General features: G+C 52.2%; 45 protein-coding genes (2 of these 45 cut by a window edge). 13 read left to right on the forward strand and 32 right to left on the reverse strand.

Annotated elements, in window-relative coordinates; genetic code table 11:
- A protein-coding gene (locus tag FXY30_RS06210; protein WP_071705795.1) for an ABC transporter permease subunit crosses the window boundary here: on the forward strand, window positions 1-1,200 show its 3' portion. It extends 489 nt beyond the left edge of the window; 1,200 of the gene's 1,689 nt are visible here — the last part of the coding sequence; the start codon falls outside the window, past its left edge; it ends in the stop codon at window positions 1,198-1,200.
- Between the two features lie 716 nt (window positions 1,201-1,916).
- On the opposite strand, the gene FXY30_RS06215 is transcribed toward FXY30_RS06210, so the two are convergent.
- From FXY30_RS06215 to FXY30_RS06230, 4 genes are all read right to left on the reverse strand, one after another.
- Window positions 1,917-2,108 carry a FeoB-associated Cys-rich membrane protein gene (locus tag FXY30_RS06215; protein ID WP_066923417.1) on the reverse strand — a complete coding sequence of 64 codons (192 nt, stop codon included), beginning with the start codon at window positions 2,106-2,108 and terminating at the stop codon, window positions 1,917-1,919.
- 98 nt (window positions 2,109-2,206) lie between these two features.
- A complete protein-coding gene (gene feoB, locus FXY30_RS06220) occupies window positions 2,207-4,723 on the reverse strand; it encodes a ferrous iron transport protein B (RefSeq protein WP_071705797.1) in 2,517 nt (838 codons plus the stop codon).
- A gap of 113 nt (window positions 4,724-4,836) precedes the next feature.
- Window positions 4,837-5,064, reverse strand: coding sequence for a FeoA family protein (locus FXY30_RS06225; RefSeq protein ID WP_071705798.1), 228 nt, complete (start codon window positions 5,062-5,064; stop codon window positions 4,837-4,839).
- A 1,635-nt stretch (window positions 5,065-6,699) separates the two neighbouring features.
- On the reverse strand, window positions 6,700-8,061 hold the full coding sequence (locus FXY30_RS06230; RefSeq protein WP_172619980.1) for an NCS2 family permease: 1,362 nt from the start codon (window positions 8,059-8,061) through the stop codon (window positions 6,700-6,702).
- Between the two features lie 363 nt (window positions 8,062-8,424).
- On the opposite strand from FXY30_RS06230, the gene FXY30_RS06235 reads away from it, so the two are divergent.
- Together FXY30_RS06235 and FXY30_RS06240 are read left to right on the forward strand one after the other, a co-directional pair.
- Window positions 8,425-9,069, forward strand: coding sequence for a DUF3793 family protein (locus FXY30_RS06235; protein ID WP_071705800.1), 645 nt, complete (start codon window positions 8,425-8,427; stop codon window positions 9,067-9,069).
- An 86-nt stretch (window positions 9,070-9,155) separates the two neighbouring features.
- Window positions 9,156-9,581, forward strand: coding sequence for a flavodoxin (locus FXY30_RS06240; RefSeq protein ID WP_071705801.1), 426 nt, complete (start codon window positions 9,156-9,158; stop codon window positions 9,579-9,581).
- Window positions 9,582-9,718: 137 nt separating this feature from the next.
- Here the strand turns inward: FXY30_RS06240 and FXY30_RS06245 are convergent, their stop codons facing one another.
- A complete protein-coding gene (locus tag FXY30_RS06245; protein WP_071705802.1) occupies window positions 9,719-10,303 on the reverse strand; it encodes a DJ-1 family glyoxalase III in 585 nt (194 codons plus the stop codon).
- A gap of 291 nt (window positions 10,304-10,594) precedes the next feature.
- Here FXY30_RS06245 and FXY30_RS06250 point away from each other — a divergent pair, with 291 nt between their 5' ends.
- The 7 genes from FXY30_RS06250 to pdxT all read left to right on the forward strand — a co-directional run bounded on the left by FXY30_RS06250 (window position 10,595) and on the right by pdxT (window position 17,066).
- Complete coding sequence (locus FXY30_RS06250) at window positions 10,595-11,440, forward strand: aminotransferase class IV (protein ID WP_071705804.1); 846 nt, start codon at window positions 10,595-10,597, stop codon at window positions 11,438-11,440.
- A 20-nt stretch (window positions 11,441-11,460) separates the two neighbouring features.
- Window positions 11,461-12,933, forward strand: coding sequence for an NAD(P)/FAD-dependent oxidoreductase (locus FXY30_RS06255; RefSeq protein WP_071705805.1), 1,473 nt, complete (start codon window positions 11,461-11,463; stop codon window positions 12,931-12,933).
- Window positions 12,920-14,170: an NAD(P)/FAD-dependent oxidoreductase gene (locus FXY30_RS06260; protein ID WP_083428255.1), complete on the forward strand. Its 1,251-nt coding sequence runs from the start codon at window positions 12,920-12,922 to the stop codon at window positions 14,168-14,170. The genes FXY30_RS06255 and FXY30_RS06260 overlap by 14 nt, the downstream gene beginning before the upstream one ends.
- On the forward strand, window positions 14,167-14,535 hold the full coding sequence (locus FXY30_RS06265) for a DUF1667 domain-containing protein (protein ID WP_071705807.1): 369 nt from the start codon (window positions 14,167-14,169) through the stop codon (window positions 14,533-14,535). The genes FXY30_RS06260 and FXY30_RS06265 overlap by 4 nt, the downstream gene beginning before the upstream one ends.
- Window positions 14,536-14,552: 17 nt before the next feature.
- A complete protein-coding gene (locus tag FXY30_RS06270; protein ID WP_071705808.1) occupies window positions 14,553-15,440 on the forward strand; it encodes an alpha/beta fold hydrolase in 888 nt (295 codons plus the stop codon).
- 94 nt (window positions 15,441-15,534) lie between these two features.
- Complete coding sequence (pdxS, locus tag FXY30_RS06275) at window positions 15,535-16,410, forward strand: pyridoxal 5'-phosphate synthase lyase subunit PdxS (RefSeq protein WP_071705809.1); 876 nt, start codon at window positions 15,535-15,537, stop codon at window positions 16,408-16,410.
- A complete protein-coding gene (gene pdxT, locus FXY30_RS06280; RefSeq protein WP_071705810.1) occupies window positions 16,410-17,066 on the forward strand; it encodes a pyridoxal 5'-phosphate synthase glutaminase subunit PdxT in 657 nt (218 codons plus the stop codon). The genes pdxS and pdxT overlap by 1 nt, the downstream gene beginning before the upstream one ends.
- A gap of 1,305 nt (window positions 17,067-18,371) precedes the next feature.
- On the opposite strand, the gene FXY30_RS06285 is transcribed toward pdxT, so the two are convergent.
- The 7 genes from FXY30_RS06285 to FXY30_RS06315 form a co-directional block, all read right to left on the reverse strand.
- Window positions 18,372-19,673: a metallopeptidase TldD-related protein gene (locus FXY30_RS06285; protein WP_071705811.1), complete on the reverse strand. Its 1,302-nt coding sequence runs from the start codon at window positions 19,671-19,673 to the stop codon at window positions 18,372-18,374.
- A gap of 9 nt (window positions 19,674-19,682) precedes the next feature.
- Window positions 19,683-21,101: a TldD/PmbA family protein gene (locus FXY30_RS06290; RefSeq protein ID WP_071705812.1), complete on the reverse strand. Its 1,419-nt coding sequence runs from the start codon at window positions 21,099-21,101 to the stop codon at window positions 19,683-19,685.
- 87 nt (window positions 21,102-21,188) lie between these two features.
- Entirely contained in the window at window positions 21,189-22,301 is a 1,113-nt protein-coding gene (locus tag FXY30_RS06295; RefSeq protein WP_071705813.1) for an Mbeg1-like protein, read from the reverse strand.
- Complete coding sequence (locus FXY30_RS06300; RefSeq protein WP_083428256.1) at window positions 22,298-22,942, reverse strand: TIGR04100 family radical SAM protein; 645 nt, start codon at window positions 22,940-22,942, stop codon at window positions 22,298-22,300. The genes FXY30_RS06295 and FXY30_RS06300 overlap by 4 nt, the downstream gene beginning before the upstream one ends.
- Window positions 22,943-23,043: 101 nt before the next feature.
- Window positions 23,044-23,811 carry an SDR family NAD(P)-dependent oxidoreductase gene (locus FXY30_RS06305; protein ID WP_083428257.1) on the reverse strand — a complete coding sequence of 256 codons (768 nt, stop codon included), beginning with the start codon at window positions 23,809-23,811 and terminating at the stop codon, window positions 23,044-23,046.
- Window positions 23,812-23,878: 67 nt separating this feature from the next.
- Window positions 23,879-25,726: an ABC transporter ATP-binding protein gene (locus FXY30_RS06310; protein ID WP_083428258.1), complete on the reverse strand. Its 1,848-nt coding sequence runs from the start codon at window positions 25,724-25,726 to the stop codon at window positions 23,879-23,881.
- Between the two features lie 45 nt (window positions 25,727-25,771).
- Window positions 25,772-27,577 (reverse strand): TatD family hydrolase, encoded by a 1,806-nt coding sequence (locus FXY30_RS06315; RefSeq protein ID WP_071705815.1) that lies wholly within the window; start codon window positions 27,575-27,577, stop codon window positions 25,772-25,774.
- Window positions 27,578-27,940: 363 nt separating this feature from the next.
- On the opposite strand from FXY30_RS06315, the gene FXY30_RS06320 reads away from it, so the two are divergent.
- On the forward strand, window positions 27,941-28,387 hold the full coding sequence (locus tag FXY30_RS06320; RefSeq protein ID WP_147659388.1) for a hypothetical protein: 447 nt from the start codon (window positions 27,941-27,943) through the stop codon (window positions 28,385-28,387).
- Between the two features lie 35 nt (window positions 28,388-28,422).
- On the opposite strand, the gene FXY30_RS06325 is transcribed toward FXY30_RS06320, so the two are convergent.
- The 13 genes from FXY30_RS06325 to rpsL form a co-directional block, all read right to left on the reverse strand.
- Window positions 28,423-28,650, reverse strand: coding sequence for a GlsB/YeaQ/YmgE family stress response membrane protein (locus tag FXY30_RS06325; protein ID WP_071705816.1), 228 nt, complete (start codon window positions 28,648-28,650; stop codon window positions 28,423-28,425).
- Window positions 28,647-29,318 carry a P-II family nitrogen regulator gene (locus tag FXY30_RS06330; protein WP_083428259.1) on the reverse strand — a complete coding sequence of 224 codons (672 nt, stop codon included), beginning with the start codon at window positions 29,316-29,318 and terminating at the stop codon, window positions 28,647-28,649. The genes FXY30_RS06325 and FXY30_RS06330 overlap by 4 nt, the downstream gene beginning before the upstream one ends.
- A 1-nt stretch (window position 29,319) precedes the next feature.
- On the reverse strand, window positions 29,320-30,819 hold the full coding sequence (locus tag FXY30_RS06335) for a DUF1538 domain-containing protein (protein WP_071705817.1): 1,500 nt from the start codon (window positions 30,817-30,819) through the stop codon (window positions 29,320-29,322).
- Between the two features lie 147 nt (window positions 30,820-30,966).
- Complete coding sequence (locus FXY30_RS06340; RefSeq protein ID WP_071705818.1) at window positions 30,967-31,794, reverse strand: hypothetical protein; 828 nt, start codon at window positions 31,792-31,794, stop codon at window positions 30,967-30,969.
- Between the two features lie 687 nt (window positions 31,795-32,481).
- Window positions 32,482-33,225 (reverse strand): hypothetical protein, encoded by a 744-nt coding sequence (locus FXY30_RS06345; RefSeq protein ID WP_071705819.1) that lies wholly within the window; start codon window positions 33,223-33,225, stop codon window positions 32,482-32,484.
- A gap of 15 nt (window positions 33,226-33,240) precedes the next feature.
- Window positions 33,241-34,173: an ATP-binding cassette domain-containing protein gene (locus tag FXY30_RS06350; protein WP_071705820.1), complete on the reverse strand. Its 933-nt coding sequence runs from the start codon at window positions 34,171-34,173 to the stop codon at window positions 33,241-33,243.
- 23 nt (window positions 34,174-34,196) lie between these two features.
- Window positions 34,197-34,562, reverse strand: a complete 366-nt coding sequence (locus tag FXY30_RS06355) for a GntR family transcriptional regulator (protein ID WP_071705821.1) — start codon at window positions 34,560-34,562, stop codon at window positions 34,197-34,199.
- A gap of 314 nt (window positions 34,563-34,876) precedes the next feature.
- The gene (locus tag FXY30_RS06360; protein ID WP_071705822.1) at window positions 34,877-36,550 is read right to left on the reverse strand and encodes an LPXTG cell wall anchor domain-containing protein; all 1,674 of its coding nucleotides are present in this window, start codon (window positions 36,548-36,550) and stop codon (window positions 34,877-34,879) included.
- 262 nt (window positions 36,551-36,812) lie between these two features.
- Window positions 36,813-41,507 (reverse strand): hypothetical protein, encoded by a 4,695-nt coding sequence (locus FXY30_RS06365; protein WP_083428261.1) that lies wholly within the window; start codon window positions 41,505-41,507, stop codon window positions 36,813-36,815.
- A 413-nt stretch (window positions 41,508-41,920) separates the two neighbouring features.
- Complete coding sequence (tuf, locus tag FXY30_RS06370; protein WP_071705823.1) at window positions 41,921-43,111, reverse strand: elongation factor Tu; 1,191 nt, start codon at window positions 43,109-43,111, stop codon at window positions 41,921-41,923.
- 89 nt (window positions 43,112-43,200) lie between these two features.
- A complete protein-coding gene (fusA, locus tag FXY30_RS06375) occupies window positions 43,201-45,294 on the reverse strand; it encodes an elongation factor G (RefSeq protein WP_071705824.1) in 2,094 nt (697 codons plus the stop codon).
- Window positions 45,295-45,311: 17 nt separating this feature from the next.
- Window positions 45,312-45,782, reverse strand: a complete 471-nt coding sequence (rpsG, locus tag FXY30_RS06380) for a 30S ribosomal protein S7 (protein ID WP_071705825.1) — start codon at window positions 45,780-45,782, stop codon at window positions 45,312-45,314.
- Window positions 45,783-45,898: 116 nt separating this feature from the next.
- On the reverse strand, window positions 45,899-46,312 hold the full coding sequence (rpsL, locus tag FXY30_RS06385; protein WP_066923336.1) for a 30S ribosomal protein S12: 414 nt from the start codon (window positions 46,310-46,312) through the stop codon (window positions 45,899-45,901).
- Window positions 46,313-46,849: 537 nt separating this feature from the next.
- Here rpsL and FXY30_RS06390 point away from each other — a divergent pair.
- Window positions 46,850-47,032: a hypothetical protein gene (locus FXY30_RS06390; protein WP_147659389.1), complete on the forward strand. Its 183-nt coding sequence runs from the start codon at window positions 46,850-46,852 to the stop codon at window positions 47,030-47,032.
- A gap of 589 nt (window positions 47,033-47,621) precedes the next feature.
- Window positions 47,622-48,197 carry an MntP/YtaF family protein gene (locus tag FXY30_RS06395; RefSeq protein WP_071705826.1) on the forward strand — a complete coding sequence of 192 codons (576 nt, stop codon included), beginning with the start codon at window positions 47,622-47,624 and terminating at the stop codon, window positions 48,195-48,197.
- 108 nt (window positions 48,198-48,305) lie between these two features.
- On the opposite strand, the gene FXY30_RS06400 is transcribed toward FXY30_RS06395, so the two are convergent.
- From FXY30_RS06400 to rpoB, 7 genes are all read right to left on the reverse strand, one after another.
- Window positions 48,306-48,617 carry a glutaredoxin domain-containing protein gene (locus FXY30_RS06400; protein WP_071705827.1) on the reverse strand — a complete coding sequence of 104 codons (312 nt, stop codon included), beginning with the start codon at window positions 48,615-48,617 and terminating at the stop codon, window positions 48,306-48,308.
- An 82-nt stretch (window positions 48,618-48,699) separates the two neighbouring features.
- Window positions 48,700-49,494 (reverse strand): ABC transporter ATP-binding protein, encoded by a 795-nt coding sequence (locus FXY30_RS06405; protein WP_071705828.1) that lies wholly within the window; start codon window positions 49,492-49,494, stop codon window positions 48,700-48,702.
- Window positions 49,487-50,521, reverse strand: coding sequence for an ABC transporter permease (locus tag FXY30_RS06410; RefSeq protein ID WP_197675357.1), 1,035 nt, complete (start codon window positions 50,519-50,521; stop codon window positions 49,487-49,489). Before FXY30_RS06410 ends, FXY30_RS06405 begins: the two co-directional genes overlap by 8 nt.
- A 79-nt stretch (window positions 50,522-50,600) precedes the next feature.
- Window positions 50,601-51,698: an ABC transporter substrate-binding protein gene (locus FXY30_RS06415; RefSeq protein WP_071705830.1), complete on the reverse strand. Its 1,098-nt coding sequence runs from the start codon at window positions 51,696-51,698 to the stop codon at window positions 50,601-50,603.
- Between the two features lie 56 nt (window positions 51,699-51,754).
- A complete protein-coding gene (locus tag FXY30_RS06420) occupies window positions 51,755-52,786 on the reverse strand; it encodes an ABC transporter substrate-binding protein (protein WP_071705831.1) in 1,032 nt (343 codons plus the stop codon).
- Window positions 52,787-53,175: 389 nt separating this feature from the next.
- A complete protein-coding gene (gene rpoC / locus FXY30_RS06425) occupies window positions 53,176-56,862 on the reverse strand; it encodes a DNA-directed RNA polymerase subunit beta' (RefSeq protein ID WP_071705832.1) in 3,687 nt (1,228 codons plus the stop codon).
- 14 nt (window positions 56,863-56,876) lie between these two features.
- Window positions 56,877-57,671, reverse strand: the final stretch of a protein-coding gene (gene rpoB / locus FXY30_RS06430) for a DNA-directed RNA polymerase subunit beta (protein ID WP_071705833.1). The gene runs 2,982 nt beyond the window's last position; the window shows 795 of its 3,777 coding nt (coding positions 2,983-3,777); its start codon lies off the right edge, out of view; the stop codon is at window positions 56,877-56,879.

Below are 57,671 nucleotides of genomic sequence, written 5' to 3' on the forward strand. Positions count from 1 at the left end.
GATGCAAAGTTCGTTTACAACAACCACACATTCGACGCCAAGGTGCGTTATGATGTTGCGCTGCAGGAAATTAAAGATCGTCGTCACGAGGCATTTTTACAAAAATTCCAGATGATCGATCGTCTCCGCAACTCCCGCTTCTCCATCGGACAAAGCTATGCACAAAAATGGGAAAGCTTCCTATACCGGTTCAACATGAAGCAGTTCCTGCTGAAAAATGGTCTCTATCTGGTCATTATTCTCATCTTTATTGCCTTGAGCATTATCACTCCGAGAGTGAAGCATACGGATCTGTTTACCTTTACGAACATCGTAAACATCCTGCAACAGGCGTCACCACGCATCTTCCTCGGTCTCGGCGTTGCCGGCCTTATTCTGTTGACCGGAACCGATCTCTCCATCGGCCGTATGGTAGGTATGGGCATGGTGATTTCCACTGTCATTATGCACAAGGGGCCCAATACCGGACAGCTTTTCGGTATGGCCTTTGATCTCACCGGCATCCCAGTTCCAGTACGTATCATCTTGGCGCTGCTTACCTGTATCGTTTTCTGCACCATCTTTACCTCGATTGCAGGCTTCTTTACGGCGCGCTTTAAGATCCATCCGTTCATCACCACGATGTCCAACATGCTGATTATCTTCGGTTTAATCACCTATTCGACAAAGGGTGTGTCCTTCGGTGCCATTGAATCGGAAATTCCGAATATGATCATTCCGAAGATTAACGGCTTCCCTACGATTATTCTCTGGGCCGTCGCTGCCATCATCCTCGTCTGGTTCATCTGGAATAAAACCACCTTCGGCAAAAACCTTTACGCCGTCGGCGGAAACCCCGAAGCGGCTGCCGTTTCCGGTATCTCCGTATTCTGGGTCACCATGTGTGCCTTCATGATGGCCGGTATCCTTTACGGCTTCGGCTCGTGGCTGGAATGTATGCGCATGGTGGGTTCCGGCTCCGCTGCATATGGCCAAGGCTGGGACATGGATGCCATTGCAGCCTGCGTTGTCGGTGGTGTCTCCTTTACCGGTGGTATCGGCCGCATCTCCGGCGTTGTCGTCGGTGTCCTAATTTTCACCGCCCTCACCTACTCCTTGACGGTCTTGGGTATCGATACCAACCTTCAGTTCGTCTTTGAAGGCATCATTATCATTGCCGCCGTCACGTTGGACTCGCTGAAGTACGTGCAGAAGAAGTAATCGCTCTAAAGTATAAATCGAATAACATAGTTGCAACGAAAAGGGGAAGCCGAAAGGCTTCCCCTTTTTCTTGTCCTAAATTGCCTTTACCACTTCTTTCGATAATGAATCCCCAGTCCGACCAAAATCAGAGGAATAAGAAAGAAGAAAAAATCCCAACAATATCTAAAGATTTCCGCACTTTGCACGGGCGGATTTCCCACTTGATATCGCTTTACGATGTCAACCAATATACGTAAAGGACGCGCAACAGCCTGCCCCAGAAGAAAAGTTAAAGCAACGGAAAAGAGGCTGTATGAACGATTCGTTTCTGTATACGGTTGACGTACTTCTTGAAATATCCGATACGCATCATCGCTAAAGCTCTTACACCACCGAATCATGACTCCGTCCTCCCTTCTAATTTACAAGCACAGAAAGAAACGGAAATCGCAAGTAACAATGAAACTACACGACGATACTTTATTTTCATATAAACTCGTTCTCCAATCAACCAGTACTTTATTCCTCTTTCAAATCTATTGTATTCCGCTCATTAAATTCTGTAATATTTATTAATATCAAACTAAAATTCATATTTTTAGAAAATAGATTCAATAATAATTGAGAGACAATACGCCAACGAAAAGGGGAAGCCGAAAGGCTTCCCCTTTTCAAGATGGAGTGAAGGATGGTCTACGAATGTGGTGGGAGCACATCCGATTATAACGTAGTAATTAGGAGTGATGCTTCTCCAACATGGAGTCGGTGGAGCATCCGGAGCACCCGCTGCAGCCGCAGCCACAACCACAGGCACTCTTCCCCTTTCGATGATTGGCGATCATTACCTTAATGATTAAGATGACGATTGCCAGAAGACCCGCTGCGACAAGCACAGTGGAAAGATGTTCGCTAAGCCATTGCAGCATACTTGCTTCCTTTCATTTCTTGCTGTCGTCTTTGCGACAACGGGATGAAGGACAATATGTCGTCCTTTCTTTTTCGGCGCATCTAAGCGCCCCTATCTCTATTCCTGTTCCAGCGCTGGATGGCGATGAGAAACTTTCGCTTCCGGCGCATGGTATTTCTTAATAAAGAGCATATAGAGGATGCCTGCCAAGGCTGCCAACGCAGCAATCAAGCCCAAAATCGATCCGGACCCCGTAAAGAATGAACCGAACTGATAGATCATCAGCGCGATGAGATACGCGAAACCGCACTGATAGCCGATCGCAAAGAGCGTCCACTTCGTGTTGTTCATTTCACGGCGAATGGCGCCAATGGCGGCAAAGCACGGAGCGCAGAGCAGGTTAAAGACCAGGAAGGAATAGCCGGAGATGGTCGTAAAGACCCGTGCCATTTCCGTCCAGACAGAACCGGACGATCCGTATAGGATTCCCATGGTACCGACAATGTTCTCTTTCGCTACGAGCCCCGTCACAGAGGCGACGGCTGCCTGCCAATTCCCCCAGCCCAGCGGGCGGAAGATCCAGGCAATCGCATTACCGAAGGAGGCTAGAATCGACATGGACAGCTCATCCTCCTTCAGCATACGGAAGCTGCCATCGACAATGCCGAAATAGGAAGTAAACCAAACCAAGATGGTGGAAAGCAGAATCACGGTACCGGCCTTGCGAATGAAGGAGTATCCACGCTCCCACATAGAGCGTAAGACGTTGCCCACCGTCGGAACGTGATAGGGCGGTAACTCCATGACAAAGGGAGCCGGTTCACCCGCAAAGCCCTGCGTCTTCTTCAGCATGACGCCCGAGACGATAACCGCAAGCATCCCCACGAAGTACGCGGAGGTGGCGACCCAGGAGTCTCCTCCGAAGATGGCACCTGCAACCAGCGCAATGAACGGAAGCTTCGCACTGCAGGGAATAAAGGTTGTGGTGATGATGGCCATGCGCCGATCACTTTCGTTTTCAATGGTACGGCTCGCCATAATGCCCGGAACGCCGCAGCCGGTGCCGATGAGCATCGGAATAAAGGATCTTCCGGAAAGCCCGAATTTGCGGAAGACACGGTCCAAAACGAAGGCGATACGTGCCATATAGCCGCAATCTTCCAAAATCGCGAGCAGGAAGAAAAGTACCAACATCTGTGGAACAAAGCCCAGAACTGCGCCGCAGCCGGCGACAATGCCGTCGAGTATCAGGCCCTTAAGCCATCCGTCGACATGAATCTTCTCTAAGAGATCGCCGATTAAAACCGGCACACCGGGTACCCAAGTTCCGTAATCCGCCGGATCGGGCGCATCAAAGCCATGGGCGGTAAAATACGTTACCGCATCTTGGAACGTGATAGGAATGATATCTTTCTCTTCCATCTCTTTTTCCGTCATGTTCGGCAGCGCATTGTAATATACCGTTTTGACCGTTTCTTTCAAGGTCTCTTCGTCCACCGTTTTTACAGTCTGTGTCGGCTCCCCTGTTACTGTCTTTAGTTCATTCAATGTTTCTTGGCCGTCGAATCCTTCTTCTTCCGGATCTACCTCCGCGAAGGCCTGCACCGCCAATAATGCATTCTGATAGGCATCATTGTCTTCTTCGTATTCCTTGGTACCCATGCCAAACAGATGGTAGCCGTCACCGAAAAGACCGTCATTTGCCCAATCGGTTGCCGGCGTACCGACCGCAACCATGGCTACCCAATACACGAAGAACATGATGACAGCGAAGATTGGAAGCCCCAAGATACGGTTGGTCACCACGCGGTCAATCCGATCCGAAGTAGACAGTTTGCCTGCTCCTTTTTTCTGATACGTAGGATGAATCAACGATTTAATGTATTGATAGCGCTCATACGTCATGATGCTTTCGGCATCATCATCCCGACTTTCTTCCAGCGCTTCCACTTTTTCGGAAATCGCCTGTTGGGTCTCTTCGGAAAGCTGTAACGATTCCGCCATGGCCTGATCCTGCTCCAAAAGCTTCGTCACTACAAAGCGCCGTTTTTCTGACGGTACCGTATCCGAAAGCATCGTGTCGATCTCAGCTAATAGCGATTCGACGTCTGCGGCAAACGGCTTACCGATCGTCGGAATTGCCTTTTCCTGTGCCTGACGGATGGCGGCTTCCGCAGCTTCCTGAATGCCGCGATTCTTTAGCGCTGAAATGGATACGATCGGACATCCCAGCATTTTAGACAAGGCCGGCATATCCAGATGATCTCCGGATTTTTCCATCACGTCCTGCATGTTGACAGCAATGACCATGGGAATGCCAAGTTCTAGAAGTTGTGTAGTTAAATAGAGATTGCGCTCCAAGTTCGTCCCGTCTACGATGTTTAAAATTGCGTCCGGGCGCTCCTCAAACAGGTAGCGGCGCGCAATCACTTCCTCCAGTGTATAGGGAGATAAAGAATAAATGCCCGGAAGGTCCGCGATGATCACATCGGTGTGATTTTTCAACTTTCCTTCCTTTTTTTCTACCGTAACGCCGGGCCAGTTGCCGACATATTGATTGGAACCGGTTAACGCATTAAACAAGGTCGTTTTTCCGCTGTTTGGGTTGCCGGCTAATGCAATACGAAGCTGCATACCTTTCCTCTCTTCTGTATGGTTTGTTCTTTTTCCTGACGCTTCCCATGTGCTCTGATACATTCTGTCGCACAAGCGGGTCGCGCCCTTACAGCTTTTTAAAGTGGCTCTTCCTACTCGGGAACGACTTCGATCATATCTGCATCGGCCTTGCGTATCGACAGCGCATAATTACGCACGGTGATTTCAATCGGATCCCCCAGCGGAGCAACTTTTTGTACATGGACGCTGGCTCCTTTGGTTAAGCCAACATCCATCATGCGCCGCTTGACGGCACCCTGACCGTGTAATTTGACAATTTTTACCGTCTCTCCCACGGCAACGTCTCGTAATGTTTGCATTTTCTTTCTCCTTTGGATGCCATTATTGATTTTCGTGCACCCGCAATTCAGCCTTCACCCTGTTTTGACTCTTCGTCGGCGCGTCATTGTTAGTATTAGCTAACTCTACGGCAAAAACGTTCAAAAATTAAGCTTATGAACGATATTGCAACGAATTAGTTGTTAGTCCCGTCTAACGCACATCTACTTTACCCTGTTTCATGTGACTCGTCAAGCGGTTGAAGTGATTTTTCTTCCGTTTGCGGATATGGTTACAGAAAGTACCACGAAAAGCGGAGCCGACCTGCGGCCGGCATCCTAAGGTGCCACCGAAAGTGGAGCCGATCTGCGGCCGGCAACTGAGAGGCAGCATTGTAGTACCAAACGGTGTCCATTTGGATTCACCCTTCGGCTAATGCTGATAAAACTGCGCCGTCCAGCGGCTTGAGCGGCGCTCCACTTTCCACGCGCCGCCAACGTTATTCCGGCGGCGCTCCTTCTGAGCCCTTCCGACCCTGGTGTTAATGCGAAATTCTCTCTTCGTCAGGGATGCAAGCCCTGATATGAACACGAAATTCACCCTCCGTCAGGGGCGCGTACCCTGATAACATCACATTTCGGACATCCGTCAGGGGCACCGCCCCTGTTAAACGCCCGACTTCGACCGTTCGTCAGGGTCCTTTGGTCCCTGACATTTCACGAAATTCACCACTCGTCAGGGACGCGTACCCTGACAACATCACATTTCGGACATCCGTCAGGGGCACCGCCCCTGTTAAACGCCCGACTTCGACCGTTCGTCAGGGTCCTTTGGTCCCTGACATTTCACGAAATTCACCACTCGTCAGGGACGCCGCCCCTGTTAAACGCCCGACTGCGACCAGTCATCAGGGGCCATCAGCCCCTGACATGGACACGATATTCACACTCTGTCAGGGACGTGCACCCTGATAACATCGCATTTCGGACATCCGTCAGGGTCCACTGGCCCCTGACATGGACACGAAATTCACCCTCCGTCAGGGGCGCGTACCCTGATAACATCACATTTCGGCCACTCGTCAGGGACGCGTACCCTGACAACATTTCATTTCAGCCGTTCGTCAGGGGTGCGCTACGAAATAGGCCGAACCATCCCCCATCAGCGAGCAAACCGAAGCAAGAAACGCGAACCATCTCTGCCCTTCCGGAAACTACACATGAGCTCCGAGTGCGAGACGACCCGAGACAAATACCGCCTCTGAAGGCAACTAGCTCTTGTACGCCAGCGCCATATTTCACTAAAATCAAGCGGGCGACGGAAAGCGGCGACGATGGAGCAACTCATATGGTAAACACATATGGTCAAGCTGTGTAATTTTTAAGCGCCGCTAAAAGAATTTAGCGGCGCAAGATGTGAAGCCGGCCTACGGCCGGCTCCATTTATTAATCGTGTATGAATCGCGTTATTAATCGTGGCCCCAAAGCGACGTCCAGGGGCGTTTCAGCTGCAACTGCTCAGCGAGGAATAGGCGGTCATCTCACTTATGTGGCCTGGATTCGCCGAAAGGTTAAAAGTCATGCCTTTCATCGCATGGGCGTCAAATGCAGGAACATTCGATCGCAGGGGCGTCAAATGCAGGAACATTCGATCCCGGGGTGTCAAATACAGGAACATTAGATGATGAAGTACTTCAGCACAAACAGGATGGAAAGCACATACATCAGCCAAGAAAGTTCTTTCGCCTTGCCGGTGAGAACGTGCAGAATCGTATACGTGATAAAGCCGAAGGCAATGCCATCCGAAATGGAATATGCGAAGCCCATCATGGTAATGCAGGCAAAGCAGGGAATGGCTTTGGTCATGTCATTCCAGGCGATGTGGGAAACCTGCTGCATCATGAGGAAACCGACAATGATCAAGGCCGGTGCCGTCGCAAACGCAGGAATGGTCAAAAACAGCGGCGTGAGGAAAAGAGCCACCAGGAAGAGTGCTCCTGTCACCACACTGGTTAAACCGGTGCGTCCACCTTCCGCAATGCCGGAAGAGGATTCCACGAAGGTCGTGATGGTCGACGTGCCGAGCATCGCACCGACGGTCGTGCCAATCGCATCGGCCAACAGGACGCCTTTGATTCCCGGCAATTTGCCGTCTTTGTCCAACATATTGGCCTTGGAAGCGCAACCGATTACCGTACCGAGCGTATCAAAGATATCCACAAAGAGGAAGGCGAAGCAGACAACAACAAAATTGAGGAAATTATGCGAGATAAAGGAAAAGTCCAACTTCATCAGTGTCGGCGCAAGGGATTTCGGCATGGAAACCACAGCGGACGGAATGAGCGAATAGTAACCTGCATCCGGAGCGGGTACATAAATGCCCAAAAGCTGCGCAATGATGCCAAGGCCCCACGTAGCCAACATGCCCCAGAGCATATAGCCTTTTACGCCTTTAATCAGCATCCAGCCCGTTAATAGGACGCCAACCAGACAAAGGATGATCGCCACGCCCTGAGAAGCGTTGGTCTCGGCTCCTTTGGTAAAGGAATACAAGCTCACCAGCGTCGGTCCCTCTACGATGAGGCCACAGTTTTGTACGCCGATAAAGGTAATGAAAAAGCCAATCCCAACAGCAACACCGATTTTCAGCTGTGCCGGGATGGCGTTAAAAATCGCTTCACGAACATTGGTCAAAGACAAGAGGATAAAAATCACGCCCTCCGTAAAAACCGCAGTCAACGCGACTTGCCAAGAATAGCCCATCGCGCCACAAACGGAATAGGCGAAGTAGGCGTTCAGTCCCAAACCGGCGGAAAGCGCAAAAGGCTTATTGGAAAATGCCGCCATACAGAAGCACGCGATCGCCGAAGCTACCGCCGTCGCCGTCAGAATCGCACCCGGATCCATGCCGGCCGCACTGAGAATGGTCGGGTTTAACGCCAGAATGTAAACCATGGTCATAAAGGTCGTGATGCCGGCCAGCAACTCGGTATGAAGCGTAGTCCCATTCTCCTTCAACTTGAATAATTGCTCAATCATACTATTCTCCTTCTTCTTCCTACCAACGGCAATAATGAGCACACAGCAGCCGGCAGAACCTCTCCAAAGCTCCGTCCGGATGATACCCCATCACAGCCGTCTTATATAAGACGATAGTGGTATTCTATACGTAACTACAACAATTATTCAATGCCTTGCGTAAAATGGGCACGTTTTCCCTTTGCTTTGACCGTTTCGCAAGCAAAAAAACTTGAATTGACAAGTGGTGCCTCGTTTGTTATTGTTAGCTAACAAGAAGAACGCCATCTTGTTATCCTTAGCTAACACGACGTGCGCTGCTTGTGAAATAAGAGTATCGAGCGCTTTTTCAAGCGCAATCGCGATGTAGAAAAGGAGCATCTGGTGAATCCTCTGTACCCTTTCCAGCAGGCGATTGTCCGTCATGGAGCCGAAACACTTGCCGGTCTTAAGCCGGCCTCCCTCCTTTGTTGGGAAACGGACAACGTCGCAATGGACGAGATTCTAGCCTATGGCCGACATGAATTTGCACGCTTTGACATCCACTTTACCTTACTGGGAAAATGTGGAAGCGCGTATCGCATCCTAATCTACCGCTCCCGCCTCCTCACGGAATGGTTTTTGCGCCCAGATGTTAGCTATGCCTTACATAGTCTGGGATACCGCTATGACACGACGAGCGACGGGCGAATCGGCGCGGAAAGGATGTTTTCCTCCTGTAGAACACGAGGTGCCGATCTGGTCACCCGACTTCTGGACCAATTGCAGGAACGCATACGTCTTTCTCCCTCCTTTCCCGATGAGATCGGCCTATTTTTAGGCTATCCCGTGGAAGACGTGTTGCGGTTTATGGAAGATCACGGGCAAAACGCCTATCCCCTGCGCGGCTCTTGGCGCGTATATCATCGGCCGAAACAAGCGGAAGCGACATTTAACGCTTTTCGTGCCTGCCGACAATGTTGGCTGAAGGCAATGCAGGAGGGATGTTCCCTGCCGCAGCTTATCGATCGCGTATCCGTGGCCGTGTAAGTCTTTTCGCCAAACCAATCATGTGATTTTCATCAAGTCATTCGCAAAGGCGAATGCAGCAAAATAAATAAAAAAAGGAGAAAATAATGCAAGTTGGAATTATTTATTGGAGCGGAACCGGCAATACGGAAGCCATGGCACACGTTCTGGAAGAAGCGCTGAAAAAGGAAAACGTCGACGTAGAGGTGAAAAATGTGAGCGAAGTCTCCGTTGCCGATGCCCTCGGCTATGATCGTCTGGCGCTCGGATGCCCGGCTATGGGCGATGAGCAGCTGGAAGAGGTCGAGTTTGAGCCCTTCTATGAGGATCTCAAAGCCGAAATCGGCAAAAAACCGGTCGTCCTCTTCGGATCCTATTCTTGGAACGACGGACAATGGATGGAAGACTGGACCGATGATGCTCGTTCTGCCGGCCTCTGCCTTATGGATGACGGTGTGGCCTGTTATGAAGGCCCGGATGACGAGGAGAAAAAAGCGGCGCTGGAAGATTTGGCGAAAGCGCTCTTGAAGTAACACGTCGCTTCGGTCTGTTTTATAAAAACACGCAAATATTGCTTCGCAAAAAGGGAAGGCGAACACTCGCCTTCCCTTTATCTTTCTGCAAAAATAGGAAACTTGCCGCTTTATGAAAGCAAACGTGGAACTCCTGCTTATGACGAAAAGCCGTAGAGTGCTTCCACTGCCTGCTGCTGAATGCCTTCCTTCACGCGCTTCGTCGTCTCTTCCCCGCAAAGGGCCGTAATCAAAGCAAACGAGAGATACACCGCCGCGGCAGCTCCGCGACCCGTAAAGATGTTTTCATCCTGCACCACAATGGCATCGGCATCATAGGTTCCGACATTTTCCAGCTTATCCACCGTTCCCGGATACCCCGTCACGCGCTTATTCGCAATAACGCCGGCTTTTTCCAGCACGATGGGCGCTGCACAGATCGCTGCCACCGCTTTTCCGGATCCGGCAAAATCGCGAACGATTTTTAACACACGTGCATCATCGCGCAAGTTGAGAGATCCCGGCATGCCGCCCGGAAGATAAACCCCGTCATAAACGGCAGGATCCACCGCATCTAATGTGGTGTCCGCCGAAACCACAATGCCATGCGCACCGGTAACCGAAAGATCTTCGGTGAGAGAGGCCATATCGACCTCCACGTCCGCGCGGCGTAAATAATCCACCGGTGTCAACGCCTCAATCTCTTCAAAGCCTTCCGCCAATAACACTAAAATCTTCTTCATGCGTTTCCTCCCCCTTTTTCGTCGGGAACGGCACAGGTGACACGATCCTTTCCTGATGCCGCACCTTCTATACTGCACGCACCATGCCTATGCGCATCGTGCGACTCTTTCATTTCGTTTATACCCCTTCGAACGCTTTGCCTCCCACGGACGAAACCGTCTATCATCGTGTTGAATGCAATACGAAAAATTTCATTTATGGCAAATTCGACGCATGCCGAACCTTGCATTTTACAATTCCGAGGGGGCGGTCTATACTGTAGCTAATGTGAAAAAAAGCAGGAGAGTCGAATGAAAAATCTGGGATATTACAATGGACAGGTGGATTTGATTGAGAATATCTTTATTCCCATGAATGACCGCGTATGCTGGTTTGGAGACGGTGTGTACGATGCCGGCCCTTGCCGCAAGCAGCGCATTTTTGCCCTAACGGAGCATGTGGATCGCTTTTATCGCAACGCCAAAGCGCTTCAGATCGAGATGCCCATGGAAAAGGAGGCTTTTACTTCCTTACTCTGTGATCTGGTCAAAAAGCTCGACGACGAGGATCTGTTTGTATACTACCAGGTAACCCGTGGAACGGCGGAGCGCAACCACACCTATACCCCCGGAAAGGGAAATCTGTGGGTGATGATTAAACCCCAAAAAGTCAACGACGGCACAAAACCCGTATCCCTTATCACCTGCGAAGATACACGTTTTTTTCACTGCAATATCAAGACTTTAAATCTGATTCCCTCTGTGATGGCTGCGCAAAAGGCGAAAGAGGCCGGCTGTCAGGAAGCCGTCTTTTATCGTCCGGGCGGACGCGTCACCGAATGTTCGCACAGCAACGTGCACATTCTACGAGATGGTGTCCTCTATACAGCGCCCACCGATTGTCTGATTCTTCCGGGCATTGCGCGCCATCACCTTCTGTTGGCCTGTGATCGTCTGGGCATTCCCTACCGCGAAGAAGCTTTTTCACTGGACGAACTGGCGTCGGCGGATGAAATTCTGGTCACAAGCTCCAGTAACCTCTGCCTGCGTGCCGATCACTTTGACGGAAAAGCCGTCGGCGGAAAAGACTTTACGCATTATGAGCAATTGCGCGAAGCTGTCATCAATGAGTTTTTAGAGGAAACCGAACGTCCCTGATGGGATGCGAAGGAGAAAAGATGTTTGACGTACTCATTATCGGTGGCGGCATCGTCGGCTGTTCAATCGCAAGACAGCTGTCCCGGTATGCGATCCGTGTCGGATTGCTGGAAAAAAATACCGAGGTCGGACAGGAAACCACGAAAGCCAATTCCGCCATCGTACATGGCGGATTTGATTGTGTGCCGGGAACGAAAAAGGCGGCGATGAATGTCCGCGGCAATCACCTGATGGCGAAGCTCAGTGAAGAACTGGGATTTACCTATCATCAAGTCGGTTCGTTGGTCCTGGCTTTTGACGACGAGGACATAGACCAGTTGCACGTTTTGTTGGAGCGCGGGAGAGCGAACGGCGTAGCTCCTCTTTCTTTGCTGGATCCGCCGGAAATTTTTGCGGTAGAGCCGCGCGTTTCCAAGCGCGTGAAAAAAGCGCTTTATTGCCCGACGTCCGGTGTCGTGGATCCCTTTAACTTTACCTATGGCATGATCGAAAATGCCATAGAAAACGGCCTTTCGCTTTTTACAGAAACCGAGGTAACCGGCATGGAACGCCGCGACGATCATCTCGTGTTGCATACGGAACGCGGAGACATGGAAACGCGCTTTGTCGTAAATGCCGCCGGTCTCGGGTCTGCTCGTATCGCCGCCATGACCGGCGATACCGAAATCCGTTTGCGCCCCACCAAAGGTGTCTATCGCCTGTTGGATAAAACCAATAACGAGTGCATTCATACCGTTCTTTTTCAAACCCCAACGGCGAAAGGCAAAGGCGTGCTGGTCGCGCCGACCTATGACGGCAGCACACTGGTGGGCCCCACTGCGGACGCCGTTTATGATGAACACGATACCAGCGTAAACGACGAGGATCTGCGTCATGTCGACGCCCTTGCCCGCAAATCAGTTTCGGATCTGGCCCTCGGACAAACCATTCGTGTCTTTACCGGGGTACGTGCCAAACCGGAAAGCGGCGATTTTCATCTTTACGCTTCGAAGCACATGCCGGGTGTCATCCATGCGGCAGGCATTGAATCGCCGGGATTGGTTTCGGCGCCTGCCATTGCGGAGGAAGTGGATCGTCTGTTGCATGAAAATGGACTTTCTGCTGCGGAAAAGCCCAATTTTCAGCCGCATCGTAAAGCGTTTGTGCGCATGGCGCATCTCAGCGCAGAGGAAAAAGCGGAACAAATCGCCAAAAATCCACTTTATGGCAACATCATCTGCCGATGTGAAACCGTCTCCGAAGGCGAAATTGTGGAGGCCATTCACCGGCCGGGCGGAGCACGCACGTTAGACGGCGTAAAGCGCCGTGTGCGCGCCGGCATGGGTCGTTGCCAGGGCGGTTTCTGTGCACCCCGTGTCATTGCCATCTTAGCGCGTGAGCTGGGTGTGGATCCGATCACCTTACAGAAGGAAAGCCGTGGATCGAATCTACTCGTCGGCCATCTGAAAGATGGGCATGCCACAGAACAGGATGGTTCGCATGAAAAAGATTGATCTCGTGATTATCGGCGGAGGCCCTGCCGGCCTTGCCGCTGCCATCGAAGCGAAAAAAAACGGTGTCGATTCCCTGCTCATTATCGAACGCGACCGGGAACTGGGCGGCATCCTCAATCAGTGCATTCACAGCGGGTTCGGCGTACAGGAGTTTAAAGAAGAATTGACTGGCCCGGAGTACGCCAAACGCTTTGTAGATCAAGTGGTTGCCATGGGCATCCCCTATGTGTTGCAGACGATGGTCGTGGAAATGACACCCGACAAGCAGATCGTCGCGATGAATGCCTCCGGCATCATGACCATTCAGGCCAAAGCCATTGTGCTCGCCATGGGATGTCGTGAACGCAGTGCAGGTTCTGTCGCGCTCGGAGGCTACCGTCCGGCGGGCGTCTACACGGCAGGAACCGCGCAACGCCTCATGAACATGGAAGGACTCATGGTCGGCAAGGAAGTTGTCATCTACGGGTCCGGCGACATCGGGCTCATCATGGCGCGTCGCCTGACGCTCGAAGGAGCACATGTTCCCTGCGTTGTGGAAATTGCTCCGGAATCGAGCGGCCTTCCGCGCAACATCGCGCAGTGTCTCAATGATTATGACATTCCGCTGTACCTGCACCATAAAATTAAGGCCGTTCACGGAAAAGAACGTGTGCAGGGTGTAACCATTTGTGGCGTGGATGATAAATGGCAGGAAATTCCCGGCACGGAACGCGATATTCCCTGTGATACGCTTCTGCTTTCCATCGGCCTGATTCCTGAAAATGAACTGTCTCGCCAGGCACAAATCACGCTGCATCCGCGTACAAAAGGTCCGGAGGTTTCTTCGCATATGGAAACCACCGTTCCCGGTATTTTTGCCTGTGGTAATGTATTGCATGTGCACGATATTGTGGATTACGTCACACAGGAAAGTCGCAATGCCGGAAGAAATGCGGCCGAGTACATTCTCCACGGTGCGTTTCCACCCGCTACGCTGGCGACCTCTGCGGGCGAAGGCATTTCCTATCTCCTTCCTTCCCGCGTGGATCCCGAAACAAAGGAAAGCGTGCGTCTCTTTTTCCGGCCAACGCGGCGCATGCGAAACGTGCTGCTGTCGCTTTATAGCGGCGATGTGCTGCTTGCAACCTACAAGCGAAATGTGCTCATTCCTTCAGAAATGGCTCATGTGGACGTTCCCTATGAACGGTGTGCACAGGCTGTTTCTCCATTGCGGCTTGTCGCCAAGGAGGAGTCATGACAAAAAAGGAAATGGTCTGCATCGTCTGCCCCATGGGTTGCGCGCTGACAGTACAACAGGAAAAGGGTGAACTTCGCGTGACGGGCAATCGCTGCCCGCGCGGAGAACAATATGCCAAACAGGAATTGACGGCCCCTCTGCGCAATATCGCCTCCACCGTACGCGTGCATAACGGCGTTTTGCCGGTGGTTCCCGTTAAAACCGATCGGGAAATTCCCAAAGAGAAGATTTTCGATACCATGGCGCTGATCAATGCGGTCGCTGTCGTTGCTCCCGTCCGTTGCGGAGAATGCATTATTCCCCATCTCTTCGGCACGGACGCCAACATCGTAGCGACGCGTGATCTCGCACGCCACGATTGTTAAACCGGAAGGAAGATTTTATGCAACCGAAACAGTATTCGGTCGAAAGCGCCTGTCATCAGCCGCTCGACGTCCTTTATTATGTGCACGAGGTCGATGCCGTCGGCAATGTGCCGCGCGCATTGGTACAACTCTTGCATGGCATGCAAGAGCATAAAGAACGCTATCATGACTTTGCCGAATTTTTATTCGATCAGGGCTATGATGTGTTGATTCATGACCATCTGGGCCATGGAAAAAGTATTAGTCGCCTGCATCCCCTCGGCGATATGGTTTCTGCCGATACGGTGCTAAAAGATATCGACTTGGTACGGCAGAGTGTCCCGGTACATGAACAGACCATCTTCTTTGGGCACAGCATGGGCTCGTTTTTAGCACGTATATACGCGTCGCTTTACGATGTGGATGTGTTGATTGCCTGTGGAACCGGCCAAACGCCGTCATTCCTGGCGCATTTCCTGAAGCTTCTCCTTCTCACCCAGCCTTCCGGCAAGCCGCTTCACAAGCTGCAAAAGCTCGTCACGGGTTCCTTCAGCAAACGGGGCGAATCTCCGACGGCCTGGCTCTCTGTGGACGAGGAAAACCAACGACGCTATCGGGAGGATCCCCTTTGCGGCCAGCCCTTTACGAAGGAGGGCTATGAAACCTTAATGGACATTGTCCTTCGTCTCAATCATGATGAGACCTATCGCAATTGCAGTGCTGATCGCATTCTTCTCATTGCCGGCGAAAAGGACCCAGTCGGTCAGTATACCAAGGGCGTCCGGCAAGCGGAGGATCGCTACCGTGCCGTCGGCAAAAAGGTGCAGAGCATTTTTTATCCCAACATGGCCCACGAGATTTTGCAGGAAAAGGATCGACAAATCGTATACCAGGATGTTTTGAAGTTTCTGCGTGAGGGACAATAAGGTCGCCCAGCACAACCAAAACGTTACGAAAAAAAAACACTTGAGAGAATTAATTAACACTCGAGAGCATTAAAAAACACATGAGGAGGTCAGTATGGAAAAAACACAAGTGGAGCTCAATCGCGGTTTGGCGCAAATGCTGAAAGGCGGCGTCATCATGGATGTCACCACGCCGGAACAGGCAAAGATTGCTGAGGAAGCCGGCGCCTGCGCCGTCATGGCGCTGGAACGCATCCCGGCGGATATTCGTGCTGCCGGCGGCGTGTCCCGCATGAGCGATCCCAAGATGATTCGCGGCATTCAACAGGCTGTCAGCATTCCGGTGATGGCGAAGTGCCGTATTGGCCACTTTGTGGAAGCGCAGCTTCTTCAGGCCATCGACATCGATTTTATTGATGAGTCCGAGGTGCTTTCCCCGGCGGATGACGTCTACCATATTGATAAAACCGCATTCAAGGCGCCATTCGTCTGTGGCGCGCGGGACCTCGGCGAGGCGCTTCGTCGCATCAGCGAAGGCGCTTCCATGATTCGCACGAAAGGTGAACCGGGAACGGGCGACGTTGTCCAGGCCGTACGCCATCTGCGCAAGGTAAATGCCCAGATTCGCCAGCTTTCCGCCATGCGGGAGGACGAGCTTTTTGAAGCCGCGAAGGCTATGCAGGTTCCCTACGATTTGGTGCGCTATGTCCATGATCACAGCAAACTGCCGGTCGTCAACTTTGCAGCGGGCGGCGTCGCGACCCCGGCCGATGCTGCGCTCATGATGCAACTCGGTGCCGAAGGCGTTTTCGTCGGTTCCGGTATTTTCAAATCCGGCAATCCTGCCAAACGCGCTTCCGCCATCGTGCAGGCCGTCACCAACTTCACGGATGCGAAATTGATCGCCGAAATTTCGGAAGATCTTGGCGAGGCCATGGTCGGCATCAATGCCGGTGAAATCGCCATTATTATGGAAGAGCGAGGCCAGTAATGCCCATCGGCGTTCTGGCACTCCAGGGTGCCTTTATCGAGCACGAAAAGATGCTTCACCAACTCGGCGCCGACGTGCGGGAGGTTCGTCAGCTTTCCGATCTCGACGGCCTCAGCGGCATCGTCCTTCCCGGCGGCGAAAGCACGGTACAGGGACGCCTGCTGCGCAAGCTCCATATGTTGGCGCCTCTGCGCGAGAGCATCCAAAACGGTATGCCCGTACTCGCGACCTGCGCCGGCCTCATTCTCTTAGCCCAACACCTTGAGGACGACGAGACGACCCATCTTGCGACACTTCCCGTCACCGTTCGGCGCAATGCCTACGGCAGACAGCTCGCCAGTTTTACCACTGCCGCAGACGTGGGCAATCTCACCGGCTTTCCCCTTGTTTTCATTCGTGCGCCGTATATTGCTGCACTGGATGGAAATGATAGCGTATCGACGGTTGAGGTGAACGGAAGCCGCGGCGGCGCACCGAGCGTCGTGAATGGCGGCGGTGGCGGCGCAGTTGAGGTACTTTGTACCGTTGAAGATCGCATCGTTGCTGTGCGCTACAGAGCCCAGATCGGCCTTGCCTTCCATCCGGAGCTGACAGAGGATACCCGCCTGCATGAGGCGTTTTTGGGATTGGTTAAGCAAGGAAAAGGCAACCTCTGAAACAGAGGTTGCCTTTTCCTCTGTTTCAGAGGTGCCAGCCTGCGGTCGGCAGTCGCGTCGCCTTCGCAATAGCAGAACCAGAAGGAGCCGGCCTCCGGCCGGCGATTTGATAACGCCGCCGAAGGCGGCGTTCCTTTTGTAACGGTGCCGCCAACGGCGGACTAAGCGGCGCTCCTTTTGAGGCCGTCGGGCCCTGACATTAACACGAAATTTACCATTCGTCAGGGGTGCCGGCCCTGACAACATCTCGTTTCAGCCATTCGTCAGGGGTGCTTGCCCTGACAACACCTTAATTTAGCAATTCGTCAGGGGCGCCGGCCCTGACAACATCTCGTTTCAGCCATTCGTCAGGGCCTCCAACCCTGACAACGCCTTAATTTGGCAAGTCGTCAGGGTACGTCGGGCCCTGTTTTGACTCGAAATGTACCCTTCGTCAGGGGCACGGGCCCTGACAACACCTCAATTTGTCAAGTCGTCAGGGTACGTCGGGCCCTGTTTTAACTCGAAATGTACCCTTCGTCAGGGGTACCGCCCCTGACAACATCTCGTTTCAACCATTCGTCAGGGTCGCCAACCCTGACAACGCCTTAATTTGGCAAGTCGCCAGGGTACGTCGGGCCCTGTTTTGACTCGAAATGTACCATTCGTCAGGGGCGCCGGCCCTGACAACACCACAATTTAGCAAGTCGTCAGGGTACAGCGGGCCCTGTTTTTAACTCGAAATTTACCATTCGTCAGGGGTGCCGACCCTGATAACACCTCGATTCAGCCTTTCGTCAGGGGCGCCAACCCTGACAACGCCTTAATTTGGCAAGTCGTCAGGGTACGTCGGGCCCTGTTTTGACTCGAAATGTACCATTCGTCAGGGGCGCCGGCCCTGACAACACCACAATTTAGCAAGTCGTCAGGGTACAGCGGGCCCTGTTTTTAACTCGAACTTTACCATTCGTCAGGGGTACCGCCCCTGACAACATCTCGTTTCATCCATTCGTCAGGGGCACGGGCCCTGACAACACCTCAATTTGGCAAGTCGTCAGGGTACATCGGGCCCTGTTTTATCTCGAAATGTACCATTCGTCAGGGGCGTGCATCTTTTATGAGCCCTAACCGCGCCGCCATCCGCATTTCCAGCGGCGCTCCGCTAGTCCCTTTTTCGAAGGTGCCTTCGGTCTTCGAAGTTCACTCCGCACTCCGCCCGATCTCAAAGCATTAAAAAGCGACGGATGCGCTCATGGCGCACCGTCGCGTTCATTCGGCCATAGGCCGGTCAAGACTTCCGCTCCACACCAATCACAAAGCGGCAACTTACTTCTTCCGAATCAAAATTGCCTTGGGAGCCAAAGAATTCTCGCGCTTTTCGCATTCCTTGCTGAATACCATGCGATCCTGCGCATCGAAGAGATTCTCGGAAAGAGAACCGCCCGTAATATACGTCGTCTTCCCATTTTGCACGAGCTTAGCCAGACGATATTCCCCGCCGAAATCTCCTTCAATGGGAGATGCCACGAACGACGAGAAAACGTAGATTTCGAGATAGTCCTCATCCAAAAATGCGTCGTAAGGCGTATCGGATCCCTCTACCACAAACGGAATCGGCGTACCGATGTTTTCCCGATCCATGTAAGAGCTGAATTGTTGCGATGTACGGAAATTCTGCACCACTGAATCGCGATAAAGATCGTATGGATGTAACAACACGCCATCCTTATCAATCGGGGCCTTGGCCACGGCATGAGAAAGCGTGGGATCCATGCGAATATTGAGCGGCTGGAGGGCATCTTCGCCCGTAAAGCGCTCGCCAATCTTGGCACGCGAAAAGCCGTTGTAAACAGCCTCATCCGAAGCCTGCACCACATAAAGTCTCAAAAGATCCTCCACGGCGCTTCCGCGCAAAATGACATTGATGTTTTCCAGCTTCGGTGTCTTCACCGCAGCAGCGCGCGCTTCCGTATCAGCCAACTGTGTCTTCACCACGTCACGCACCTGCTCCACATCAAGAAGACCGAAGGTGTAATCGTTAAAGATTTCCACACTCTCCGTCGCTCCCTCGGCATCTGTCACCAGCTCAAAAACAAAGCGATGCACCGGATACGTCACCTCCGTGCCGGTAGAGGTCTCCACATGTCGCGTTCCGTCCACAGCAAAAAGCTCCACCGAATTAACCTGCGACGACATGCCGTAGTCCGTAAATAGCGCCTCATAAAGCGCATCATACTGCGTTTTCAGCGTCTCCGTGTTGGACGGCTCCGTATGAGACTGTTCTGAAGTGACTTTCGCCTGCGCATCATTAGTCGCCATCGGATACCACTTGTTTTTCACAAAGCGAGCCGAGACAATGGCGTTGTCGATACGCGCCTCGATCTCCTCCGGAGAATCTCCGGCAGAAAGCAGCGCCTCCGCCTTGCCTTTATAGCGTTCGACGCCGTCCGCACCCGCTTCTTCAAAATCGACAAAGACCTCTACCGTGGTTTCGGTCGTCTCACACAGACGGTTCTGGTCCAGCTTGTTTTTCACAAAGAACAGCTCCGTGGACGCCAGCTTCTCCTCCGTAACAATCCAACCGGCAAGCTCTTTTTTCTTCAATATATTCAAAATCGTTTCCCGCATACGACTCTCCTAACTCAGTTTTCCGCGCGCTTTAATGTATGCGCCACCGGTGGACGTCTTGACCCATTCTTTCCAGCCTTTTCCGCAATACCCCGTGCCGGACATCTCCACCTTCGGCGAAACCATCGAAATGGACTCCAGCAGATCCGGCACATAGCCCGTCAGATACACCGGGCTGACGATTTTGCCGGTCAGCTTGCCGTCCTGAATTTCGCGCGCCTTAGCGGCGACGCATTGGATGCCCCAGTTCTTCGGATCCTCCATGCCGGAATGCATGCCTTCCAACAGATAGCCATGGGAAATGGAGGCGATCATCTCCTCTAGGGAATCCGTTCCGCCTTCAAAGAAGGTATTGGTCATACGGGTGTACGCCTTGCGCTTATAGCTCTCACGCTTGCCGTTTCCTGTCGGTTCCACGCCCAATTGAATGGCTGAAAGCGTATCACACATGCCGCGCTTAAAAATACCGTGATCAATAATGACCGTATCGTTGGCAAGATTGCCTTCATCATCAAAGGCATAGCTGGAAACTTCCTCAATCGCACTGGCACCGTCATGCATAACGACGACATCCGAGGCAACGCGCTTATTCAGGTACTCCTCTCCCTTTGCACGGTGTTTCACGAACATGTCCATTTCCGTGCCATGGCCGAAGGCTTCATGCGCAATGAGTCCGGTAAAATCCGGCTCGCACACAATATCGTACTCGCCCGGCTCCACACGCTCCGCGGACAGCAGCTCCACCGCACGCGCACAGACACCGGGAACATTCGCTTCCACTTCGTCCAAGAGCTCGGATCCACCCAGAAGAGAAAGGCCCTTGTATTCAATCTTTCGCTTCTCCCCGTCCGTCGCCAGCGCAACGATGGTTGCATTGGCATAGGCATACGACTGGTAGAGATCGCGATGGGGCGAAAGAAAAATCTTATTGATCTGCGTCACGGAATGGGTCAACTGCAGGAAAGACACTTCTTCGCACGTGCCGATGTTGGCATCATGAATGGCCTGCAAGCGCGCCAAAATTTCACCGGGATCATCGTTCTGGGGAAGGCATTTCGCCTCGCCCAGGTGGTAGACCGTGGCAGGCTCATCGCTTGGCGCTTTGGCATAAGGCAGAATCCCCTTGGCCCGGAAGCGCTCCCGATCCTTTTTCGCTATCTCGCGCACGCGATCCACTACATACGAAACATCCACTACATTAAAGGAATATTCGCTCACGCCCGTATCCTGAAACACGCGCAAGACGAATCCGCGTTCCTGATCCATCGACGGCTCAATGGCGGATTTTGTCGTACTCACCACATACATTTTTCCATCTACATCCGTTCCCAAAATGGAAACATAGGCGAATTCCTTCGCCAGAATAGCAATTATTTCCTTCAGCTTGTCCTTCTGGGCAAGCAAATACGAAGATGCCTGTAATTTCATAAAACCTCCCTTTTTATACAACGAAGTCGTCTATAGCCAGACGTCCCCCTCACGAACGGAGGAATGCCGTTTCACCACCTTTGCCGTCTACGGCAACAGAGACTGAATGGCGGCTTTCTGATTGCTTTTGATGAAAGCTGCAAAGGCGCCCAACAGTTCCTTGCGCTTATCTTCCGGTAACGAAACCAGACCGGACAAAACCGCATGGGCACTCTTTAGCCGTTCTTCGTGCAATTCCGTAAAAGACTCCGAGCCGGTCGCTTCTAAAACGCTAAACACCGTATCAATGATGGATGCACGACTTTCCCTATCGACTGTATCCAGCCAGTTGCCCAGCGCCGCCTGCACAAATAGGCTAAACGGGGTCAATTTCGTTTCCGCAAACTCTGTGCCCTCTATGACCCACGTGAACGCATCATGTTGAAAAATGCCTTGTGCCTCGCTCTTGACCACCTTATGCTCGCCCTGATTAAACAGCAGCTGCCCGATGATGGACGAATCCGGAACAATATTCATCATGCGGGGGCGAATGTTTTGGTATTCGGAGGAAAAGATAATCTCCTCGTGCATGCCGGGACCGTCGTTATTATAGACGATCGTGATGCGATCCTGTACATCCGGCGCACAAAAAATAGACGCGTACATAGCGAAATAACCACCCTTGGAATGGCCGCCGACGATCAAATTTCCGGGATGCTCCTTGCCCAGGTGATCCAGATAGGCGACCGCCTCCTTGCATCCGCCGGTCTCCTCCAGATAACTCATCAATAGGCTTTCCTTCCAACCGGTAAAGGAAGCATCTGTCCCGCGATAGGCAACGTACCAGGTATCCTCCGACAGATGAAAGGCCAGCGCTGAAAACTGCGTGGCATCCTCCTCGTCCGCCTCGTTCACCTCGTTCACATAGTGGGAAAACCGCATATCGCGATACCGCTCTCCCTTGGCCATTTCACGCAGAAGAAGCGGCGCACGATCACAGAACTTCGCGTTTTTCTCGATCTCCTCGGCATCATGCGTCGCAAAAAAACGTCGTGAAACCTCCGCAAGAGGAAGTCCGTTTTGATTTTCCGCCTCATCATGAAAAATGCCGTCGTAATCAACATAGGCTAATTCCGCCAAAACGGTGTTATCCACATCGTGAAAGGGCCGCTCTGCAAAAGAGACGTCCTTTTGATCGATCACATACTCCAGAATGGTCATAGCTGTCTCCCTTTTTCTCTATGTCCGGTTTCTGCTTCCCGTACGCGAAACGCGACGCCCAATCGCCGAGCGATGCCCCGGCAAATCGCAATTTCCTCTTCTGAAAGGCTGAAACCCACGACCGAAAAAACCACCTCCGGAACCACTTTTTTGGCCCGGAAGGCATAGTCTAAAATCGCATCAAAGGCGCGCTCGCCAAATTGCGGACGGCAGAGCGCCGCATAGTTTTTGGCATTGGAGGCATTTAAGCTGATGGATACCGTATCGATGAGGCCCGCCAAATCGCCCGTCGTATCCCGCCCGTAAAGCAAGTCCGCCAAGCCGTTCGTATTGATGCGAATGGGCAAGTCAGGCCGTTTTTCTTTGGCATAGCGTGCGACCGAGAGAAGCACATCCAGTCGTTCCGTCGGTTCACCGTACCCGCAGAAGACCAGCTCGCTGTGCGCCGAAAGATCGCGCTCCGCAAGAAGCGACTTCACTTCCTCCGCCGCGGGCTCGCGTTTCAGCCACAGCGAATCGGCATCCCCCACGCCATCCATTTGTTCCCGCACACAAAAGGAACAGCGGCAGGGGCATTTATTGGTCAAATTAACATAAAGTCCGTCGCCATAGTCATACAGCACCGTTCCGATGGATTCCATGATCGTTCCTTTCTACGCAGTATACCGCGCATTGCACCTTCCGCCACACGGATAAAAGCGGAGTGCATTATGCGTTACTGAATTCATTCCCGATGCGCTGCTCAATATAGACCCATGCATTTTTCAGCCCACAACACAAAACGGTGGGGCAGAAGTTTGGTCACAACGTGAATGCATTTTGCCATACCGCTCGAAAGGGAAATGTCCTTTCCCTTTTCCGCACGCCGAAGCGCCGTTTGTACCACTGTATGTGCCTGTTCCACACCGATTTTTTTGATCGCTGATGCAGCTTTTACGGAGCCTGCATGATCAAAGAATTCGGTCTCCACGGGATTCGGGCACACCGCCGTAACCGTAATATGCTGCGGTTGCAGTTCCCGATGCAACGCACGCGAATAGCTGAGAACGAAGGATTTCGTCGCAGCATAAACAGCAAATGTAGGTTGCGGTGAAAAAGCGGCGACCGATGCCAGCTGGAAAATGCGTCCGCCCCGCTGCATATACGGCAAACAGAGAGAAGTCATCCTGGAAAGCGCAAGGACATTGAGCTCAATCATCGCCGCATTTTCCTCTTCGCCGAGCGCTCCCACTTTTCCTATTTTACCCAATCCGGCGGAATTCACCAGCGTGGCGATCTGTACCGACTCGCGCTGCAGCGTCGAACGAATCGTCTCTAAAAAAGCAGGATCGGTGAGATCGCCGGCAAATGATCGTGCCGGCGTCGTTAAGGTGTCGGCGAGCGCTTCCAAACGCTCCCTGCGACGAGCGATAAGCCAAAACGCATCCACGCGCTCGGTCGCATCCAATTGCGTCGCAAATTCCCATCCCAGCCCGGACGACGCGCCGGTAATGATCGCTATAGTTTGCACGGTTGTGCTCCTTTCTGAAATATATCGTTCGCGGCGATCGGCGCATGCCGCGCAACAGCAAGGGCTCTTATTGATCTATTTTTCCTTTTCGCTTTCCGCCCGTCCACAGGCGATAATAGGTTCCTTTATTGGCCAACAGTTCCTCGTGCGTTCCCTGTTCTTCAATGCCTTCTTTCCCTAAAACGACGATGCGATCCGCATGCTGAATGGTGGTCAGGCGATGGGCAATCGTAAGGGTCGTGCGCCCGGACGAAAGATCCTCGAGGCTCTTCTCGATGAGCATTTCACTTTCATTATCCAACGCGCTGGTCGCCTCATCCAGAAGCAGAATCGGCGGATTTTTGAGAAACACGCGCGCGATGGCGATCCGCTGCTTTTGACCGCCGGAAAGCTTAACACCCCGCTCCCCGACATACGTTTCATAGCCGTGCGGCAAGTCCGTAATGAAGGCATGTGCTCCGGCCAGCTCCGCTGCATGCTGAATTTCCTCTTCCGTCGCACTGGGACGTCCGTAGGCAATGTTCTCCGCGACCGTGCCCGAAAAGAGATACACGTCCTGTTGCACGATGCCGATATTTTGTCGCAGGCTCTTGAGCTGCAAGGTCTTTACGTCCTGCCCGTCAATTTTCACACTGCCTGAGGTCGTATCATAGAATCGAGGTATCAGCGAAGAAAGGGTGGTTTTCCCTCCACCGCTCTCACCCACCAGCGCAAGATTTTCGCCCGGATGGATGGTAAGACAAAGATCGTGCAACACGCGGTTGTTTTCATCCGGATAGGCAAATGTCACATGGTCAAAGACGATCTCTCCGCCGTGTACCACGAGCGGCTTGGCATCCGGTGCATCCACAATGTCCTCCGGCGTATCCATCAGTTCAAAGAAGCGCTCAATGCCGGTAAGGCCCATGGAAAACTGCTCGGCAAACTCCACAATGCGGCGAATCGTCGCAATGAGCGTCGTCACATACAGTACGTAGGCGACCAGATCGCCCGGGGTAATTTTACCCTTTACCAGGAAGAGCCCGCCCGCTGCAATCGTAATGGTATACATCAGTCCGTCAAAGAGACGCGTGGACATATTGAAATTCGCCATGGCCCGATAGCGCTCTTTTTTAATTTCCTTCATGCGGTGATTGCCCTCGGCAAACTTATCCAGCTCGATGTCCTCGGAAGTAAAGGCCTTCACGACACGCTGCCCCAGCAACGAATCCTCAATGCGAGCATTCAGATTGCCGATTTCCACACGCTGCGATTTCGTTGCCGCCCGGAAGCGATGGTTCAATCGAATCGAAACAAACAGCATTAGCGGCATGCAGGCAAAAATCAGCACCGTCAAGGGCAGTGACGAGAACGACAGGATGATGAACGACACCACGATCTTAATGGCCGCAATGAAAAATTCTTCCGGACAATGGTGCGCAAATTCCGTCACGTCAAAGAGATCCGACGTAATGCGCCCCATAATATGCCCGATTTTCGTGTTGGAATAGTAGGCATCACTGAGCGTTTCCAGCTTGCGAAACGCATCCATGCGCATATCCGTTTCAATGTAAACGCCCATTATATGCCCTTGGGAACACATATAATAATAGGCGGCAGCATCAATCAAGCGCAGGATGATATAAATAAGAGCCAGCTGACCGATCCAGCCCATGCTCATCGCCTCAGGGTGCATCATGGCCGTATTGGTCAAGCTATACATGATGCGCGGCAACACAATATCGCAAAGCGTCGTCAACGCCGCACAAAATAAATCAAATGCCAATAGGCCACGATAGCGCAGCAAATACGGCAAAAACCGACGCAATAATTCGCCGGTATCATAGGTTCTTGTGATGGTTTGGACGCCGTTTTGCGGTTTACCGTACCCCTTTTGCACTTTCTTCCCAGGAGCGCCCTGTGTCGACTTGGGCATATGCCCTCCTCTCGTTTCCTCTTTTACTCGTCTTTCGTTTCTTTTTTACTCGTCTTTCGGCCAGCCGTAAAGTCTTTTCTGCGTTTTCATGATGATGTTCGTCATATCCTCTCCGCGCAATTCGGAAAGGCGTGCGAGCGTTTCGTAAAGACTTTGTTTAATTTCCTCGGCATAGGTGCGTGCAACCGTTTCATATGCATCTTTCTGCGTCGTACCCTCTGTCGTAATGGTTTGCGCCATGTCGTTTTTCTCTTCCCTTGTGGAGAAGCTTTGTTCCGCCGGTATCGGGTTTGCCGGTAAATCCGTCTCCAACAACAGGCTATCCGCCGGCACTTGCTTCACGTAGGCGCGCCCGCGCTTCGTTCGGAGCATCGCTGGATGCACGGAAAGAAGTCCGCCCATTCGTATGAGCCGCGTCAGCTCGTCGCTTGTTCCGGCAAAACGATGGACGATGGGAACCACGTTGGGCATGACCAGATTTTCTTCTTCATAAAGATCCAACAGTGGCGTCAGCGCACGTACGGCATGAAAGGAAAACACATACGATGTGTTCGACTCCGCCGCCCGCTCCCGTACCAGCTGAAAGATGTGCCGCAGTACTGCCTGCTGCTCCACGGCAGACGCCTCCCGCAGACGTTTTTCGCTGAAATCCAGGCCGACTTCACCGATAAAGCGCGTTCTAGGCAATGCCTCCGCAAAAAAATCCAATTCCCGGCGATTCTTCTCCGGCGTATCCACCCACCAGGGATGGAAGCCCAAAGACAAAATCGGCTGAGGGTACGCATCATGGTCCGCTTTCATCGCACCTTCTCTTTCCTTGTCCAGTGCTACAAAGGCGGAAGGCAAAACCGTCTGCGCTACCAGGCGAATGTTCTCTTTGCCGAGCAGCCTTGCGGCTTTCTCACGAGAAGCCGAAGGCAAAAAGTCCCAATGCGCGTGTGTGTCTAAAAGATATGGTTTCGCCGACACATCGTTCTTTGCCCAATCGTCTGCTGTTTGCTTTTCTACGGTCTTCTCTTTTGTCTTACGCTCGTTCGGTGTTCCCTCTTTCGACATCCGCTCGTCTGCAAGTTTCTTCCTCGGCGGATTCGGCATCTTCTCCAGCCCTGCCAGTCGGCAAATGACCTTCCCGGCCATCATCTGCCCCATAATGGGCGGCATATAGCTCATGGAGCCCAGCGTCTCCGCCTTGCCCGAACGGGTTGCGGTTTTCGTCGCAAGCGATGTGCGCGGCGGCTGCGGACTGAGTGGCGACTCGGTAGAAAAAATCACTTCCAGTTGAGATATGCCGCGTTTTCGGCATTCCCGACGCATCACCTTCGAAAGCGGACAGTTGAAGGTTTTCTCAACAAGAGAAAAGCGAAGCGCCATGGGGTCACGCTTGTTTGCCGCTCCCATGGCTGAAAGCAGCGGAATCTGCTGATTGGCACACCATTCGACAATTTCGAGCTTCTGCGAAACCGTATCAATACAATCCAGCACCACATCCGGCTTCGCAAAAGAATCCAACATGTCCGCCGTGTTCTCGCGCGTCAAAAACTGCTTTCGCGCATCAACGTCACAGCCCGGATTGATGGCCAACACCATCTCCCGCATGACCTCCGTTTTTGCACGTCCCACGGTTGATGTAAATGCAATCGCCTGGCGATTGATATTGCTCTCCTCCACTACATCCCCATCCAGCAACGCCAAATGGCCTATGCCGCCGCGCGCCAGCGCTTCCACGCAGGACGACCCTACACCGCCAAGGCCGAGCACCAGCACACGAGACTCATTCAGTTTTTGGATGCCTTCTTCTTGTAGCAACAGCGCCAGACGTTGCAGGCGCTGCGGAATGTTCGAATTGGTCATGTTTCCTCTTTAATTCATTTATGAAACGCAGGAGTCTGCGCAAGCATAAGGAACGCGCCGCCAACGTCGTTTCCAGCGGCGCACCGCCTTAAACGCGCCGCCAACGGCATTTCCAGCGGCGCACCGCCTTAAACGCGCCGCCAGCGTCATTTCCAGCGGCGCTCCGCCTACGTGACCCTGTCTAACTGCTTTTTTTGCCGTTTGATAGGGTCGGCGCCCCTGTCTAACTGCTTTTTTTACCGTTTGTCAGGGGTTAAATGGAGCTTTTGGACCCTGATTGGCGTCGGATTTCGTTGTTTGTCAGGGTCGGCGACCCTGTCTAACTGCTTTTTTTGCCGTTTGTCAGGGTCTAAATGAAGCTTTTTGACCCTGTCTATTGATGGATTTCGTTGTTTATCAGGGGCGGCGACCCTGTCTGGCCGCTTTTTTTGCCGTTTGTCAGGGTCTAAATGGGGCTTTTTGACCCTGTCTATTGATGGATTTCGTCGTTTGTCAGGGGCGGCGACCCTGTCTGGCCGCTTTTTTTGCCGTTTGTCAGGGTCTAAATGGGGCTTTTTGACCCTGTCTATTGATGGATTTCGTCGTTTGTCAGGGGCGGCGACCCTGTCTGGCCGCTTTTTTTGCCGTTTGTCAGGGTCTAAATGGAGCTTTTCGACCCTGTCAATTGATGCATTTCGTCGTTTATCAGGGTCGGTGACCCTGTCTAACTGCTTTTTTTTGCCATTTGTCAGGGGCCGCCAGCGTCATTTCCAGCGGCGCTCCATCTTAAACGCGCCGCCAACAGCATTCCCAGCGGCGCTCCGCCTTTAACCGCGCCGCCATCGTCATTCCCAGCGGCGCTCCGCTCAGCGTTTCTTTCCCGGAATAATCAGCAGCAAAAGCATGGCGCCGATCACCGATGGAACGACGGCCATGTCCGCCAGATGCGGTCCCCAGGAGCCGAATAACGCCTGTCCGAGCGCCGAGCCACTCAGCCCGACGAGGACATTCGCAAGGCAGCCGAGCTTCTTGTGATCCATAATGCGTGCAGCGACCGCACCGATCAGTGCGCCGACTAGTATGCTCGTGATCATTTGCTCACCAATCCTCTCACATCCGAAATGGACTCAACAAAGAGAATGCCGGTGCCGGGACGAGCAAAATCAAATGCATCTTCCAATGCTGCAATCACGGAATTCACCACATCCTCGGTAGCAAGAATCAACAGTAGCTCCTTCTCCGGCTCAATTTCGATGCCGAAAAGCTTCTCCGGCACTTGCTCGCCGGTGCCACGGCCGTGCAAGATGGTCCCGCCCCTTGCCCCGGCCTCACGTGCCACCGTCATAATCTCTTCGGCCATGCCCAAATTGACGACGACCGTTAGTTTTTTATATTGCATGTCTTCCTCCTCCGGGAGAATATCCATCATGGAGTTCGCACTCATTTCCTCTTCACCATACATCATGCGCTCGATCGGCGTAAGAAAGGCAATGCCATGGTTGGGCTTGTGCAACGCCAGCTCTTCCGACGTCCTGTTCAAAAACGTCCGGGCTTTATTCGCATCCAACAGCATGTTCAATACTACTTTATCCTGGCGCTTAATTCCTAACAGTTGAAGAGTCCGATTATTCACAGTGCCTTTTCCACGCAACACGAAAATGTTCTCCACACCTTGTTCTTTCGCCAGCGAAAGGCATTTCTTAGCCGAGGGCGGGCTCAAGATAAATGTCACCATATACGCCCTTTGTCTTTTTGCCTCCATATCACTTCTCTCCTTTCGCCTTTATGCGCGCCTTCGACGCATTCATCTTTGCCTGATAAAGTGCTCCCAACAGCTCAATGGCTAGGATGGGCACCATGGCTACGACCGCAATCATGCCGAAGCCATCTGCAACAACATCCGCCGTAGGCGTCTGTGCCGCAATTCCTTGCACGAAAGCCAAGGAAAAGGTTGCGGTCATAGGTCCGGATGCCACGCCGCCGGCGTCAATGGCCATGCCGACAAAGAGATCCGGCACAAAAAAGGATAATAGCACGGCAAGGCCGAAGCCCGGTAAAAGAAGCATCCAAAGGGAAATCTGCGGTACGAGGATGCGCAAGGCCGATAGGAAAATTGCGGCCCCGACAGCCAAAGAAAGGAACAGACAAACCAGACTACGCTTTACGGATCCGCCGGTAACATCCTCTACTTGATGTGTCAGCACGTGTACCGCCGGCTCTGCCAAAACCGTCGTGATACCGAGGAAAAATGCGACCAAAAGCGCCGGTAACGGATTAGTTCCGGCAAGACGCGTACCCAACTCGGTTCCCAGATGCATGAATCCGCCATTGACTCCCAGAAGAAAGATGACCAATCCCAAGAATGCCAATGCCATCCCGCGCAGAATATCGATCATCATGCTCTTTTTATGCTTGATAGCTCCTCTTTGCAAAAGCAGATACGTAACTAAAATGGGCAAAAGAGAAAGAAAAGATTCCTTTGCCAAAAGCGGGATTTGAAAAAGATACATCTGCCATAACGGCATGTTTTCCGCGATCGTCTCCGGCAGCGTTCCGGAAAGTTTCCCTTGTCCAAAAAACAAGCCGACAATCAGCACCCCTAAAATGGCACCCGTTGAGGAAATGCCGATCACACCGAAGCTGTCCGCTTCACCGATTTTACTGTCCTTTTTCATGGCGGAAATACCGTACGCCAAAGAAAGCATAAACGGCACCGTGATGGCACCGGTCGTCGCCCCCGAGGAATCGAAAGCGATGGCCATAAAATCCACGGATGAAAACAGGGACAGCAGTAGAATCAATCCATATGCGCCGGCAAACACATAGCGCACGCGAATATTGTGCAGAATGCGCAACATGCCGATCGTCATCATCACGCCAATGCCGATTGAAACAGCAATCACCAGAATCCAGCGATTAAACGCACCGCTCGTGACCGCATCCACCTGTTTTGCCAAAATATGCAGATCCGGTTCGGCAAAGGAGATAAAAAAGCCCAAGATGAGACTTGCCGTCATCACGATGGGATAACTGTTCGTATGCGTGATCGAACGACCGGCATACTGTCCGATGGGCTCCAGTCCCTGGTCAATCCCAAAAAGAAAAATGGTCAGCCCCACAACCACCAGCACCGCGCCCACCAAAAAGGCGAGCAAAAGTGCCGGCGGTAGTGGAGCGACCGTAAAATGAAGCACCAAAACGATGAGCACGACCGGCAACACCGACATAAGCACTTCTTTGACCTTGTTCCATAATATATTCAAGCAACTACCTCATCTTCTCTTTGTCTTCCTGCGTAGGGCATCCCGCGTCCAGTATGCGCTCGTCCTCGTTTGAGAACACCCGCGTTCTCTTGCCGAAAGGCGCTCTGCTCTTTCAGGAGAGCCAGGGAGATCTGCGGAAGACACCCGTTATTTCTCCAGAAAACGCACTCCATACACCATTCCCAGCGCTGTCGGATAACTCATCTCCGGATCGTCGTGCGTTACCGTGCCGTCAAACCAAACCTGCACGCTCTGCCCTTTCCACTCGTCCGCCGATTTGCCTTGGATCCGGTCGAACAGAATCGGTTCGTCGTTCCGAAATAAAAGGGTCTTCTTTCCGATCACCACCGCAATCGGCTTTCCCGCAGGCGAAAGCGTTTTTTGCAGATGCAGAAAGCGTTCCGGCACTTCCGTAACGTCCACCAACAGTCGGATCTCCTCCGTATTCGGCATAACTTCCGCTTCACGAACCTTGCCGGTAAACGTCGCAACGCCATCCGGAATCGACGTAGCATCCGCCTTCTCATCCACGAAAAGGATCCATTTATCGTTCTCTTTCACCGAGACGGCGGTTTCATTCCAGCGCTGGTATTCCATGCCCGTACCGAAGTTGGATTCACCGTCCTTGGTCGGTTTCTCTTTCGCCCCGACACTTGCTGTGATTTTCCCGTCAGCTGTACCACAGGTCACGCCACTGTTGACAAAACCTGTGTCGCGATAACATTTTCCGTCAATTTGCACCATGCGGGGAACTTCTTCGGAAGGATTCTCGCCGAGCGGCTTGCTCTCCCCAGGGTTCTCTTCTGTTCCGGAAGCACTTCCTTGTTGGACACCGTCGGAAGACAGCTCGTTCACGATGCTGCTGTTTCTCGCCTCGTCGGAGGATTTCCCCGCTCCGCTCGGGGCATTGCAGGCACAGAACAGGATCGCTCCCAGGAGCAAACCGACCGTAACCATTCGTTTTTTCGTGTTCATTGCATCCTCCTTTCCATTTCTTCCGTTTCTATTATAACCAATCGGCGCCGTTTCCACACAGGCACGAATCGGTTGGCCCCTCGCGCCCTATTGATCGCGGGTTAACCCACCATCACCAAGGGCATAAATGATGGTAGTGGTAACGCGTTTTCGCTAAATCCCCACCATCACCAAGGGCATAAATGATGGTGGTAGTAAGGCGTTTTTGCTAAATCCCCACCATCACCAGGGGCATAAATGATGGTGGGGGTAACGCGTTTTCGCTAAATCCCCACCATCACCAAGGGCATAAATGATGGTGGTGGTAATGCGTTTTCGCTAAATCCCCACCATCACCGAGGGCATAAACGATGGTGGTGGTAACGCGTTTTCGCTGAATCCCCACCATCACCGAGGGCATAAACGATGGTGGTGGTAACGCGTTTTCGCTAAATCCCCACCATCACCAAGGGCATAAACGATGGTGGGGGTAATGCGTTTCCGTTAAACCCCCACCACCTTCCGCGCAATAACGGTTTATATTCTTAAGCCTTACGCTCCCTTGAAAAAACTTTTCGTAAGCGGTCCTTAGATGATTAGCATTCCTCAAAAAAATTGCTTTATTGCTGACTGTTAGCCCTTCAGCAATAAAGCAACATACCGGAGATTCTCTCTCGTTTTTGTCTCACATCATTTACAAATGTACATCTACCGCTTACGCAGCTGTAAACGGTAAAGACCGACCCAGCTGAACATACTCAACACGGCAAAGATTCCGGTCTCGAAAAGAAGCAGATGACTTTTTTTCTCGGCCAGCCACGGTATGAGACGGCGAAAAACGTCAATAATATAGCTCACCAACGCATTCTCCGAACCGGTTCCTCCTAGGATGGTTAGGACGGATTGGACGAGCAACGTAAGAACAATATAAACGAGGATCCAAAACAAGGCGATTTGCAGGGGTTTCATGCGATAGTGTAAAAGGCCTAACAGCATCGTTACCGTCGCCATAAGGAAATAGAGCATCAAAAGGACCGAACCCATTCCCCATTTCACGCCATTTTGATAGAGAGAAAACACCATAATGTCTTTCGTGGTTCCCCCAAAAGCGTTCAATGCGATCGTGAACACAGGAACCAGAATCAGCATCAAAACAAATGCGCCAAAGGCAAATGCGATATATCCCAGATAGACACCCCACGCTCTTGCCGAAGCGGAAAGGCTGTTCTGAAAGGTGAAGTCCATTTTTCGATTAAATGTAAACTGACCTACCCCAAAAAACATCAGCAAAATCGACATGTCCAGTCCGGAAACACTGGGTTGAACGTTGTTGTTGAAAAAGCCGGCGAGTAGGGAAAGAAAAATCCCTATGCCGAACAGACCCAGCACCACATAAAGCAGTGTCTTGCAATTTTCCCAAACAATATATTTTCCTGTCGCCTGCAATCTCATGCTATTCACCCCCTCTTATCGCTTTTCATCTTGGTTGATCCGACCCAAAAAGGATCGCTTTTGGCTTGTATTCTTCGCTGCGGCATCCGGATGCTCTTTCGTTAAGGCGATAAAGAGACGCTGCAAATCCACGTTTTGCACTGGAATTCCGAAAGAAGCCGTGCTAATCGCCTCCCACGCATCGCTTTCCACCACCCACTGAGCCATCGCGCCCACTTCTTGCTTTTGAATGACCGTCATCTCCGGATGAGCCTGCACAAGGTTATGTACTTGCTCGATGGATCCCGAAAGCAGGCGGTACTTCTCCATCAGGGCTTCCAATTCTTCCTGGATGAGAATCCGGCCCTTCTGGATAAAAATGACCTCCTGTAAAAGCGGCTCCAATTCCGAAATCAGATGCGACGAGAGCACGATGCAGCTCTGTGTCTCGGCAAACACGGACAACACATTTTCATAAAACATTTCGCGGTTGACGGCATCATGTCCTAACGTGGGCTCATCTAAGAAGAGATAGTCCGCTCCGCTGCGCAACGCCACCACGGACTTAAAAAGAGAACTATTCCCGGTAGAAAGTTTATCGAAGCGACTATCCGGGGAAAGACCGAAGCGATCCAGATCCGCTAATGCCTCGTTCAGGGCAAAATCGGGATAAAAAGTGGCCGTAATCTTTAGAATGTCCTTCAATTTTTTTGCCGGGAAGAGATTGTCCGGCCCCACCATGTAGATTTTTCGCAACGCTTGATCATTGCCCGGATTCTCGCCCTCAATCGTAAAGGCCCCCTCTGTCTGGCGCATACGCCCATTCAAAATATTTAACAGCGTGGATTTCCCCGCTCCGTTTCGGCCCAAAAGACCGTAGATTTTTCCTTTTTCCAGATGTACATTGACGTGATCCAGCGCCATCAGCTTTCCAAAACGCTTGGATACGCCGCTTATTTCTAAACTCATCGTCGTATTCCTCCTATCTGTCATTACTCGTTGTCGTCACGCAACCAGCTAATCACCTCTTCGGTGGAGATGTCGAGCCGCTTTGCTTCCTTTTGCAAGGGGCAAACAAAATGGTCACGAAATTCATCCATTCGCTTTTGGCGAATCCGATCCACGCCGCCCTCAGCAACAAACACGCCTAATCCTCTTTTTTTATAAAGAATGCCTTCCTCAACCAGAAGATTCACTCCCTTTAATGCGGTCGCCGGATTGATGCGATACCCGACGCTCAATTCCGTCGTGGACGGAATTTGATCGCCTTCCTTATATGCTCCGGTCAAGATGGCATTTTCCAATCCCTCACTGATTTGTTGAAACAGGGGAACCCCATTGGCTTCGTCCAGGTGCATCGATTCCTCCTTTCTTTGATCCATGTGACGTCGACCTTGTCGATTTTCGACTTGTTGATTAGTTTATTAGTTAGTTACTTGAGTAACTAACTATGTGTATACTATACTGCCCTCTTTCGAGGTTGTCAAGAACGAAATGCTTTTTTCTTCGGCAATCGGAGTGAACGCAGCACACCATTCGCATGCATGCGGTTTAAATACAACAAAGCCGGAAGACGTCGGCATTCCGCCGACGCCTTCCGGCGCGGAGAGCAGGGCAATTAATTCATGCCCTTCTTTTTGTTCGCACAGTCCTCGCTGCGCGTGTTATTTCGTTACTTGTCGTTGCGCTTATTCTTCTTCAGGACGAAAGCAGCCAGGCCTGTTGTGGAGAGAATCGCGCTGCCCGCATAGATCACTGCAGAAATGTCGCCCGTTTTCGGCGCGACCGGCTTTTTGTTCGGCTTCGGCGTTACCGGCATTTCCGATGACGGCTGCTCCGGTTCCACCGGCTTTACAGAGCTCGAGCTGGAGGAAGAGGACGGCTCATCCGGCGTCGGAAGAGTGGGCTTCGGAATTCTTACGGTAAAGGTAATGTCATCTGTACCAACCGGTTTCGTAGAATCCAGACCCTCCGGTTTCTGAATGGCATCCCAAGAAAGGTTGAAATACAGTGGATTTGGTAACTGAACGACCGCTACGGATCGGGCGGCCGGAGCGGGCGTTAAAGTAGCTGTCGCTTCAATTCCACCGGTCATGGTACCCGTTACGGTGTAATTCTTACCTTTTCTTGCTTGGCTATTGAATACCACTCCGTCAACCGTAACTTGCAGTTCATCTTTCATCCCATTCACAGCATCCTTGAGATCCGCAAATGTCTTGACCTCTTTTTTTACTACCATTGTGATGGTAATAGTCTTTGTTGCCGGGTCGACGCTTTGGGCTTTAATCTCATATTTTTCGTTATCTCCCGAGAGCGTAACTGTCGGATTGGTCGCCGGATCAAATTCCATCTCCGCCGGCAAAGCCAGTGTAGTCTTAAATTCGCCCTTGTAACCAGACAATGCGATCATGGTATCCGGGATTTGGTTTCCGGGATTGAACAGTCCTTCAATTTTAGCGAGCTGAGCCTTGACGGGAGAAACATCCAACGTGCCTGTAAAGGCAACTTTATCGTCTTTTTTGACGCGGTACACGCTCTTATTCTGCGTCTCGTCGCCTACCTTGATGTCGCCAAGCAAGTTGATGTGTTCGACGTATTTTGTATATTTAACCGCAGCGGAAATATCTTGTTGATTCATGTAGGCTTTATCCGCAATTTGCACGCCGTTCCATTTGAAGGCAAATGGTTTTGTGTGACCGAATAATATGGCCGTCGCTTGCATATCGCCTTCTACCGTACCGGTAGCAACGTACGGCGTATGCGGATGGGCTCCTTGAGCGAACTTTACATGGCTAACAGAGAACGTAAATGTATCATCAACCGTTTCGGTGATCGCCTTCTTCAATTTGAGATACGTATCGTAACCAGTCGGATTGGTCAGTAAAAACTTGATGGTCGCAGTGTTGCTCGCTTTATCAATTTCCGAGGTCGACGTAAACACGCCATTTGCGCCCGTAAAGGCGCCTTCCGATTGAGCTGTAAACTCCAACCCTTCCGGCAACTTCAACGTAGCGGTAAAGGTGCTCTGAACAGTCTTCGGATCCAGCATAATTTTATCAACTGATACAAATTTTCCATAAGTATCTTCGATATCCTGCATCTGTTTCTTAATCTTCGATACATCCAGCGTACCGGTAAACGTCATCTCATCTTGATACTTCTTCTCAAGCACTTGCTTTCCGGTATCTCCGTCAACAAGCAGATCCGCATCCAGCGACTTCGTGGTCGCTTCTTCCGCACGAGCAACCGGGACGGACGGCATCACCATCGCCAAAATCATGGCGAATGCGGCGAAGAAGGCCAGTCCCCGTTTCCAAAGCGGATGGGTTTTAATTACGGACTTCATACTTTCCTCCTATTTGGTGTTTGCCCTTTCGAGCGGCAACAGTGCGGCCGAAGATGGGCGAGGGTTTCTGTTTCAACGAGACGCAGGCCGGACGAATGGAATCCGGTCTGCCGGTTGTTTTCATTTTACCACGAAAAAAGCGTTGTGGCAGGATTCCGACAGAAAAGGCAGGACCACGCGAATTTTGTTCGCGTGGCCGCGGGAGCCCGTCGAAGAGTCCATCGATCTTCCCTCCTCAGCAAGCGCTCTGCCTTAGCCTATCTTAATGCTTTTTGTTCTCGACGTTTTTCCGCTTATTTTTCGGATCCGCGTACACCCAGCAAGCGCCCAGCATGGATACTCCCAAAAGCGCGCTCCAGAACAGGAGACGATTGCCATCACCCGTCATGGGCTGCGGCTTCTCCGGTGATGCCGGTTTTGGCTGCGGTGCCGGCGTGGGCTTCGGCGTCGGGGCTGGGGTCGGAGTGGGGGTCGGGGTCGGAGTGGGCGTCGGAGTCGGAGTCGGTTCCGGATCGGGCGTAGGATGGTTGATCTTCACCTGGTGGTAGGTGGTGTCGGAGTCAACCGTAATCGTTTTGCCGTTCGCCTCGGTCACGTGCGCACAGTTTGCAAAGGTGGTGTTTTTGGTGAATTTCTTTTCAAGCTTCGTCGGTACCGTAAACGTAATGCTCTCGCTCTTATCAAGGGTCGCGATCGTCCAAGCAAGCTTCTGTCCGTCCACCGTCTGTGTGACGTTCTGTTTCAATTTCATCGGATCTTTTTCCGTCGTGCTTTCCATCGTGATGTGTTCCGCATCAATGATAAGGCCGTCCGGTATGGCATCCTTTACGACCACTCCCTTAAGATCCAGTTCTTGGCACGTATTCTTTACGGTAATGGTGTAGGTGATGGGTTCATCCTTCAAGTTTTTCACGCGCGCCGGCGCCTTCTCGGTGCCTGATTCCGGATTGGAAGTTTTCTCGAGTGCAATACCAATCTTATGCAAGGTGACCTTGCAGGCTGCGTAAAGGGAGTTTAGACCTATGCCTCCGTTCGGATTGGCATTCCTTAACATGACCGCCCTATTTTGTGTGGTGTTTTGCGAAACATTGGTCGCGTTCACCTGAAGTTCATTGACGGCGGTTTTGCCATCCAAGGTCGGATCGCTCGGTGCTTTCATTCTCACGTAGGCCACCAGTGCCTGGGATGGGCCAAGAACGAAATCCTTTCCATTTTCCGTTTTTCGCACGTCGATGGCGATCGCTTTGATCTGACTCTTATCAAAGGTCGAATCGTCCGCCGGATACGCTTTCCAGATGTTCGAATCATCAACATTCATATTGCCATTCGACATGACCTCTGCGGTTGTCGCATAATAGAGCTTCGGTTTAGCATAGTCATTGCTTCCCGAAGACAGCTTGTTTTCTATGATGGACAAATCGATGCCTGCAAAGGTGCCCTGCCATTCGGATTTCGGGGTTTCCGGCTTGATACTCTGATCAAGAATATCGTAGAAGACGATGTCGGAGCCATTGGTGTTCGAATCTTGATAATAGGCCAATTTATACTCATAATTTGCGCCGGTATAAATATGGTTAAAGCCTTTTACATCTGTGGTTGCACCGAATTTTTCTCCCTTATCGAGGTTGCGCACCAGTTGCTGCGCGCCGGAATGGGATACCGTAATCGGTTTAAAGCTCATCTTCCCATTCGTCAGGCCGAAATTATTGGTGCTTCCCGTTTGTTTATCGCGATTCGCATCGGCCAGCTCTTCATAATACGAATAGCTTCTGGGGTTGCCCTGCTTAGTGAAGTCGATATCGTCGGGATCCCATTCGCCGGTTGATGTGTTGACGAATGCCGCCGTATTAACCACGTCCGAGCCCCGGTCCTGAATATTCTCATACGTGTTGATGAGGGTATATTTCATGAACAGGGTGTATTGCGGGAGATCGTAGGCACCATATTTGGTATTCGGATATGGCTTGTCTTTCTCCGGCAGATCCTTCAGCGTGACTTTTAGCATCGTCGCGCCGCTACCCTTGTAATTAGGAATTTGCTCCACATCATAGTATGACGAAGGGATGGAGACCGGACGCCGTTTTAATCCTTCGCCCGGTGTTTCTTCCGTCGGTTTGGTAGACAAATATTCTCGGCCGACCTTAAGCGTGGAGGGGTCGATTTTTGTTCCCGCCGGCAGCAAATTATAGAACACTCCCTGGTGCATAGCATAGCGTCCCACAAGATCCGGATCGGTAACGTACGCTTTGTTGAGATCCATGCCATCTCCCAGCGCGCCCAAGGTGTTTTGGGCACGAACAAACACGTTCGTCCGCTGTTCGCGATGATCCGAATCGTCTTCGATGTCCGATAACTTGATCGTTGAAACACTAACGGTCGATCTTCGGTTGATTTTCGACATGCTATGTGTGATATAGACAGTGTGCTCCTCGTCCGTGGAATCGGTAGATTTCGCAGGAATCGACGCGTCCATCGGATTGACAGCGTTGGCCAGGTTTTCCGTCAGCCAGAAGTCCGCAGGCGCGGTATAGAGAGTGGCTCGGTTCTGGCTTACACAGTTTTGTACAAAACTCTTGACCGAAGCGGTCGGCTGGAGATATTCCACGACTACCAGTTGAAGGCGCGTCGCAAAAAATTTGCTGTCGTGCAGAAAGCGCACGTCGACAACGTTGTCGGGAAGAGAGAGTGGATCGCCACCCAATTTTTGTTCCGGACTGCCATTCGTAAAGGAAGCTACATAGCTTGCTCCGCCGGTTTTTTGAATGTTCGCATATTGCGTATAGGTCGACTCGCCCGCTTTTCGAATGTAGACGCTCACCGGGCTGTACTGATCATACTGCGTCGATTCCTGTGTATTTCTTTCCCACAAGCCAACTTTCAATTTCGTGGCATCATATTCCGATAAAAGAACCCGAACTGTTTTGTAACGGACATCCGCATCATCGGTAAGGGTATGCGGATCGGTAAGGCCGGAGAGATTTCCGGCAACGCCTCCATCGCGTTGAGAAAGAATCTTTTTACGCTCCGCGATAACCATTCTTCGTGGGCTTGTTGTATAGGTTCCGGTTGTGGCATCCCATTGTGGGTTTTTCGCGCGGGTTTCGGCGGTGTGTACAAAGGAGCGTTCGCCCCACATATTGCCTCCACTTTCCATGGGTGCCTCTTTGTCGGCTAAGATGGCTGTCTGGGCGCCGTAGGCATTTCCCGGAGAATTCTCGCTCTTGTTAGGGTCGCAGCGGCCGTCATAGTCTTTCCAGTAGCCGTACTGTCCCTTTTCCTGGACCAATACGTTCGCATCGCCATTAGCGGTCAGCGTAAAGTTATGCGCTGCGTTTCCGTCACGGGCAATCTGCGTGACTTGTACCGTATTGTGGACATTGATGCCGACTTTCGCCAAGTCCACACCTTTACTCCTCGCCTCTTTAATCAATTGGTTGGGATAGCGCATCAGCAAAAAGAAGCTCTTGTAGCCGGAGGTGTTCCGACCGGAGATATAATTAGAATATGGCCCGCCAAAGTCTAAATACTTTTGACCAATGCCATCCTTAAAGTTATCGTCAATGCCTTCATATAACCTAAGCGTGTTCTTTGCTGCGCCATCGGACCAAATAACATGTTCCCAGTCCTTCGTGGGATCGTTCGTGTTCTTGTTGGCGATTCCGGAATAGGGTGGGCGGACCTCCCGTGCACTGGAAATGGCTTGAAAAGCGTCTCCCGATTGGCATCGCGCACCGATGAGCTCACCTTTTTCATTATCCGGTGAGCCTATATTTTCAAAGGTGTAGGAAAAAGGCTGGGTGCTGGATTCAGTTCTGGTTCCAAAGCGCTCAAGATCTGCCCGGTAGACGACGTAGAAATAGTCATCGGCATCCGGGGCCTTGGGCCCCCATGCTGTTTGCCAATTGAAGTAAACATCTTCATTTTTCGTGATCCCTTTGCTGTCTACGTCGGCACGAGTCAAAGTCAACGTGGGCTCTTTCGCTTCGGTATGTGCCTTGACGGTGAGCTTCTGGGTCTGCGTATACTCCGGGGTGCCGTCATGGTCGGAATCAACAGAAATGGTAACGTCAAAGGACTTTTCGTAGTTTCCATCCGTATTCACGCCTAAGAGCGTTGGAATGAAGTAATAGGAGAACAGCATGGTATCTGCTGTGGATCCGTTGATGGGCTTTGCGTTGGAGACGGTGATGGTTCCCGTCGGATTGGTCAAATCCCCCGCCCAAGAAAAGGATGTGGCGTCACTGGTGGTGTCCTGTGGCACTTGCGTCTGCATCTGGTTCTTTTCGGCCAAAGCATCCGGCGTAGAGCCGTCCCAATACGTGCTGGTATCGCCTGCCCATGTTGTAAACAGGGCAGAAGGTAGGGTAACCTTGACGGAATCTTTTTGCAAAGCCTTAACATTTCCTGTATCAGTGAGGTTAAACGAGACCTCCACCGACGCCGCATAGGCTTTGTTGAACATATTATCAAAGCGCAATATGGTATTGTTCGCGTCTTCGTAATTGTATCCGTCGGAAGTTGCATTGACCGGATTTGCCCAGCGCGCGGTGAACTTGTAATCCTGCTGCGAGCCCGGCGCTTTAGCGGGTGCCTTTACAGGCGCTGGCACGGGTGCTGTAGCGGGCGCGTTAGTTAATGCTTCAGACGGCGCTTTTGCGGTTCCGTTGTCTGACGCTTCCGCCGGTGTTGTGGCGGGTGCGAGCGGATCCGAAGTCGTCTTTGCATGGGACAAAACGTTGGAAGAGACATCTTCGGTCTCTGTTACGTCCGGTTGACTTAGGCCATCCGGTCTCGTTTCGCCCGGTTCCTCCAATGGCGTGGCCGTATCCGTCGTCTCAACGGCATACGTAGAAGCCTTGTCCTCCGCGAGAACAGGGCGACTATCCGTAATGACGGCGGTGACGAGCATTACGAGTGCGATAACCCCGGCCAACACTCTATTGCGTACGTGTTTCATGCTTTAGTCCTTTCTTTTTTTCTGCACGATATGGATTCCTGCCATGAAAAAAAGAGACTATCCATTGGCCATAAATAGACGGTCAATGTGATGCCTCTGCGTAAAAATAGAATTTAAAAAAAAGGTGAACAAAAACCACAGACTGATCGTCTGTCTGTCTATCTGTCTGTCGATCTAAGAGAGTATCCACATGATCCCCCTTCGTCAAGTGCAATAATCGTCTTTCTCTTATTGTAGACTATTTTCCTTGTATTTCCTATAGGAAAGACTTTATCTTTTGTAAAATCGTACGATTCGACTCTAGCTACGAAAACAGATGCGCGCCTTTCGCACAAAAAAACAAGCCCGGAGCATTCGCCCCGAGCCTGTTTCTTTACGCAGCCGAAACCGCGTTTTTAGATTGTATTCTTCGCTTACTCGATGACCTTGGAGACAACACCGGAAGCAACCGTACGGCCGCCCTCACGGACAGCGAAACGGAGACCTTCCTCAATCGCGATCGGCGAGATGAGGGTGATGGTGAAGGTGGCGTTATCACCAGGCATAACCATCTCGGTGCCTTCCGGCAGCTGGATGTCGCCCGTAACGTCGGTCGTGCGGAAGAAGAACTGCGGACGATAGCCCGAGAAGAACGGCGTATGACGGCCACCTTCATCCTTCGTCAACACATAGACCTGACCTTCGAATTTGGTATGCGGATGAATCGAGTTCTTAGCAGCCAAAACCTGACCACGCTCGATTTCATTACGCTGTACACCACGCAGCAGCGCGCCGATGTTATCGCCGGCTTCTGCCTGATCCAATTGCTTGTGGAACATTTCCACACCGGTGACAACGACTTCACGCGGCTTGTCAACAAGACCGACGATCTCGACGGTGTCGCCAACTTTCAACACACCACGCTCGACACGGCCGGTCGCAACCGTACCACGTCCGGTGATGGTCAAAACGTCTTCTACCGGCATCAGGAACGGCTCATCCGTCGCACGAACCGGCGTCGGGATGTATTCATCAACCGCTTCCATCAATTTCACGATGGCATCTTCCCATTCGCCGCCCTCTTCGAGGCACTTCAGCGCAGAACCGACAATGATCGGCGTATTGTCGCCGTCAAAATCGTATTCGTTCAATAGGTCGCGAACTTCCATCTCAACCAATTCGATGAGTTCATCATCATCAACCTGGTCTTTTTTGTTCAGGAAAACCACGATCTTCGGAACGCCGACCTGACGAGCGAGCAGGATGTGCTCACGAGTCTGGGGCATCGGACCGTCCGCAGCGGAGACGACGAGGATCGCGCCATCCATCTGGGCAGCACCGGTGATCATGTTCTTAACATAGTCAGCATGGCCCGGGCAGTCCACGTGGGCATAGTGGCGGTTCGGAGTTTCATACTCGACAACCGACGTATTGATGGTTATACCACGTGCGCGCTCTTCCGGCGCCTTATCGATGTTGGCATAGTCGACGAATTCGCCTGTGCCAAACTTCTCGTTCATAACTTTGGTGATGGCAGCGGTTAACGTCGTCTTACCATGGTCGACGTGACCGATCGTGCCGATGTTTACATGCGGTTTACTACGCTCAAATTTTTGCTTCGCCATTTTTTCCTCCTAAAAACAACAACTGGTCGTTACGGAACATTATAGAACAGATGGCAGAAAATTGCCACTATTCCCCCTGCACAACGCAATTACTCGTTGCGCGATTTCGTGACTTCCTCCGCAATGCTGTCGGGCACTTTTTCATAGTGATCGAACTGCATCGAATAGGTCGCGCGTCCCTGCGTCTTGGAGCGCAGATCCGTCGCATAGCCGAACATTTCGGAAAGCGGAATGTAGGCGTCGACCACCTGAACACCGGCGCGCGTGGACATCTGTTCAATGCGCCCGCGTCGGGACGACACGTCGCCCATGACATCGCCCAGGTATTCTTCCGGCGTGAGAATCTCCACTTTTTGCAGCGGTTCCAGCAGTGCCGGTTTTGCCTGTTTCATTGCGTTTTGCATCGCCATGGAACCGGCAATCTTAAACGCCGTCTCCGACGAGTCGACCTCATGGAACGAGCCGTCGTAGATCTCTACGTCCACATCTAGCACCGGGAATCCTGCAACAGGACCGCTCTGACATGCTTCCTGAATACCCTGAATGGACGGGTTGATGAATTCCTTCGGAATGGATCCGCCGACGGTGACATTGTGTACCACGATGCCCGTTCCCGGCTCGCCCGGTTTAATGCGAATGCGCACGTCACCGTATTGACCGTGACCACCGGACTGGCGCACGAACTTGCCCTGTGCTTCTGCCTGTGTCGTGATGGATTCACGGTAGGAAACCTGCGGATTGCCGATGTTCGCTTCGACTTTGAACTCGCGCTGCAGACGATCGACAATGATTTCCAAGTGCAATTCGCCCATGCCGGCGATAATGGTCTGTCCGGTTTCCGCGTTCGAATACGTCTTGAAAGTCGGATCTTCTTCTGCCAGCTTTGCGAGCGCGATGCCCATCTTCTCTTGCGAGGCGCGGGTCTTCGGTTCAATCGCAACGGAGATAACCGGCTCCGGGAAGGTCATCTGCTCCAGCACGATCGGATGATCCTGATCGCAGAGCGTGTCGCCCGTTCCGGTGTCTTTGAGGCCGACCGCGGCGGCAATGTCGCCGGCCTGCACAACCTCAATCTCCTCGCGTTTATTCGCATGCATCTGCAGAATACGGCTCAAGCGTTCGCGCTTGCCCGTCGTCGAATTGTAGATATAGCTTCCGTTCTCCACTTTTCCGGAATACACGCGGAAGAAGCAGAGCTTGCCCACGTAGGGGTCGGTCATGACCTTGAAGGCCAGAGCCGAGAAGGGCTCATCCACATCGGCTTCGCGATGAATGAGTTCCTCGTCCTCGGTACCGTTTTTCGTTCCGGTTACCGGCGGGATGTCCAGCGGACTGGGCATGTAATCGACAATCGCATCGATCAGGAACTGCACGCCGCGATTCTTATACGCCGATCCGCAGAGTACCGGGAAAATCTTCTGTTCCAGCGTACCCGTACGGATGGCTTTGCGGATCATTTCTTCGCTGATGGGCTCTTCTTCAAGATACGCCATCGCTAAATCGTCATCGACCTCGGAGAGTGCCTCCAGCATATTGGCACGCATCTCTTCTGCTTGATCTTTCAGATCCGCCGGAATGTCCTCATCGGTGATCTCTTTACCGAGATCGTCATGATACACTTCGGCGCGCATGGTGACCAGGTCGATGATGCCCACAAATTTGTGCTCTGCTCCGATGGGCAGCTGTACCGGCAATGCGTTCGCCTTCAGCTTGTCGTGAATGGTATCCACGGACATTAAGAAGTCAGCGCCGGTGGCGTCCATTTTGTTGATGAAGCACATGCGCGGAACGTGATACTTGTCTGCTTGACGCCACACCGTCTCGGATTGGGGTTCTACGCCGCTTTTTGCGTCGAACAGCGCCACCGCGCCGTCCAGCACGCGCAGAGAACGTTCAACCTCCACAGTGAAGTCAACGTGTCCCGGAGTGTCGATGATGTTGATACGATTCGTTACGCCGTTACGCGGCCAGAAGCAGGTGGTTGCAGCGGATGTAATCGTAATGCCGCGCTCTTGTTCTTGCGCCATCCAGTCCATCTGTGCAGCACCTTCGTGCGTATCACCCATCTTGTGAATTTTTCCGGTATAGAACAGAATGCGTTCCGTGACTGTCGTCTTACCGGCATCAATATGGGCCATGATACCGATGTTACGAATATCTTTTAAAGGTGTATGTTCTGCCAATGAGAACCTCCCCGCGATTAATAGCGGAAGTGCGCGAATGCCTTATTCGCGTCCGCCATGCGGTGCATCTCTTCTTTACGGCGCACGCTGGCACCGGTATTGTTAAATGCATCCACCAGTTCACTACCTAAGCGCTCTTCCATGGTTTTTTCTCCGCGTGTGCGGGCAAAACCGACGATCCAGCGCAATGCGAGCGTCTGACGACGGTCGGGACGAACCTCCATCGGCACCTGGTACGTCGCACCGCCGATACGGCGGCCTTTGACTTCCAGCACCGGCATGACGTTCGCCAACGCTTTACGATAGATTTCGAGTGCTTCCTGACCGACTTTTTTCTCTGCATATGCAAAGGCGCCATAGACAATGCGCTGGGCCAGTCCTTTTTTGCCGTCCAACATGACCGTGTTGATCAACTTCGATACGGCCACGTCATTATATCGGGGATCCGGCATGATCTCCCTTTTTGGAATATGTCCTTTTCTTGACACTTCTCTTCCCTCCTTATCATCCATAGGGATGAATGGTACTCAACCGCCGCTTATCGACGGCTGCCGTGCACAAGAAAACCAGAAGGTTCGCGTATGCACTTTCGTCTCGTGTTTACTTACTTGCTAGATTTCTTTGCGCCGTATTTCGAACGAGCTTGCTTACGGCCTTCAACGCCGGACGCATCCAATGCGCCGCGGATGATGTGATAACGCACACCAGGCAAGTCTTTGACACGACCCCCGCGGATCAGCACAACGCTGTGCTCCTGCAGGTTATGACCGATACCGGGAATGTAAGAAAGGACTTCATAGCCGTTGGTTAAACGTACACGAGCCACTTTACGAAGCGCCGAGTTCGGCTTCTTCGGGGTGACTGTACGCACCGACGTGCACACGCCGCGCTTCTGCGGCGACTCCACCGGCGTCTGGCGGTTCTTCAACGTATTGAAGTTGAATCCCAACGCAGGCGTATTCGTCTTCTTTCGTTCCGAAAAACGTCCCTTACGGATCAGTTGATTAATTGTCGGCATACCGTTCCTCCTTCTTTTTATATTTTCCTCTTCGGAATGTGGGCTATTGGCCGGGATGGTTGCCTTCTGTCCACATAGTGTTTCGTAACACGGCTTTTCGTGGCACGGCTTTTCGTAGCGCTGCTTTTCGTAGCGCGGCTTTTCGCCGCGCAGCGTCGTATCGTGCCACTTCGTTGCGCACTTTGCACCGTTGCTTCCGATTTGAAGGCAAAATTCGGAAAATAACCTTAGACAGTATATCAGTCGTTGGAAACCGCGTCAAGATGCGCTTTCATCCCCTTCTGTGCGCCATCGGCAATGCGCCCCGACAGTCTTCCTTGCGCCGCCGACTTCTCCTCGGTAAGTGGAACGTGAAAAGCCTGATCCCGGCTCGTCGAAGATGCGGCGCGCGGAAGGCTGTCGGGGTGCTGGGTGTGGCAGGCTGTCGAAGTGCTTGGGTGCGACAAACAATGGATGCCGAGGCGAAGTAGGAATTGTGAGCGAAGTGTGTTGCGGTGAGTGAGGAGGCCGTGAAGCAAACGGGCGAAATGAGCCGCAGTGATCAAGAGCACCAATAGGGTGCGGGAACTCGGCGGTGCGCCGCTGGAAATACCGTTGGCGGCGCGGTTTGAAAAAACGCCGGCCGCAGGCCGGCTCCATATTGACGCCTGTAGAGTGGAATCGCTAAAAATAGAAAACCACTCTACGCTTGTGCGTAAATTTGTAGAGTGGAATCGCTGAAAACGAAAAACCACTCTACACTTGCGCCTATGACTGTAGAGTGGAATCGCTAAAAATAGAAAACCACTCTACGTTAATACGTGCACTTGTAGAGTGAAATTGCTGAAAATGAAAAAACACTCTACGCCTGTGCGTAAACTTGTAGAGTTGATTTGTTTAAAACTGAAAATAACTCTACGCCTGCGCACAAAATTGTAGAGTGGAATTGCTAAAAGTCGAAAATGACTCTACAGCCGATCGCACACCTGTAGAGTCGAATCGTTGAAAATAAAAAAACACTCTACACCAGCTACACCAGTTCGAACATCTGTAGAGTGGAATCGCTGAAAGCGAAAAACCACTCTACAGCAACTCGCGCAAATATAGACAGGAGTTCAAGCTCGGGCAACCACACACAACATTGCTCCCTAGCGCCTGCAGGAGTATGATAAAAGCAGTTCCATAAGATGATGGTGAGGCTTCACTCCCCTATCATCCGAATGAAATCGCTCTGCCAAAGCACTTCAGCGGCGCAGCGATTATACAGGCGCATCGGCTACGATGGAATCTATGTGGTTAATTTCAATGGATGAATCAGGAGGAAATGACGATGAAAACAACACGCAACAACATTCTGTATTATGCATCCACCGCCCTTATCATTGAGACGGCTATCTCACTGGGTTTTGCCCTCTTGGTCTCCCTCTTCGGCGGCATTCTGGCTTCTTGGCTTAACCGCGGAAACGATGTAGGCGGCTACTTTTTAGGCGCATTGGGATTTTCTATATTTTGGCTCTCCCTGCTGGCGATTGTGCTCAGTCTTGCCTATTTCTACGCAGGCTTCGCCGGACGAAAAAATGCGGATAATCCGCAAGTGGGCAGCCGGCTATTTATTTTCGGCATCATCATGCTCGTCATATCCGCCATTTCCATTCTGATGAAATTCACCTTTTTATCCCTGGTTCATTTGGTCATCGTCGCCCTATATGCGGTCGGCGCGTATGAATTAAAAACCGGCAAGATGCTGCTGTCACAATACTTCGGACAAGCTCCGAAGGTGGATATGGATAAGTTTGATATGGATAAGGTTGATATGGATAAGGTTGATATGGATAAGGTTGATATGGAAAAGCTCGATATGGATAAGGTTAATACGAATATAAATGAGATGGATAAGGAGCAATAACGTTCCAAACCATTGTCACGCTATGTAGCGCATAACCAGAAAACGGATTGTCTCCTGCCCTGAAGACAATCCGTTTTTTTTGCAATCCGATCCACAAGGAAAAGACGTTCAGCACCCGTCCGGTCCGCAAATCCCCGGGGAGGGCACCTCTTCTTCTCGATCTGCCTGCAAACGGGAGGCATCCCACCCGTTGACATCAAACAAAATCGATCCGTCGGAAAAGAGGAAGCATGGGATGCCGATCTTGCCCTCTTCCTTAATGGGCTTGAATTCCTTTCGCGTATCCCGAAGGTGGAGAAATTCTTTCAAGCTCGTCGTGTTTGCTGTGATGTCCACAGCATCGTACGATACTCGCCGCTCTTCAAGAAGCTCTTCTGCCTGTCGGCAATCCGGGCATATCCTTGAAAAATACATTTTCATGTCATCCCTCCCTTTTTTCCACACGCTGCACCAGCAATACGCCGCCAGCAACGCCAAAGCCCGCACAGCGCAAAACACCGCTCTACGACAACAGAAGCGTATCGCTCTCCGCACCCGTGGCCGATACTTCGCGGAACTTCTCAAGCAAATCATCCACCGTCAATCTCGCCTTTTCTTCCGGACCGACATCATAAAGAATGCGTCCGCGATCCAGCATGAGCAGGCGATTGCCCATGCGCAACGCATCGCGCATGTTGTGCGTGATCATGAGCGTGGTCAGGTGGTCGCGGCGCACGATGCGATCCGTAATGCTAAGGACGGTGGCCGCTGTGTTGGGATCAAGCGCCGCCGTATGCTCATCCAAAAGAAGCAGCTTCGGCTTTTGCAGAGTGGCCATCAAAAGAGTCAACGCCTGGCGCTGACCGCCGGATAAAAGAGAAACCTTCGTTTCCATGCGATCCTCGAGACCGAGGCCGATCTCTTTGAGCAAGGTGTAATAGCGTTCCCGCTCTCCCTTGGCAACGCCCCAGCGCAAGGTGCGGCGTTTGCCGCGACGAGCGGCAATGGCGAGATTTTCCTCGATTTGCATGCTGGGAGCCGTTCCCACCATAGGATCCTGAAATACGCGGCCCAAAAAGCTGGCCCGTTTGTTTTCCGGAAGACGCGTGATATCTATGCCGTCCAAAAGAATCTGACCGGAATCAATGGGAAAGGAACCCGCGATGGCGTTCAAAAGGGTGGATTTTCCTGCACCGTTGCCACCGATGACGGTGACAAAATCGCCGTCGTTCAAGGTGACGGAGATCCCGTTTAAGGCGCGCTTCGCGTTCACCGTCCCGGGATGAAAGGTTTTATATACCTGTTGAATTTCAAGCATCGCGCTCTCCCTTCTCCGTTGTCGTTAACGAGTTTTCCTTCTCGGACGAGACGCTTGCTACAGACGAAGTCTCCGATCCGAACGCCGTTTCCGCCTCGGACGCCGTGTCCGCCCCGGACGAGGCCGCCGGCTGCGGTCGAAACAGCTGCATCTGCCGTTGCCAGTAGGGAACGGCCAGGAAAATGGCGACAATGGCAGCGGAAATCAGCTTCAAGTCATTGGTGTTGAGACCAAACAACAAAACAATCTGCAAAATCAAGTAATACGTGATCGAACCGATGGCCACAGCCAGCATTTTCAGCGCGAAATTGACAAAGATGCGCCCGAAAAGTACTTCACCGATAATGAGCGCCGCCAGGCCGATGACGATGGCGCCGCGTCCCATATTGATATCGGATGCGCCCTGATATTGGGCCAGCAAAGCGCCCGAAACGGCAACCAGACCGTTGGAAAGAGCGAGACCCAAAATGATGTTGCGCTTGGTGTCGATGCCCTGTGCGCGCGCCATGATGGGATTCGAGCCCGTGGCACGAATGGCGCTTCCGCGCTCGGTGCCGAAGAAGTAATACAATACGACAATGACGACGACAACGAAAAGGGCCGTTAAGAAAAGCGGATTTTGCAGCGACAGCTCGCGCACATAGCGCTGGGAGACGATGAGATCATATTTATCCACGCCAAGCGGCTGATTGGCCTTCCCGCCCATGATGCGCAGGTTGACCGAATAGAGGGCCAGCTGCGAGAGAATACCTGCTAAAATGGCCGGAATTCCGCAACGGGTATGCAAAAAGCCGGTAACGGCTCCGGCAACGTAGCCTACAAGAAAGGCCAACGCGAGCGCCGGCCAGGGCGAAAAGCCGCCACGCATGAGCATGACCATGGTGGCGCCGCCGGTGGCAAAGGAGCCGTCCACGGTCATATCCGGAATATCCAGAACGCGAAACGACAAATAGACCCCGATGGCCAGAATGGCCCAGATGAGCCCTTGACTGATGGTCCCGGGCAATGCATTTAGAAGTACGGACAATATGTCCCCCTTTCCTTGGTTTCCCAACGCTGCGGACGGAACCAAAATCTCGACCGCCTGCGGCAAGGCCGCTTCCTTCCTACTTTGAGGAATCCGCTGTTCCGTCGATGATCTCGTAGCCTTGCGGGATCTTGACACCCAGCGCCTTTGCGTTTCTTTCGTTGATTTTCTTCTTGATCTCTTTGGCCGAAGCGATGGGCATCTTCGAGATAGATTCTTCACCACGAAGCACCTTGGCGGCCATCTCTCCGGTCAACTCGCCCAGCTTATAGTAATCCACCGCGATCGAAGCCACGCCGAGCACCTTGGCCGACTGCTCTTCCGCCGCGATCATGGGCTTTTTCGCCGGCAAGACGATGTTTGCAATGGCTTCGGCATTGGAAGCGGCGACGTTATCCGTCGGCATGTACAGAATATCTGCTTCCGCGACAGCTTTTTGTACCACCGGCTGCAGATCGTTGGAATCCGTAAAAGAGTAGCCCTTCACGTCATACCCGGCTTGCGTAAGCAATTCCGTCATGTTCTTCACCTGAAATACGCTATTCGCCTCTGAAGAGGAATACAGGATGCCGACGGTGTGCTTTCCCGGAAAGAGATCCTTGAAAATTTCCACTTGTTGATCAAACGGCGCAAGGTCCGTCGTGCCGGAGACGTTGGTTCCGACCGTCCCTTGAAAATCGGGAATCTCTAGCGCAGAGGCATAGTCCGTCACCGAAGTGCCGAGTACCGGAATGGTTGCCGTTGCGGCAGCTGCGGATTGTAGCGGTGCCGTGGCATTGGCCAGGATGAGATCCACGTTTTGGGCGACAAAGCCGTTGATGATGGTCGAAACCATGGCCGTTTCGCCGGAGGCATTCTGCAAATCGAATGTCACCTTGTCGCCCAGTTCCTTTTTGAGGGCATCCTCAAAGCCCTGCGTCGCTTTGTCCAGTGAGGGGTGCTGTGCCAATTGGGCAATGCCGACTTTCCAGGGGCCTTGCGGATTCACGGAAACCGCGGAGGTATCTTTGTTGCTTGCGCTCTCGCCGGAAGAAGCGGCTGTACCCGCGGAAGAGTCGGACGGGGCTTTTGTCCCGCAAGCGGTAAAGACGAAAAGCAGTGCAATGAGCCAAAGGGCGTTTTTCCAAGCAGATCGCCGGGATGTCACAGAATACTCGTCCGAAATGGAATAGTTCATGATGTTCTCCTTTATTTATACGTCCGTAAGGACGTTGACGCAGCGCATGTGATGTTCTATTGCGCCTTTGGCTCCGACAGCTCCTCGTACCCTTCCGGGATGGTCAAGCCGAGCGCCTCGGCATTCTTGCGATTGACCATCTTCTTGGCCGAAGGGGCATATTCTATCGGCATATCCTGAATCTTCTTTTCTCCACGAAGAATGGCCGCCGCCATTTTTCCGGTTGCCCGACCGAGCTCTTCATAATCGATGGATACCGTCGCTATGCCAAAAACCCTTGCCGGCTCTGCTTCCCCAGTAATCACCGGACATTTTGCCGGCAAAACGATGTTGGCAATGGCTTCGGCATTGGAGCTGGCGACGTTATCCGTCGGCTCGTAGAGCACATCGCTCTCGGCAACCGCTTGGGTTACCACTGCCGGCAAGTCGTTGGAATCGGTGAAGGAAAAGGGCTTTACCGTATATCCCATCGCGCTTAAGCGCTTGGTCATCTCCTGCACCTGGAAGACGCTGTTCGCTTCGGATGTCGAATAGATGATGCCCACCGTTTTTGCATTCGGGAACCATTCGTGCAGCACTTCCGCCTGTTCATCCAGCGGCGCCAAATCGGATGTGCCGGAGACGTTCGTGCCGATGGTGCCGTTAAAATCCTTCAGTTCCAGAGCGGTCGCGTAATCCGTGACGGACGTACCCAGAATGGGAATGGTCGATGTTGCGGATGCCGCTGCTTGCAACGGAGCGGTGGCGTTGGCCAAAATCAGGTCGGGGTTTGAGGCTACAAAGCCATTGACGATGGTGGTAACATTGGCCACTTCACCGGAGGCATTTTTGACATCAAAGGTCACCGCGTCGCCGAATTGCTCTTTCAGTTCTTCCTGAAAGCCGCGTGTCGCGCTGTCCAAAGCAGGATGTTGCGTCAGCTGGACAATTCCGATGTGATAGGTTTTCCCCTCTTTCGTGGTTGTCTGCGCCTCGCTTAGCTTTCCGCTATCCGCAGAGGTTGCCGGGCTGTCGTTTGTCTTGGCGCATGCGCTAAAAACAAGCGCCAGCGCCAGCAAAAAGCTGAACATCCAAAATCGCTTTTTCATTGTCTTTCCTTTCCGTTTCCTGCGCCATCCTTGCGCATTTCCCGGCGCGGACGAACCAATTTCCTTTTGGTCCGGACAAATCGCATTTTCGGCCCCAACGAACCAAAAAAGCGGCTCGTCCGAAGACCGAGCCGCTTTCGTCGACCACTCTTCCTCGGACGTTACCGCACACAAAAATAGGTAAAGTAAAAGTAGGTAAAGTCCGATGCGAAAACAGAGAGAGCCGCTTGGGCAGAAAGAGCTTGCTGCGCGTTATTCATCAAATTCCGATTGTTCATCGTCTTTTGCATTTTGCTCCCTCTCCATTCGTTTTTCTAACCATAGCGGAAAACGGAAGAAAATGCAAGGCTTTCTCTCGCATTTTCTTCCGCAGATAGCTATTGATTCTCTTATTCCGTTACTGTGTCGGTCTCGGCTTCATCCGTCGTGCCGGCAACGTCGACATCGTCTTCCCGCGCGTCTGTGGCGCCGCGACGCAACGTGTCGATGTCTTCTCCCTCATCCTCATCATCAATCGAAACCGGTTCGTCGTCGGCAAGAAAGTCGTTTTTATGCGCTTTTAAGCCGGCGATGCGATCCAAATCTTCTTCCATACCGTCATAGGTGATGCCGCTCTGGCGGTAGGATTTCATGCCTGTACCGGCAGGAATGAGCTGACCGATGATGATGTTTTCCTTGAGGCCGCGCAGATCATCGACCTTGCCCTTGATGGAGGCATCGGTGAGCACACGCGTCGTTTCCTGGAAAGAAGCGGCACTGAGGAACGAATCCGACGCGATGGAGGCCTTCGTGATGCCCAAAATCTGATATTCGAAGGAGGCCGGTGTCTTGCCCTGCGCTTCCAGCTTCTCATTTTCAATGGCAACGAGACGCTGGTTCACCATTTGTCCCGGTAAGAAATGGGAATCGCCGGAATCGGTCACGCGCACGCGCTGGAGCATCTGTTTAATGATGATCTCGATGTGGCGGTCATCAATGTCAACACCCTGAATACGGTACACCTTTTGGACTTCACGAGTAATATAGTCCTGCACCGCCTTCACGCCGAGAATTTCCAGAATATCATGCGGATTCAGAGAGCCTTCCGTGAGACGAGCACCCTTCTCGATGACGTCGCCGTCATGCACCACAATGGTCGTGCCGAACGGAATGGCATAGGTTTCCTGATGTCCGTCCTCTGAGGTAACCACGACATCCTGACGCTTCTTGTTGTCCTGAATTGAGACAGTACCGCCGTTTTTGGTGATGGTCGCAAGTCCCTTCGGCTTACGCGCTTCGAAAAGCTCCTCCACACGCGGAAGACCTTGGGTAATTCCGGTACCGGCAATGCCGCCCGAGTGGAAGGTACGCATCGTCAGCTGCGTACCCGGCTCACCGATGGACTGTGCGGCGATGATACCGACCGCTTCCCCGATGTCGACCGTCTTGCCTGTAGCCAGGTTGCGGCCATAGCACTTAGCGCAGACCCCGTGTACAGCATTGCACTGCAATACCGAACGCACCTTAACTTCCTGAATGCCGGCATCCACCAGCGCATCCGCGATGGTTTCGGTAATCACTTCGTTGTGTCGTACCAGCAATTCGCCCGTAGTCGGATGCAGAACATCTTCAAAGCTCGTGCGGCCGACAATCCGGTTCTTAAGCGATTCAATCTTCTCATTGCCTTCGCGAATGTCCGAAACGGTAATGAAGCGGTCTGTTCCGCAATCCTCTTCCGTGACGATGACATCCTGGGATACATCGACGAGACGACGCGTCAAATAGCCGGAGTCCGCCGTACGCAACGCGGTATCGGAAAGGCCCTTGCGCGAGCCGTGCGTGGAGATAAAGAACTCTTGCACGGAAAGCCCCTCGCGGAAGTTGGCGCGAACCGGAATTTCAATGGTTTTACCGGTGGCCGTCTGCATCAACCCGCGCATGCCTGCCAGCTGGCGAATCTGCTTCATGGAACCGCGGGCGCCGGAGTTCGCCATGATGGCGATGGAGTTTTGCGGATCCAGCGTTTTCGTGATGGCTTTTTCGACATCGTCCGTGGCCTTTGTCCAGGTATTGATAACAAATTCGTAGCGTTCGTTTTCGGAAATCAAACCGCGGCGTGCCATGCGGTCATAGCTTTCCACGTCCTTTACCGCCTGATCGAGGATGTCCTTCTTCTCTTCCGGAATATGCACGTCGTTCATGGATACCGTCAAGGCACCAATAGTGGAATAGCGATAGCCGGTGGACTTGATATAGTCCAAAAGGCGAGACGTGCGAATGTTTCCGTGCTTGCGATAGCAGCGATCGAGAATATCGGTCAACATCTTTTTGTCGACCAGCATATCAATTTCGAGACCGTAGGGATCTTCCTTGCGATTGACGTAGCCCAGATCCTGCGGAATCCCTTCATTGAAGATGAAGCGACCAACCGTGGATACCACAGCTTTTCCATGATCCTCCGCATTCAGGCGGCACTTGACCGCCACCGGCGAATGCAGCGTGACATAGTGATTCGCCAGTGCCTTATTCATCTCATCGAGATCTTCATAATAGGCGACAGGCTCTTTGCTGCTCGGTTCGGCCGTCAAATAATAAGAGCCCAACACCATATCCTGCGTCGGCGTAGTAATCGGCTTACCGTCTTTAGGCGCCAAAATGTTGTTCGTCGACATCATGAGCAGGCGAGCTTCGGTCTGTGCCTCGGAAGACAGCGGCACGTGAATCGCCATCTGGTCGCCGTCGAAGTCGGCATTGTAGGCGGTGCAAGCCAGCGGATGCAGCTTGATGGCCTTGCCTTCGACTAATACCGGTTCAAAAGCCTGGATGCCCAAACGGTGCAGGGTCGGGGCGCGGTTTAAAAGCACCGGATGATCTTTGATGACCTTTTCCAACGGTCCCCACACGTTCTCATCCTTGCGCTCGACCATCTTTTTGGCATTCTTAATATTGTGGGCCAGCTCCTGTGCCACCAGTTCTCGCATGACGAAGGGCTTGAACAATTCCAGCGCCATGTCTTTCGGCACGCCGCACTGATAGAACTTCAAATTCGGGCCGACAACGATAACGGAACGGCCGGAATAGTCCACGCGCTTGCCGAGAAGGTTCTGACGGAAGCGACCGGTTTTCCCCTTTAACAGATCGGAGAGACTCTTCAAAGGACGATTGGATGCACCGGTGACCGCTTTGCCGCGGCGACCATTGTCGATTAAGGCATCCACCGCCTCTTGCAGCATGCGCTTTTCATTGCGCACGATGATGCTCGGCGCACCGATGTCCAACAGACGTTTTAAGCGGTTATTGCGGTTGATGACGCGACGATAGAGATCATTGAGATCGGAAGTCGCAAAGCGTCCGCCTTCCAGCTGCACCATCGGGCGCAGATCCGGCGGCATAACAGGAAGTACCGTCAGGCACATCCATTCCGGACGATTGCCGGAGCGCAGAAATGCCTCGACGACCTCCAGACGACGCAGAGACCGTACACGTTTCTGTCCGGTGGCCTCTTCCAATTCGAGAGTCAACTGACGCTGTTCCTCTTCCAGATCGACCTCTCGCAACAATTGCTGTATCGCCTCGGCGCCCATCTTGGCGACAAAGCCGTCGCCGTACTGCTCGTAATAGCGATTGTATTCATCTTCGCTGAGCAGCTGTTTTTTATACAGGTCGCCCTCGGCTTCGCCCGGATCCAAAACGACATAGTTAGCAAAATACAGCACCAACTCCAGTGCCTTCGGGCTCATGTCGAGAAGCAGACCCATGCGGGAAGGAATCCCCTTGAAATACCAGATGTGTGAAACCGGCGTGGCAAGCTCAATATGACCCATGCGCTCACGGCGTACCTTGGATTTTGTGACTTCCACACCGCATTTTTCACAGATTACGCCTTTGAAACGGATGCGCTTATATTTTCCGCAGTTACATTCCCAGTCCTTCGTCGGTCCGAAAATCTTTTCACAGAACAGGCCGTCTTTTTCCGGTTTCAACGTACGATAATTGATCGTTTCCGGCTTTTTGACCTCTCCATGCGACCAGGAACGAATCTTCTCGGGAGAGGCGATCTGAATTTTAATTGCATCAAATGCATTGGTTTGTTTCATGTTGATGGCCTCCTCTATTCCTCATCCTCATCGGCGTCCTGAATGGAAAATCCGAGCGCATTGAAAGCGTCCTCATCTTCCTCGACATCCTCTTCATCCAACTCGTATTCTTCATCGTCGGACGTTGGCAGATCATCGTCATCCGCACGATGCAGGAAGGAGCGCGGCGCTTCTTCATTTTGGCGTTCATCCAAATCATCAATTTGAGAGAAGCGGGTGACGTCGTTAATGTCGTTGAGAAGCGTTACCTCTTCGCCCGCATCATCCAGCAACTTGATATCCAACGCCAACGACTGCAATTCCTTAATTAACACCTTAAAGCTCTCCGGAATGCCCGGTGTCGGGATGTTTTCGCCCTTAACAATGGCTTCGTAGGTGCGCACGCGGCCGGTGACATCATCCGACTTCACCGTCAGCATTTCCTGTAATGTATGGGAGGCACCGTACGCTTCCAACGCCCAAACTTCCATTTCCCCGAAACGCTGTCCGCCGAACTGCGCTTTACCGCCAAGCGGCTGTTGTGTAACCAGCGAATACGGGCCGGTGGAACGGGCATGAATTTTTTCTTCGACCATGTGATGCAGCTTGAGAATGTACATATAGCCGACCGTCACTTGGTTGTTAAACGGTTCGCCGGTACGGCCATCACGAAGCTGCAGCTTGCCGTTGATCGGATAGCCCGCCTTGGTCAGCGCTTCTTCGATATCTTTATCGGATGCGCCGTCAAAAACCGGCGTCGCGACTTTCCAGCCCAATTTCTTAGATGCCAAACCGAGATGTACTTCGAGCACCTGACCCAGGTTCATACG

It is taken from the genome of Murdochiella vaginalis, from assembly GCF_902381775.1.
Lineage (GTDB): Bacteria > Bacillota > Clostridia > Tissierellales > Peptoniphilaceae > Murdochiella > Murdochiella vaginalis.

What these genes read in the sequence shown, in the direction of transcription:
- FXY30_RS06360 (WP_071705822.1), bottom strand. Translation starts at nt 36,550, where the DNA reads ATGAAGTCCGTAATTAAAACCCATCCGCTTTGGAAACGGGGACTGGCC.
- rpoC (WP_071705832.1), bottom strand. Translation starts at nt 56,862, where the DNA reads ATGAAACAAACCAATGCATTTGATGCAATTAAAATTCAGATCGCCTCT.
- FXY30_RS06255 (WP_071705805.1), top strand. Translation starts at nt 11,461, where the DNA reads ATGTTTGACGTACTCATTATCGGTGGCGGCATCGTCGGCTGTTCAATC.
- FXY30_RS06345 (WP_071705819.1), bottom strand. Translation starts at nt 33,225, where the DNA reads ATGAGATTGCAGGCGACAGGAAAATATATTGTTTGGGAAAATTGCAAG.
- FXY30_RS06245 (WP_071705802.1), bottom strand. Translation starts at nt 10,303, where the DNA reads ATGAAGAAGATTTTAGTGTTATTGGCGGAAGGCTTTGAAGAGATTGAG.
- FXY30_RS06340 (WP_071705818.1), bottom strand. Translation starts at nt 31,794, where the DNA reads ATGAACACGAAAAAACGAATGGTTACGGTCGGTTTGCTCCTGGGAGCG.
- FXY30_RS06285 (WP_071705811.1), bottom strand. Translation starts at nt 19,673, where the DNA reads ATGCGGGAAACGATTTTGAATATATTGAAGAAAAAAGAGCTTGCCGGT.
- FXY30_RS06420 (WP_071705831.1), bottom strand. Translation starts at nt 52,786, where the DNA reads ATGAAAAAGCGATTTTGGATGTTCAGCTTTTTGCTGGCGCTGGCGCTT.
- FXY30_RS06270 (WP_071705808.1), top strand. Translation starts at nt 14,553, where the DNA reads ATGCAACCGAAACAGTATTCGGTCGAAAGCGCCTGTCATCAGCCGCTC.
- FXY30_RS06225 (WP_071705798.1), bottom strand. Translation starts at nt 5,064, where the DNA reads ATGCAAACATTACGAGACGTTGCCGTGGGAGAGACGGTAAAAATTGTC.
- FXY30_RS06405 (WP_071705828.1), bottom strand. Translation starts at nt 49,494, where the DNA reads ATGCTTGAAATTCAACAGGTATATAAAACCTTTCATCCCGGGACGGTG.
- FXY30_RS06290 (WP_071705812.1), bottom strand. Translation starts at nt 21,101, where the DNA reads ATGAAATTACAGGCATCTTCGTATTTGCTTGCCCAGAAGGACAAGCTG.
- rpsL (WP_066923336.1), bottom strand. Translation starts at nt 46,312, where the DNA reads ATGCCGACAATTAATCAACTGATCCGTAAGGGACGTTTTTCGGAACGA.
- FXY30_RS06260 (WP_083428255.1), top strand. Translation starts at nt 12,920, where the DNA reads ATGAAAAAGATTGATCTCGTGATTATCGGCGGAGGCCCTGCCGGCCTT.
- FXY30_RS06265 (WP_071705807.1), top strand. Translation starts at nt 14,167, where the DNA reads ATGACAAAAAAGGAAATGGTCTGCATCGTCTGCCCCATGGGTTGCGCG.
- feoB (WP_071705797.1), bottom strand. Translation starts at nt 4,723, where the DNA reads ATGCAGCTTCGTATTGCATTAGCCGGCAACCCAAACAGCGGAAAAACG.
- FXY30_RS06230 (WP_172619980.1), bottom strand. Translation starts at nt 8,061, where the DNA reads ATGATTGAGCAATTATTCAAGTTGAAGGAGAATGGGACTACGCTTCAT.
- FXY30_RS06250 (WP_071705804.1), top strand. Translation starts at nt 10,595, where the DNA reads ATGAAAAATCTGGGATATTACAATGGACAGGTGGATTTGATTGAGAAT.
- FXY30_RS06310 (WP_083428258.1), bottom strand. Translation starts at nt 25,726, where the DNA reads ATGCCCAAGTCGACACAGGGCGCTCCTGGGAAGAAAGTGCAAAAGGGG.
- FXY30_RS06240 (WP_071705801.1), top strand. Translation starts at nt 9,156, where the DNA reads ATGCAAGTTGGAATTATTTATTGGAGCGGAACCGGCAATACGGAAGCC.
- FXY30_RS06395 (WP_071705826.1), top strand. Translation starts at nt 47,622, where the DNA reads ATGAAAACAACACGCAACAACATTCTGTATTATGCATCCACCGCCCTT.
- FXY30_RS06300 (WP_083428256.1), bottom strand. Translation starts at nt 22,942, where the DNA reads ATGGAATCCATCGGAACGGTGCTGTATGACTATGGCGACGGACTTTAT.
- FXY30_RS06315 (WP_071705815.1), bottom strand. Translation starts at nt 27,577, where the DNA reads ATGACCAATTCGAACATTCCGCAGCGCCTGCAACGTCTGGCGCTGTTG.
- FXY30_RS06215 (WP_066923417.1), bottom strand. Translation starts at nt 2,108, where the DNA reads ATGCTGCAATGGCTTAGCGAACATCTTTCCACTGTGCTTGTCGCAGCG.
- FXY30_RS06365 (WP_083428261.1), bottom strand. Translation starts at nt 41,507, where the DNA reads ATGAAACACGTACGCAATAGAGTGTTGGCCGGGGTTATCGCACTCGTA.
- FXY30_RS06295 (WP_071705813.1), bottom strand. Translation starts at nt 22,301, where the DNA reads ATGACCATTCTGGAGTATGTGATCGATCAAAAGGACGTCTCTTTTGCA.
- FXY30_RS06350 (WP_071705820.1), bottom strand. Translation starts at nt 34,173, where the DNA reads ATGAGTTTAGAAATAAGCGGCGTATCCAAGCGTTTTGGAAAGCTGATG.
- pdxS (WP_071705809.1), top strand. Translation starts at nt 15,535, where the DNA reads ATGGAAAAAACACAAGTGGAGCTCAATCGCGGTTTGGCGCAAATGCTG.
- FXY30_RS06325 (WP_071705816.1), bottom strand. Translation starts at nt 28,650, where the DNA reads ATGATCACGAGCATACTAGTCGGCGCACTGATCGGTGCGGTCGCTGCA.
- FXY30_RS06330 (WP_083428259.1), bottom strand. Translation starts at nt 29,318, where the DNA reads ATGGAGGCAAAAAGACAAAGGGCGTATATGGTGACATTTATCTTGAGC.
- FXY30_RS06415 (WP_071705830.1), bottom strand. Translation starts at nt 51,698, where the DNA reads ATGAACTATTCCATTTCGGACGAGTATTCTGTGACATCCCGGCGATCT.
- pdxT (WP_071705810.1), top strand. Translation starts at nt 16,410, where the DNA reads ATGCCCATCGGCGTTCTGGCACTCCAGGGTGCCTTTATCGAGCACGAA.
- FXY30_RS06355 (WP_071705821.1), bottom strand. Translation starts at nt 34,562, where the DNA reads ATGCACCTGGACGAAGCCAATGGGGTTCCCCTGTTTCAACAAATCAGT.
- tuf (WP_071705823.1), bottom strand. Translation starts at nt 43,111, where the DNA reads ATGGCGAAGCAAAAATTTGAGCGTAGTAAACCGCATGTAAACATCGGC.
- FXY30_RS06400 (WP_071705827.1), bottom strand. Translation starts at nt 48,617, where the DNA reads ATGAAAATGTATTTTTCAAGGATATGCCCGGATTGCCGACAGGCAGAA.